Annotated in this window: 54 protein-coding genes and 1 tRNA gene (2 of these 55 running past the window's edge); 36 read left to right on the forward strand and 19 right to left on the reverse strand. The window is 66.3% G+C overall.

Annotation, left to right across the window (positions count from 1 at the left end; genetic code table 11):
• The 15 genes from ASG79_RS19745 to ASG79_RS19815 all read left to right on the forward strand — a co-directional run.
• Positions 1-925 carry the 3' portion of an adenosine deaminase gene (locus tag ASG79_RS19745; RefSeq protein WP_018770201.1) on the forward strand. It extends 212 nt beyond the left edge of the window, so the window shows 925 of its 1,137 coding nt (coding positions 213-1,137); its start codon lies beyond the left edge, outside the window; it ends in the stop codon at positions 923-925.
• 61 nt (positions 926-986) lie between these two features.
• Positions 987-1,559 (forward strand): MazG nucleotide pyrophosphohydrolase domain-containing protein, encoded by a 573-nt coding sequence (locus ASG79_RS19750; RefSeq protein ID WP_056393464.1) that lies wholly within the window; start codon positions 987-989, stop codon positions 1,557-1,559.
• Between the two features lie 118 nt (positions 1,560-1,677).
• Positions 1,678-2,958: a phosphopyruvate hydratase gene (gene eno / locus ASG79_RS19755; RefSeq protein ID WP_018770199.1), complete on the forward strand. Its 1,281-nt coding sequence runs from the start codon at positions 1,678-1,680 to the stop codon at positions 2,956-2,958.
• 137 nt (positions 2,959-3,095) lie between these two features.
• Positions 3,096-3,776 carry an FtsB family cell division protein gene (locus ASG79_RS19760; RefSeq protein WP_018770198.1) on the forward strand — a complete coding sequence of 227 codons (681 nt, stop codon included), beginning with the start codon at positions 3,096-3,098 and terminating at the stop codon, positions 3,774-3,776.
• 27 nt (positions 3,777-3,803) lie between these two features.
• The gene (locus tag ASG79_RS19765; RefSeq protein ID WP_018770197.1) at positions 3,804-4,475 is read left to right on the forward strand and encodes a DUF501 domain-containing protein; all 672 of its coding nucleotides are present in this window, start codon (positions 3,804-3,806) and stop codon (positions 4,473-4,475) included.
• Complete coding sequence (locus ASG79_RS19770; protein ID WP_018770196.1) at positions 4,472-5,419, forward strand: Ppx/GppA phosphatase family protein; 948 nt, start codon at positions 4,472-4,474, stop codon at positions 5,417-5,419. Before ASG79_RS19765 ends, ASG79_RS19770 begins: the two co-directional genes overlap by 4 nt.
• Positions 5,420-5,422: 3 nt before the next feature.
• Complete coding sequence (locus ASG79_RS19775; RefSeq protein ID WP_056393466.1) at positions 5,423-6,832, forward strand: S8 family serine peptidase; 1,410 nt, start codon at positions 5,423-5,425, stop codon at positions 6,830-6,832.
• Positions 6,833-6,866: 34 nt separating this feature from the next.
• Positions 6,867-8,333, forward strand: a complete 1,467-nt coding sequence (locus ASG79_RS19780) for an NAD(P)/FAD-dependent oxidoreductase (RefSeq protein ID WP_056393468.1) — start codon at positions 6,867-6,869, stop codon at positions 8,331-8,333.
• Between the two features lie 110 nt (positions 8,334-8,443).
• Positions 8,444-8,517, forward strand: a tRNA-Leu gene (locus ASG79_RS19785).
• A gap of 242 nt (positions 8,518-8,759) precedes the next feature.
• The gene (locus ASG79_RS19790) at positions 8,760-9,992 is read left to right on the forward strand and encodes a branched-chain amino acid ABC transporter substrate-binding protein (protein WP_056393470.1); all 1,233 of its coding nucleotides are present in this window, start codon (positions 8,760-8,762) and stop codon (positions 9,990-9,992) included.
• Positions 9,993-10,148: 156 nt separating this feature from the next.
• Positions 10,149-11,156 carry a branched-chain amino acid ABC transporter permease gene (locus ASG79_RS19795; protein WP_018770192.1) on the forward strand — a complete coding sequence of 336 codons (1,008 nt, stop codon included), beginning with the start codon at positions 10,149-10,151 and terminating at the stop codon, positions 11,154-11,156.
• On the forward strand, positions 11,153-12,400 hold the full coding sequence (locus ASG79_RS19800) for a branched-chain amino acid ABC transporter permease (RefSeq protein WP_018770191.1): 1,248 nt from the start codon (positions 11,153-11,155) through the stop codon (positions 12,398-12,400). The genes ASG79_RS19795 and ASG79_RS19800 overlap by 4 nt, the downstream gene beginning before the upstream one ends.
• Positions 12,397-13,344, forward strand: coding sequence for an ATP-binding cassette domain-containing protein (locus tag ASG79_RS19805; RefSeq protein WP_018770190.1), 948 nt, complete (start codon positions 12,397-12,399; stop codon positions 13,342-13,344). Before ASG79_RS19800 ends, ASG79_RS19805 begins: the two co-directional genes overlap by 4 nt.
• A complete protein-coding gene (locus ASG79_RS19810) occupies positions 13,337-14,044 on the forward strand; it encodes an ABC transporter ATP-binding protein (RefSeq protein ID WP_377204914.1) in 708 nt (235 codons plus the stop codon). Before ASG79_RS19805 ends, ASG79_RS19810 begins: the two co-directional genes overlap by 8 nt.
• Positions 14,045-14,195: 151 nt before the next feature.
• The gene (locus tag ASG79_RS19815) at positions 14,196-15,113 is read left to right on the forward strand and encodes a Bax inhibitor-1/YccA family protein (protein WP_056393472.1); all 918 of its coding nucleotides are present in this window, start codon (positions 14,196-14,198) and stop codon (positions 15,111-15,113) included.
• A 106-nt stretch (positions 15,114-15,219) separates the two neighbouring features.
• Here ASG79_RS19815 and galK read toward each other — a convergent pair whose 3' ends face one another.
• Positions 15,220-16,410 (reverse strand): galactokinase, encoded by a 1,191-nt coding sequence (gene galK, locus ASG79_RS19820; RefSeq protein ID WP_056393473.1) that lies wholly within the window; start codon positions 16,408-16,410, stop codon positions 15,220-15,222.
• Entirely contained in the window at positions 16,407-17,564 is a 1,158-nt protein-coding gene (gene galT / locus ASG79_RS19825) for a galactose-1-phosphate uridylyltransferase (RefSeq protein ID WP_056393475.1), read from the reverse strand. Before galT ends, galK begins: the two co-directional genes overlap by 4 nt.
• A gap of 99 nt (positions 17,565-17,663) precedes the next feature.
• Here galT and ASG79_RS19830 point away from each other — a divergent pair, with 99 nt between their 5' ends.
• The 4 genes from ASG79_RS19830 to ASG79_RS19845 are packed head-to-tail and all read left to right on the forward strand — an operon-like array spanning position 17,664 to position 21,863.
• Complete coding sequence (locus tag ASG79_RS19830) at positions 17,664-18,626, forward strand: aldose 1-epimerase family protein (protein WP_082581841.1); 963 nt, start codon at positions 17,664-17,666, stop codon at positions 18,624-18,626.
• A 36-nt stretch (positions 18,627-18,662) separates the two neighbouring features.
• Positions 18,663-19,994: an AI-2E family transporter gene (locus ASG79_RS19835; protein ID WP_200953198.1), complete on the forward strand. Its 1,332-nt coding sequence runs from the start codon at positions 18,663-18,665 to the stop codon at positions 19,992-19,994.
• 3 nt (positions 19,995-19,997) lie between these two features.
• Positions 19,998-21,236 carry a threonine ammonia-lyase gene (gene ilvA, locus ASG79_RS19840; protein WP_018770183.1) on the forward strand — a complete coding sequence of 413 codons (1,239 nt, stop codon included), beginning with the start codon at positions 19,998-20,000 and terminating at the stop codon, positions 21,234-21,236.
• A gap of 9 nt (positions 21,237-21,245) precedes the next feature.
• Entirely contained in the window at positions 21,246-21,863 is a 618-nt protein-coding gene (locus ASG79_RS19845) for a rhomboid family intramembrane serine protease (protein WP_018770182.1), read from the forward strand.
• 132 nt (positions 21,864-21,995) lie between these two features.
• Here ASG79_RS19845 and greA read toward each other — a convergent pair whose 3' ends face one another.
• Both greA and ASG79_RS19855 read right to left on the reverse strand, forming a co-directional pair.
• Positions 21,996-22,490, reverse strand: a complete 495-nt coding sequence (gene greA / locus ASG79_RS19850; RefSeq protein WP_018770181.1) for a transcription elongation factor GreA — start codon at positions 22,488-22,490, stop codon at positions 21,996-21,998.
• Positions 22,491-22,642: 152 nt separating this feature from the next.
• Positions 22,643-23,101 carry a DUF4307 domain-containing protein gene (locus ASG79_RS19855; protein WP_026265918.1) on the reverse strand — a complete coding sequence of 153 codons (459 nt, stop codon included), beginning with the start codon at positions 23,099-23,101 and terminating at the stop codon, positions 22,643-22,645.
• A gap of 128 nt (positions 23,102-23,229) precedes the next feature.
• Here ASG79_RS19855 and mca point away from each other — a divergent pair, with 128 nt between their 5' ends.
• Together mca and ASG79_RS19865 are read left to right on the forward strand one after the other, a co-directional pair.
• Positions 23,230-24,135, forward strand: a complete 906-nt coding sequence (mca, locus tag ASG79_RS19860) for a mycothiol conjugate amidase Mca (protein ID WP_018770179.1) — start codon at positions 23,230-23,232, stop codon at positions 24,133-24,135.
• A gap of 98 nt (positions 24,136-24,233) precedes the next feature.
• Entirely contained in the window at positions 24,234-24,575 is a 342-nt protein-coding gene (locus tag ASG79_RS19865; RefSeq protein ID WP_056393479.1) for a hypothetical protein, read from the forward strand.
• Positions 24,576-24,616: 41 nt separating this feature from the next.
• Here the strand turns inward: ASG79_RS19865 and trhA are convergent, their stop codons facing one another.
• The gene (gene trhA / locus ASG79_RS19870) at positions 24,617-25,360 is read right to left on the reverse strand and encodes a PAQR family membrane homeostasis protein TrhA (protein ID WP_377204895.1); all 744 of its coding nucleotides are present in this window, start codon (positions 25,358-25,360) and stop codon (positions 24,617-24,619) included.
• 148 nt (positions 25,361-25,508) lie between these two features.
• Here trhA and ASG79_RS19875 point away from each other — a divergent pair, with 148 nt between their 5' ends.
• Both ASG79_RS19875 and ASG79_RS19880 read left to right on the forward strand, forming a co-directional pair.
• Positions 25,509-26,270, forward strand: coding sequence for an isoprenyl transferase (locus tag ASG79_RS19875; protein ID WP_018770176.1), 762 nt, complete (start codon positions 25,509-25,511; stop codon positions 26,268-26,270).
• A 239-nt stretch (positions 26,271-26,509) separates the two neighbouring features.
• Complete coding sequence (locus tag ASG79_RS19880; protein ID WP_018770175.1) at positions 26,510-27,928, forward strand: PhoH family protein; 1,419 nt, start codon at positions 26,510-26,512, stop codon at positions 27,926-27,928.
• A gap of 384 nt (positions 27,929-28,312) precedes the next feature.
• Here the strand turns inward: ASG79_RS19880 and ASG79_RS19885 are convergent, their stop codons facing one another.
• Together ASG79_RS19885 and ASG79_RS19890 are read right to left on the reverse strand one after the other, a co-directional pair.
• Entirely contained in the window at positions 28,313-28,960 is a 648-nt protein-coding gene (locus ASG79_RS19885) for a GNAT family N-acetyltransferase (protein ID WP_056393480.1), read from the reverse strand.
• Positions 28,961-28,996: 36 nt separating this feature from the next.
• Positions 28,997-29,797: a hypothetical protein gene (locus ASG79_RS19890; RefSeq protein ID WP_056393483.1), complete on the reverse strand. Its 801-nt coding sequence runs from the start codon at positions 29,795-29,797 to the stop codon at positions 28,997-28,999.
• Between the two features lie 59 nt (positions 29,798-29,856).
• On the opposite strand from ASG79_RS19890, the gene ASG79_RS19895 reads away from it, so the two are divergent.
• Together ASG79_RS19895 and ASG79_RS19900 are read left to right on the forward strand one after the other, a co-directional pair.
• On the forward strand, positions 29,857-30,402 hold the full coding sequence (locus ASG79_RS19895; protein WP_018770171.1) for a prepilin peptidase: 546 nt from the start codon (positions 29,857-29,859) through the stop codon (positions 30,400-30,402).
• Positions 30,403-30,444: 42 nt separating this feature from the next.
• Positions 30,445-30,915, forward strand: a complete 471-nt coding sequence (locus ASG79_RS19900; RefSeq protein ID WP_056393485.1) for an NUDIX hydrolase — start codon at positions 30,445-30,447, stop codon at positions 30,913-30,915.
• A gap of 22 nt (positions 30,916-30,937) precedes the next feature.
• On the opposite strand, the gene ASG79_RS19905 is transcribed toward ASG79_RS19900, so the two are convergent.
• The 5 genes from ASG79_RS19905 to ASG79_RS19925 form a co-directional block, all read right to left on the reverse strand.
• Complete coding sequence (locus ASG79_RS19905; RefSeq protein ID WP_056393487.1) at positions 30,938-32,659, reverse strand: MDR family MFS transporter; 1,722 nt, start codon at positions 32,657-32,659, stop codon at positions 30,938-30,940.
• Positions 32,656-33,324 (reverse strand): TetR/AcrR family transcriptional regulator, encoded by a 669-nt coding sequence (locus ASG79_RS19910; RefSeq protein ID WP_056393489.1) that lies wholly within the window; start codon positions 33,322-33,324, stop codon positions 32,656-32,658. Before ASG79_RS19910 ends, ASG79_RS19905 begins: the two co-directional genes overlap by 4 nt.
• Before the next feature lie 129 nt (positions 33,325-33,453).
• Entirely contained in the window at positions 33,454-34,881 is a 1,428-nt protein-coding gene (locus tag ASG79_RS19915) for a class II fumarate hydratase (protein WP_018770167.1), read from the reverse strand.
• An 87-nt stretch (positions 34,882-34,968) separates the two neighbouring features.
• Positions 34,969-35,583: a carbonic anhydrase gene (locus ASG79_RS19920; RefSeq protein ID WP_018770166.1), complete on the reverse strand. Its 615-nt coding sequence runs from the start codon at positions 35,581-35,583 to the stop codon at positions 34,969-34,971.
• A 9-nt stretch (positions 35,584-35,592) separates the two neighbouring features.
• The gene (locus tag ASG79_RS19925; protein ID WP_377204896.1) at positions 35,593-36,273 is read right to left on the reverse strand and encodes a DUF4245 domain-containing protein; all 681 of its coding nucleotides are present in this window, start codon (positions 36,271-36,273) and stop codon (positions 35,593-35,595) included.
• A gap of 225 nt (positions 36,274-36,498) precedes the next feature.
• Here ASG79_RS19925 and glpX point away from each other — a divergent pair, with 225 nt between their 5' ends.
• Positions 36,499-37,521 (forward strand): class II fructose-bisphosphatase, encoded by a 1,023-nt coding sequence (gene glpX, locus ASG79_RS19930; protein WP_018770164.1) that lies wholly within the window; start codon positions 36,499-36,501, stop codon positions 37,519-37,521.
• An 88-nt stretch (positions 37,522-37,609) separates the two neighbouring features.
• Complete coding sequence (locus tag ASG79_RS19935) at positions 37,610-38,665, forward strand: lipid II:glycine glycyltransferase FemX (RefSeq protein ID WP_056393491.1); 1,056 nt, start codon at positions 37,610-37,612, stop codon at positions 38,663-38,665.
• Between the two features lie 78 nt (positions 38,666-38,743).
• Here ASG79_RS19935 and manA read toward each other — a convergent pair whose 3' ends face one another.
• From manA to ASG79_RS19955, 4 genes are all read right to left on the reverse strand, one after another.
• Positions 38,744-39,988, reverse strand: coding sequence for a mannose-6-phosphate isomerase, class I (gene manA / locus ASG79_RS19940; RefSeq protein WP_018770162.1), 1,245 nt, complete (start codon positions 39,986-39,988; stop codon positions 38,744-38,746).
• An 81-nt stretch (positions 39,989-40,069) separates the two neighbouring features.
• Entirely contained in the window at positions 40,070-41,719 is a 1,650-nt protein-coding gene (locus tag ASG79_RS19945; RefSeq protein ID WP_018770161.1) for an LCP family protein, read from the reverse strand.
• Between the two features lie 10 nt (positions 41,720-41,729).
• Entirely contained in the window at positions 41,730-42,314 is a 585-nt protein-coding gene (gene purE / locus ASG79_RS19950; protein WP_018770160.1) for a 5-(carboxyamino)imidazole ribonucleotide mutase, read from the reverse strand.
• Entirely contained in the window at positions 42,311-43,507 is a 1,197-nt protein-coding gene (locus ASG79_RS19955; protein WP_082581842.1) for a 5-(carboxyamino)imidazole ribonucleotide synthase, read from the reverse strand. Before ASG79_RS19955 ends, purE begins: the two co-directional genes overlap by 4 nt.
• Positions 43,508-43,681: 174 nt before the next feature.
• Here ASG79_RS19955 and ASG79_RS19960 point away from each other — a divergent pair, with 174 nt between their 5' ends.
• Entirely contained in the window at positions 43,682-44,242 is a 561-nt protein-coding gene (locus tag ASG79_RS19960) for a GtrA family protein (RefSeq protein WP_018770158.1), read from the forward strand.
• A 14-nt stretch (positions 44,243-44,256) separates the two neighbouring features.
• On the opposite strand, the gene ASG79_RS19965 is transcribed toward ASG79_RS19960, so the two are convergent.
• Complete coding sequence (locus ASG79_RS19965; RefSeq protein WP_018770157.1) at positions 44,257-44,958, reverse strand: TIGR03089 family protein; 702 nt, start codon at positions 44,956-44,958, stop codon at positions 44,257-44,259.
• A gap of 392 nt (positions 44,959-45,350) precedes the next feature.
• Here ASG79_RS19965 and ASG79_RS23220 point away from each other — a divergent pair, with 392 nt between their 5' ends.
• The 3 genes from ASG79_RS23220 to ASG79_RS19980 are packed head-to-tail and all read left to right on the forward strand — an operon-like array spanning position 45,351 to position 50,981.
• A complete protein-coding gene (locus tag ASG79_RS23220) occupies positions 45,351-45,884 on the forward strand; it encodes a WhiB family transcriptional regulator (RefSeq protein WP_018770156.1) in 534 nt (177 codons plus the stop codon).
• A gap of 29 nt (positions 45,885-45,913) precedes the next feature.
• The gene (locus ASG79_RS19975; protein ID WP_018770155.1) at positions 45,914-49,282 is read left to right on the forward strand and encodes a glycosyltransferase family 2 protein; all 3,369 of its coding nucleotides are present in this window, start codon (positions 45,914-45,916) and stop codon (positions 49,280-49,282) included.
• Positions 49,275-50,981 (forward strand): DUF5719 family protein, encoded by a 1,707-nt coding sequence (locus ASG79_RS19980; protein ID WP_056393495.1) that lies wholly within the window; start codon positions 49,275-49,277, stop codon positions 50,979-50,981. Before ASG79_RS19975 ends, ASG79_RS19980 begins: the two co-directional genes overlap by 8 nt.
• A 19-nt stretch (positions 50,982-51,000) precedes the next feature.
• Here the strand turns inward: ASG79_RS19980 and ASG79_RS19985 are convergent, their stop codons facing one another.
• Positions 51,001-51,513: a metallopeptidase family protein gene (locus ASG79_RS19985; RefSeq protein WP_018770153.1), complete on the reverse strand. Its 513-nt coding sequence runs from the start codon at positions 51,511-51,513 to the stop codon at positions 51,001-51,003.
• A gap of 117 nt (positions 51,514-51,630) precedes the next feature.
• Here ASG79_RS19985 and ASG79_RS19990 point away from each other — a divergent pair, with 117 nt between their 5' ends.
• From ASG79_RS19990 to ASG79_RS20005, 4 genes are all read left to right on the forward strand, one after another.
• On the forward strand, positions 51,631-52,017 hold the full coding sequence (locus ASG79_RS19990) for a DUF3499 domain-containing protein (protein WP_026265913.1): 387 nt from the start codon (positions 51,631-51,633) through the stop codon (positions 52,015-52,017).
• A 78-nt stretch (positions 52,018-52,095) separates the two neighbouring features.
• A complete protein-coding gene (locus ASG79_RS19995) occupies positions 52,096-52,323 on the forward strand; it encodes a Trm112 family protein (RefSeq protein ID WP_018770151.1) in 228 nt (75 codons plus the stop codon).
• Between the two features lie 75 nt (positions 52,324-52,398).
• Positions 52,399-53,865: an adenosylhomocysteinase gene (gene ahcY, locus ASG79_RS20000; RefSeq protein WP_056393496.1), complete on the forward strand. Its 1,467-nt coding sequence runs from the start codon at positions 52,399-52,401 to the stop codon at positions 53,863-53,865.
• A 63-nt stretch (positions 53,866-53,928) separates the two neighbouring features.
• Positions 53,929-55,167 (forward strand): L,D-transpeptidase, encoded by a 1,239-nt coding sequence (locus ASG79_RS20005; protein WP_056393498.1) that lies wholly within the window; start codon positions 53,929-53,931, stop codon positions 55,165-55,167.
• A 1-nt stretch (position 55,168) separates the two neighbouring features.
• Here ASG79_RS20005 and ASG79_RS20010 read toward each other — a convergent pair whose 3' ends face one another.
• Complete coding sequence (locus ASG79_RS20010; RefSeq protein ID WP_056393501.1) at positions 55,169-55,969, reverse strand: RDD family protein; 801 nt, start codon at positions 55,967-55,969, stop codon at positions 55,169-55,171.
• An 88-nt stretch (positions 55,970-56,057) separates the two neighbouring features.
• On the opposite strand from ASG79_RS20010, the gene ASG79_RS20015 reads away from it, so the two are divergent.
• Positions 56,058-57,018: the 5' portion of a stage II sporulation protein M gene (locus tag ASG79_RS20015; RefSeq protein ID WP_186447784.1), read on the forward strand. 32 nt of this gene lie beyond the right edge of the window; the window shows 961 of its 993 coding nt (coding positions 1-961); it begins with the start codon at positions 56,058-56,060; its stop codon lies off the right edge, out of view.

Consider the following 57,018-nt stretch of genomic DNA (forward strand, 5'->3'; position numbering starts at 1 on the left):
CTACCTGGAGACGTTCGACCACACCGTTGCCGTGATGCAGACCTACGACGGTCTGTTCCGCGTCGCGAAGGAGTTCGTTGAGGACCTCGCCGACGACGGCGTGGTGTACGGCGAAGTGCGTTGGGCCCCCGAGCAGCACCTCCAGAAGGGCCTGAGCCTTGATGAAGCCGTGGAAGCGGTTCAGGATGGCCTGGAGGCCGGCGTCGAAGCCGTGTCCGAAAGTGGCCGCGAAATCCAGGTGGGCCAGCTGATCACCGCCATGCGGCACGCCGACCGTGGCCAGGAGATCGCCGAACTGGCCGTCCGCCACCGCAACAAGGGCGCAGTGGGTTTTGACATCGCCGGGGCCGAGGACGGCTTCCTGCCCAGCCGCTTCAGGGACGCCTTCACCTACCTGGCCCAGCACAATTTCCCTGCCACGGTTCACGCCGGCGAGGCGGCCGGGCTGGAGAGCATCCAGTCCGCGCTGGTGGACGGCCGCGCCCTCCGCCTGGGCCACGGCGTCCGGATCGCCGAGGACATCATGGTGGAATTCGACGACGACGGGGAAGCCGGGGACACTGTTGGCCTGGTCACCCTCGGGGACCTCTCCAGCTGGATCCGCGACCGCGGCATCGCCCTGGAAATCTGCCCGTCCTCAAACCTCCAGACCGGCGCGATTGCAGAATTCGGTGAGGGCATCGAGAGCCACCCGCTGGACATGCTCTACCAGCTGGGCTTCAACGTCACCATCAACACGGACAACCGCCTGATGAGCGGCGTCACCCTGACCGACGAGTTCAACCTGCTGGTGGAAACCTTCGACTACGACCTCGACGACCTGCTGGAGCTGACCCTCAATGCCGCCGAAGCGTCCTTCCTGCCCCTGGAGGAAAAGGAAGCGCTGGTGGAATACATCAACGACGCCTACGCCAACCTTGGCTGACCAGGCGCCCGTCGGGAGGCTCGTCACTGTCATAGGGCAGCTGCGTGAGCACTGTCCCTGGATGGGCGCCCTGACACACGCCTCGCTGGTGGAGTACCTCCTGGAGGAGGCGTACGAGGTGGCCGAAACCATCGAGGAGGGCCACCCCGACGCCGAACTCCAGGGCGAGCTGGGCGACGTCCTGCTCCAGGTGGTGCTGCACGCCCGGCTGGCCGAGGAACGCGGTGCGTTCAAGTTCGACGACGTGGCGCGCGGCCTGGCTGCCAAAATGATCCGCCGGAACCCGCACGTGTTCCAACCTGACGGTTCCCTGCAGGAGAGCTTCCCGGCCACCGTTGAGGAGATCGAGCAGAAGTGGGACGAGGTCAAGCGGGCCGAACGCCCGGAGCGGCCCAGCGCCTTTGAGGGCATCCCGGAGGCCCTCCCGGCGCTGGCCAAGGCCCAAAAGTCGCTGGACCGTGCCGCCCGCGCGGGCCTCGGGCTTCCCGACGGCGCTGCCGTCCCTCAAAGCGAGGAGGAACTCGGAAACGTGCTGCTCGCCGTCGTGCGTTCCGCCCGTGACAACGGCATGGACGCTGAGCGTGCCCTCCGTGCCGCGGTCCGCCGTTACCAAGGCGGCCACGCGCCATCATGACGTCACGGCCCCGGCCGGTTTGAGTAACCCGGACCACTCTCGACTACGCTAGTCCCTGACGAGTACGTCGAGTTTTTTGCCTGATTCCCCCCGTTAATCGCCCATAAGGAGCAAATTCATGGCGCTTATCGATGCCATCCACGCCCGCGAGATCCTCGATTCCCGTGGCAACCCCACCGTAGAAGTTGAAGTCCTGCTTTCCGACGGCCAGATCGGCCGCGCGGCCGTTCCCTCCGGCGCTTCCACCGGCGAGCACGAGGCCGTCGAACTGCGCGACGGCGACAAGGGCCGCTACCTCGGCAAGGGCGTGCAGAAGGCCGTCGACGCCGTGATCGACCAGATTGCCCCCGCCCTGACCGGCTTCGACGCCACCGACCAGCGCAGCATCGACCAGGCCATGCTGGACCTGGACGGCACCCCCAACAAGGGCAAGCTGGGCGCCAACGCCATCCTGGGCGTCTCCCTGGCGGTCGCCAACGCAGCCGCGGCCTCTGCCGACCTGCCGCTCTACAAGTACCTGGGCGGCCCCAACGCGCATGTCCTGCCCGTGCCGCTGATGAACATCCTCAACGGTGGATCCCACGCCGATTCCGACGTCGACATCCAGGAATTCATGATCGCCCCGATCGGCGCCGAGACCTTCTCCGAGGGCCTGCGCTGGGGCGTCGAGGTGTACCACAACCTCAAGTCCGTGCTCAAGGAAAAGGGCCTGTCCACCGGCCTCGGCGACGAAGGCGGCTTCGCCCCGAACCTGCCGTCCAACCGTGCAGCACTGGACCTGATCCAGGAAGCCATCAAGAACGCCGGCTACACCCCGGGCAAGGACATCGCCCTGGCCCTGGACGTTGCCTCCTCTGAATTCTTCAAGGACGGCGCCTACCAGTTCGAAGGCAAAGCGCTCTCCGCCACCGAGATGAGCGCTTACTACGCCGAACTCGTGGCCGACTACCCGCTGGTCTCCATCGAAGACCCGCTGGACGAGAACGACTGGGAAGGCTGGAAGACCCTCACCGACACCATCGGCGACAAGGTCCAGCTGGTGGGCGACGACCTGTTCGTCACCAACCCCTCCATCCTGCAGCGCGGCATCGACACCAAGACCGCCAACTCCCTGCTGGTCAAGGTCAACCAGATCGGTTCCCTGACCGAGACCCTGGACGCCGTCAGCCTGGCCCAGCGCGCCGGCTACACCACCATCACCTCGCACCGCTCCGGCGAAACCGAGGACACCACCATCGCCGACATCTCGGTGGCCACCAACGCCGGCCAGATCAAGACCGGCGCCCCGGCCCGCTCCGAGCGCGTCGCCAAGTACAACCAGCTGCTGCGCATCGAAGAGGAACTCGACGACGCCGCACGCTACGCCGGACGCAGCGCGTTCCCGCGTTTCAAGGGCTAGTAACCGCCTAAACCCATCCGCGGTGGCTATGGTTGAAAGACCATAGCCACCGCTGTTGTTTCCAGCAGCATTTGTTTCAGCAGTGTTTGTCCAGCACAGATAGTGGCTGCCCAGGCAGGCTGCGTTTCAGGAGTGTCATGGCTACCCGCCGCCCCAAAGTTCCCAAGGTCGCCCCCGCCCGTCCAGCCAAGGAAACGGCCGACGACGGATCCGCCGGCGGTGCCGAGGTCATCCGGGCGGATTTCCGGCCGGGCAAGGGCGCCGCTACGACGGACAAAGCACCGGCGGGCGATAACCCGGGGCGTGGAACTGCGGGCAAGGCCGCGGCGAAGGCAGGGCAGGCAGCCAAGTCCGGGCCTTCCGCCGCACGCAAGGGCAGCAGTTCCGTTGACGGCAAGAGCGTCCGGGACGGCGATGAGGATCAGCACCCTGTCCCCGCCAAGGCGTTCTCCGGCCGCATGCTGGCGCTGGCCGTGGTGATGATTGCCATCACCATCATGCTGGCGCCCACGGTGAAGATCTTCTTCGACAAAAAGGCCGAAATCGACGCGCTGAACGCCGATATCGCCGCACGCCAGGCGGAAGGCGATGCCCTCCGGCAGCAGGTTTCGCGGTGGCAGGACCCCAACTACGTCAAACAGCAGGCCCGCGACCGCATTAACATGGTTATGCCGGGCGAAACCGGCTACTGGGTTTTTGGCAGCGATGAGCCGGCCGGAGAAAGCAGTAGCCCCGCCGGCGCAGCAGCACAAGACCCCGCCGATCTGCCGTGGGTGGATTCCCTGTGGGAGTCCATCAGGCGCGCGGCCACAGACTGAACCGCACAGGAAGGACGGCCCGCGAACATGGAACACAACACGGCAGCCGCCCGGGACGAATCCCGCCAACCGACAGCACACGACCTTGAAGTACTGAGCAGGCAGCTGGGACGCCCCGTCCGCGACGTCGTGGAGATTCCGGCGCGCTGCGTCTGTGGAAACCCCCTGGTGGCTGCCACCGCCCCGCGCCTCAGCAACGGCACCCCCTTTCCCACCACCTTCTACCTGACGCACCCGGTGATCACATCCGCGGTTTCCAGGCTTGAAGCGGCCGGCGTCATGAACAGCATGAATGAACAACTGGCAGGCGATGCCGGGCTCGCGGCTGCCTACCGCTCAGCACACGAGGAGTACCTCGCTGCCCGCGCGGCCATCGGGGAGCGTTCGGGCATCGGCGCTGTGCCTGAAATCGACGGCGTCTCCGCCGGCGGGATGCCCACGCGCGTCAAATGCCTGCACGTCCTGGTGGGCCACTCCCTGGCGGCAGGCAGCGGCGTCAATCCCTTAGGCGACCAGGCGCTTGACATGATCAGCGAATGGTGGACGGCGGACAGGTGTTACTGCGACGGTGCCTGGGACACCACAGGCGAGGCACCGTCCAGGGACCTCAGCCGCCACGGACCGCAGGGCCTGCCGGACATCGTGGGGCGCCCTGCCCCCGTGCGGAAGTCCGCCGGCGCCGCAGAGGCCGCCGAATGACCCGCGTGGCCGCCATAGACTGCGGCACCAACTCCATCCGGCTGCTGATTGCGGACATCGACCGCAGCAGCGGCGCCGCGAACCTCACCGACGTCGTCCGGGAGATGCGCGTGGTCCGGCTGGGCCAGGGCGTGGATGCTACCGGCGAACTGGCCCCGGAGGCGCTGGACCGGACCTTTGCCGCAGCGGCTGACTACGCCCGGCTGATCAAGGAGCGCGGCGCGGAGCGGATCCGCTTTGTGGCCACCTCCGCAAGCCGCGATGCGCGCAACCGGGACGTCTTCGTGGACGGCATCAGGGACCTGCTGGGAGTGGAACCTGAGGTGATCTCCGGGGACGAGGAAGCGGCACTGTCATTCGCCGGCGCCAGCAGCGTCCTGCCCATCCTCGACGGCCACCAGGTGCTGGTGGTGGACCTCGGCGGCGGAAGCACCGAATTCGTCCTCGGCACTGCAGCCGGGGTAACCGCGGCAAAGTCCGTGGACATCGGCTGTGTCCGGCTCACCGAACGGCACCTGCGCAACGATCCTCCCACCGCCGAACAGATCGCTGCCGCGGAAGCCGACGTGGACGCTGCCATGGCCCGCGCCGGGCGCGACGTACCGCTGGAACGCGCCACCGCCGTCGTCGGTGTTGCCGGGTCTGTCACTACCATCACCGCGCACGCGCTCCGCCTGCCCGGGTATTCCCCCGCCGCAATCCACGGCGCCGAACTCCCCATCGGGGAAGTCCGCGCCGCCGCCACCGACCTGCTGGGCATGACCCGGGCGCGCCGCGCGGCACTGCCGTACATGCACCCGGGACGCGTGGACGTCATCGGCGCCGGGGGACTGGTATGGCGCCGCATCCTGGAACGGATGGGGGAGTTGACCGGGGGGCGCATCACCGCGGCCACCGCAAGCGAGCACGACATCCTCGACGGCATCGCGCTGAGCATCGGGTAGGCCATGGACTCCACCCCAGCTTCCATCCCGTTCCTGCCCCGTGCGGCGGCCGCCGCCGTAGCCGTCCTCCTGGCAGCGTCCTGCCTGTGCGCCGGCCTCTTCACTGCACCCGCCGCAAACGCCGACGAATGGCGCGACAAGGAATACTGGCTGGCAGACTCCGGCATTACCAAGGCCTGGGAGGTGTCAAAAGGTGCCGGCGTCAAGGTGGCCGTCATTGACAGCGGCATCGACGCCCAGCACCCGGACCTCAAAGGCGCGGTCGTCGGCGGTTACGACGCCTCGGGCTCCGGCCAGCCCGACGGCCAGAAAAGCGTCGGCTCCAAACCCGAACACGGCACCTTGGTGGCCACCATGCTGGCCGGCCGCGGACACCAGCCGGCCAGTGCAAGCCCCAGCCCGGGTCCCGGGCAGCCCGGCACTCCGCCGGACGGGATCATGGGCGTGGCGCCGGAGGCACAGCTTCTGTCCGTTTCCACCTGGCTGGGCTCGGCCAACCCCTCGGGCAAAAGCGACCAGGACCAGATTCCCGAGGCCGTCCGCTGGGCCGTGGACAACGGCGCCAAGGTGATCAACATTTCGCTGGGCAGCACCACCCCGCAGTGGCCGCAAAGCTGGGACGCCGCGTTCCTGTACGCAGAACAAAAGGACGTGGTCATCGTTGCCGCCGCGGGCAACCGCGTGGGCGGCAACACCCAGGTGGGCGCCCCGGCCACCATCCCCGGCGTACTCACCGTGGCGGGCCTGGACCGGAAGAACGTGGCCAGCGTGGACGCCTCATCGCAGGGGATCAGCATTGGGGTGGCTGCCCCCGCAGAGAACCTCCTGGGCGGCCTCCCCGGCGGGAGCTACGCGGAGTGGGCCGGGACCTCCGGGTCCACGCCCATCGTTTCCGGCGTCGCCGCCCTGATCCGGTCCAAGTGGCCGGACATGAGCGCCGAACAGGTGATCAACAGGATCGTCTCCACGGCAAAGGATGCCGGCCCTCCGGGCAAGGACCCGCTGTACGGCTATGGCATCCTGAACGCCGAGGCCGCGCTCAAGGCCGACGTCCCCCAGGTGTCGGTGAACCCGTTGGGCACCGTAGCCGAATGGATCCGCGTGCACCGGCGCGGCAACGCCGCGCCTGCAACTCCCCAGCCCACCGCCACCTCAGCGCCCATCGCGGCACCCACGCTGCCGGACGCCACCGTCCCGGCCGCCAAGGCACCCTCTCAGCGCGACACTGCCATCGGCGCCGCCGTCGTGATCGGTTTTGCCGTCCTGTTCGTGGCGATCATCGCTGCTGCCGGCATCTCGCTCCGGAGGGCTGCCCGGAACCCGGCCCTTGCCCGGGAGGAGCCGGAGACAGGGGTAGTGGAACAGGTGCAATCGCGCAGTAATCCGCACGTTACGGACCGGGGGGCAAGTTAGTGAAGATTTTCACAAACTGCGCTATCCTTAAACTATGGCAACCACCCCACAGCTCCAGGACCGTCCCAGGGTACTCGTCGTCGGCGGCGGGTACGTCGGCCTGTACGTAGCACTGAAACTGCAGAAGAAGATCGCGAATGCCGGTGGCATCGTCACCGTCGTCGATCCGCTGCCCTACATGACCTACCAGCCGTTCCTCCCCGAGGTGGCCGGCGGCAACATCGAGGCCCGCCACGCGGTGGTGTCCCACCGCCAGCACCTCAAGCAGACGGAACTGATCCAGGGCCGCGTTACCTCGATCGACCACGAAAACCGCACAGCTGTGGTGGCTCCCGCCGACGGCGGCGAAAACTTTGAAATTCCGTACTTCGACGTCGTGCTCGCAGCCGGCGCCATCACCCGCACGTTCCCCATCAAGGGCCTGGCGGACAAGGGCATTGGCCTGAAGACCATCGAGGAAGCCGTTGCGCTGCGCAACAAGCTGCTGGAGCGCATCGAGGTTGCCTCCACCATGACGGACCCCGCCGCACGCGCCCGCGCCCTCACCTTCGTGGTGGTCGGCGGCGGCTTTGCCGGCATCGAGTGCATCACCGAGATGGAAGACCTCGCCCGCGCAGCCGTGCGCAACAACCCCCGCATCAAGCAGGAGGAAGTCCGCTTCGTCCTGGTCGAAGCCATGGGCCGCATCATGCCCGAGGTCACCGCCAAGCAGGCCGAGTGGGTTGTGGAACACCTGCGCAGCCGCGGCATCGAGGTCCTCCTGAACACCTCGCTGGACAGCGCCGAAGGCACCCTGAAGCTCATCAACCTTCCGGACAAAACCCCCGCCCAGGAATTCGAAGCCGACACCCTGGTGTGGACGGCCGGCGTGCAGGCCAACCCGATGGTCCGCTCCACCGACTTCCCGCTCGAGCCCCGCGGCCGCGTCCGCGTCCTGCCGGACCTGCGCATTGCCGGGGACGAAGGCATCGTGGAGAACGCGTGGGCCGCAGGCGACATCGCCGCCGTTCCGGACCTCACCGGCAAGGGCCTGCCTGACGGCACCTGCGTCCCCAACGCCCAGCACGCCCTGCGCCAGGCCAAGCGCCTTGCCAAGAACCTGTGGGCTTCGCGCTGGGACAAGCCGCTGGCTGACTACAAGCACAAGAACCTTGGTGCGGTGGCCGGCTTCGGCGAATGGAAGGGCGTTGCCAACATCAACCTCCTGGGCCGGATCGGCCTCAAGGGCCCGCTGGCGTGGCTGGCCCACCGCGGCTACCACGGCATGGCCATGCCCACGTTCGAGCGCAAGTTCCGCGTGATCTTCAACTGGATCATCGGCTTCTTCGCCGGCCGGGACACCACCCAGCTCATGGACCTGGACAACCCCCGCGGCGCCTTCGTCGCGGCAGCTACCCCCGCCCCGAAGCCGGCAGCCGCACCAGTGGCAGTTCCGGCCGGCGGCTCTGGTTCAACCGCCACCACCGCTGCCAAGGAAACGGTGGCGGCCAACGCCAAGTAGTGCGTCTGCTCCCGCTTTACAGCGTCCGACGGCGGCCGTCCCCTTTGCGGGGCCGGCCGCCGTCGGCGTTTCCAGCCAACGTGCCATTCACAGGTACCATTGACCCCGGCGCCCCAGTAGCCCAATTGGCAGAGGCAGCGGACTTAAAATCCGCGTGTTGTGGGTTCGAGTCCCACCTGGGGTACAGACTGTCCCGGCACGGCGCTGCCGTCCCGGCGTTCCGAAAGCCGCCTGCCCAGCAGGCGGCTTTCGGCGTTTAATGCCCCACAGGAAACTACTGTTATAAGGCTGTGACCTCAGTCACTTAGGTTCGCTGGCGTCTATGCACTAGCTTGAAGCTAAATCAGGAATACCTGGTCCCGCTCCGGGCGCCACAGCGCCCGTTCCGCACCCGCATCGCACGGTCCTGTTTCGGAAGGCAGATTAATGTACCGAAAGAAAGTCCTCACTTCGTTGGCAGCGGCAGCCACGTTCAGCATGCTGCTGTCGGCCTGCGCCAACCAAGCAGGCCCCAGCAACACCGAGAGCTCCGGCTCGTCCAACAAAGTGAACATCCCCGCCATTTCGAAAGTGGACGTTCCCTCCGGCGCGGTCAAGCCCGCCGGCGACGGCAAGGCGACCTGCCCGTCCACCACCACGCTGGCCTACGCCGGCGCCCAGACCGGCCCCAACGCGCAGCTCGGCGTCAACATTTTCAACGGCATCCAGCTGGCCATCGACCAGCACAACAAGGCCAACCCGGGCTGCCAGGTGCAGTTCAAGAAGTTCGATACCGAAGGCGACCCCAACAAGGCCACCGGCCCCGTCACCCAGCTGGTGAGCGAGCCGGACATCCTGGGTGTGGTCGGCCTCCCGTTCTCGGGTGAGTCCAAAGCCACGGGCAACATCTTCGAGCAGAAGGGCCTGGTGCACATCACGCCGTCGGCCACCAACCCGGGCCTGACCAACAACGGCTGGACCACCTTCTTCCGGGGCCTCGGCAATGACGCCGTCCAGGGTCCGGCGGCCGCCAAGTTCCTCACCGGGAAGCTTGGCGCCAAGAAGGTCTACCTGGTCCAGGATGATTCCGACTACGGCATCGGCCTGGGAACCTCCACCTCTGCCGGCCTGGGCAGCGCACTGGCCGGGACGGAAAAGGTGACCACCGGGCAGAAGGACTTCTCGGCAGTCATTTCCAAGATCATGAACGCCAAGGCGGACGCCGTCTTCTACGCCGGCTACTACGCAGAGGGCGCCCCGTTCGACCAGCAGCTGGTCGGCAAGGGGTTCACAGGGACGTTCGTGGCACCGGATGGCGTCAAGGATGACCAGTTCATCAAGCAGGCAGGCGATGCTTCCAACAACGCCTACTTCACCTGCCCCTGCATCCCCGGTGAGCTGATTCCTGATTTTGCATCCGCTTACAAGGACATCGCCAAGGGTGCAGAACCCGGTACGTACTCCATCGAGGGCTACGACGCCGCAACCGTGCTCCTCTCCGGGATCGACGCCGGCAAGCAGAACCGCGCCGACCTGCTTGCCTGGGTCAAGGCCTACGACAAGGACGGCCTGAGCAAGCACTACAAGTGGGATGCGAAGGGCGAGCTCCAGGCCCCGACCGTGTACGGCTACAAGGTGGAAAACGGGAAGATCGTTCCCATCGGCCCCATCGGGGAGTAGCAGCCCGGCGCAAGACAATGGCTGTGGGGGCCAGCATCAGCAGGCCCCCACAGCCTTTTCTTCGCTTGGCAGCAGCCCAGGACCAAACTACGTCAATAGACACAAGTCCCACGGCCGGGCCCACAAGGCCGCGTGCAACTGGATCAGGATGTTCCCATGCTTCCCTCTCTTGTCCCACTACTCCCGACTGAAAACGACTGGATCACCTTCGACATACCGTCCCTGGCCCAGAACTTCTGGAGTGCCACCTTTGACGGCCTCACATTCGGGGCCATCTACGCGCTCGTAGCGCTGGGCTACACCCTGGTCTACGGCGTGCTGAACCTGATCAACTTCGCCCACTCGGAAGTGTTCATCGTCGGCTGCTACGCAGTCTTCTTCACCCTCAGCAGCCTGGGCTTCGGCCCCTCGGTTCCCCGGCTCGACATCTGGGCGATCATCCTGAACCTGTTGCTGGCGCTGGTTTTGGCCATGGTTGCCTCGGCCGTCACAGCCTTCCTGCTGGAACGCATCGCATACAAACCCCTTCGGCGACGCAACGCCCCCCGCCTGGTCTTCCTGATCACGGCCATTGGTGCTTCCTTCACCATCCAGTACCTGATCTACCTGTGGCGTGGTCCCAGCCCCGAGCTTGCCCTGACCATGTTCCGGCCCACCCCCATCTTCGACGTCTTCGGCACCATCATCGATTCCCAGCAGCTGGTGATCATCATCGCCGCGGTGATCATGATGGTGGGCATCGACAGGTTCATCAGCAAGTCCCGCACCGGCCGCGGCATCCGGGCCGTTGCCCAGGATCCTGATACCGCAACATTGATGGGCGTCAACAAAGAGCGCATCATTATTACCACCTTCGTCATCGGAGGCCTGCTCGCAGGAGCCGCCGCCTTGTTCTATGTCATGAAAATCCCGTCCGGTGTCCAATACAGCGGCGGTTTCGTCCTGGGCATCAAGGCCTTCGCGGCCGCTGTGCTCGGCGGCATCGGCAACGTCCGCGGCGCCCTGCTGGGCGGCCTGCTGCTCGGCCTGATCGGCAACTACGGCCAGATCCTGCTGGGCAACTCGCAGTGGACCGACGTCGTGGCCTTCGTGGTGCTGGTGCTCGTGCTGCTGCTGCGGCCCGAAGGCATCCTGGGAACCTCCCTTGGAAGGAGCAAAGCATGAGCATGACGGACGGCCCCACACCGCTGCAGACAGCGGCGGCCCAACAGGCAGCAGAGGACCGCGAAGCTTCCTCGAAGGCCGCAGGAAAGAGCGACCTCCGCCAGCGGGGCAGACGCAAGTCCGGGTACTTCTCCGACCGGTGGCACGCACTGTCCCGGCAACAGCAGTGGGCGTTCCTGATTATCGTCGTCGTCCTGGCCTACCTGCTCCCGCTGATGAACCCGCCCATCATCACCACCGAGCCCGGCAACAACTTCGCCCTGGCCTGCTTCGACATGGCCCGGTTCGCACTGATCGCCGTCGGCCTCAACGTGGTGGTGGGATACGCCGGCCTCCTGGACCTGGGATACGTCGCCTTCTTTGCCGTGGGCTCCTACTGCGCAGCAATGCTGACCAGTCCGGACTCGCCCTTCCTGCATATCCCATACCTGTGGACCATTCCGATCGCCATGGCCGTCACCATGTTCTTCGGCGTAGTGCTGGGCGTGCCCACCCTGCGCCTTCGAGGCGACTACCTGGCCATCGTGACGCTCGGATTCGGCGAAATCGTCCGCATCCTGGCCACGATCATCCCGGCAATGAAGGGCCAGGTGGGCTTCCAGAACGTTGGCCACCCGCCGGGTACCGAGGCTGACGGAACGCCCATCTTCTCCAACTCGAACGGCGTGCCCTGGTACTGGCTGACTTTGACCATCATCATCATCGTCACCCTCCTGGTAGGCAACCTGGAACGCAGCCGGGTTGGCCGCGCCTGGATCGCCATCCGTGAAGACGAGGACGCCGCCGAAATCATGGGCGTTCCCACCTTCAAATACAAGGTGTGGGCCTTCGCCATCGGCGCAGCGATCGGCGGACTATCCGGCGCCCTCTTCGCCGGGCAGGTGGGGTTCGTCAACAATCAGAAATTCGACGTCACCACGTCCATCCTGTTCCTCGCCGCCGTCGTGCTTGGCGGAGCGGGCAACAAGGTTGGTGCCATCCTTGGCGGCGCCCTGGTCAGCTACATCCCGCTGAGGTTCACGGCCATTGCCGAATACAAGTACCTGATCTTCGGCATTGCCCTGGTGCTGATCATGATCTTCCGCTCCCAGGGACTGCTCCCGGCACGGCAGCGGTTGCTCGCCTACGGACGGACTGCTCTGAACAAGGTGGTCACCCGCGAGGTCACCCAGCCCAAGGACACGGACAATCCACCAGCCGGTCCCGACACCCGGGCGGCCGGACAGAGAGGAGCGGAGGCATGAGCTCCGAGGAAAGGCACGGCGGCTCCAGCAGCGTGGAGGAACAGCCGGCAAGTGATGGCTCCGCGGCTGTTGCGCCCGAGATCGACATCGAAGCCCTGGCAGAGGCCGGCGTGGACCCGGAACTTGCCGAGAAGGTGGCCCCGGACCGCGACATCGCGGTCAAGGTGGGCGACAACATCGTGGAAGTCCAGAACCTGACCATCAAGTTCGGCGGCCTCGTGGCGCTGGACAACATCAGCTTCAACATCAAGCGGGGCGAGATCCTGGGCCTCATCGGGCCCAACGGCGCCGGCAAGACCACCTGCTTCAACGCGATGACGGGCGTTTACAAGCCCACCAGCGGGAAGGTGGTGCTGGAAGGCCAGGTCCTGAACGGCATCAAGCAGCACAAGATCACCCGCCTGGGCCTGTCCCGCACCTTCCAGAACATCCGCCTGTTCGGTGAGATGACCGCCCTCGAAAACGTGGTGGTGGGCCTGGACGCCCGGCACCGGACCAGCGTCGGCGGGGCGCTGCTGCGCCTGCCCACCCACATCAGGGAGGAGAAGTCCGCCATCGAACGGGGCATGGCCCTGCTGGACTTCGTTGGCATCGGCAGCCACGCGCATGTCCTGTCCCGGCAACTGCCGTACGGCTACCAGCGCCGCTTGGAGATTGCCCGTGCCCTGGCAACCGATCCCAAGGTCCTGTGCCTCGACGAGCCTGCGGCCGGATTCAATCCTGCCGAAAAGGAAGAACTGATGGCGCTCATCCGCACCATCAGGGATGAGGGCTACACCGTGCTGCTGATCGAGCACGACATGAAGCTCGTGATGGGCGTCACGGACCGGATCGTCGTGCTCGAATTCGGGAAGAAGATTGCGGATGGACTGCCGCGCGAGATCCGCGAGGACCCGCGCGTTATTGCCGCCTACCTAGGAGAGCCCGAAGATGACGTTGCTTGAACTTAAGGACGTTTCCGTGCACTACGGCCGCATCCAGGCCCTGCGGAACATCTCCTTCACCGTGGATGAAGGTGAAGTCGTGGCGTTGATCGGCGCCAACGGTGCCGGCAAAACCACCACGATGCGGACAATCTCCGGGTTGCTGAACTGCTCGGAAGGCCGGATCATGTTCGCCGGCCAGGACATCACCAAGATGAAGGCCCATATCCGGGTGGTCCACGGAATCTCCCAGGCCCCCGAAGGCCGCGGTATCTTCCCGGGCATGACCGTCATGGAAAACCTCGATATGGGCACTTTCGGACGCAAGGACAGAAGCGGGGTGGGGAAGGACCTGGACCGCGTGTTCGACCTGTTTCCCCGCCTGAAGGAGCGGGAAAAGCAGTACGGGGGCACCATGTCCGGCGGCGAGCAGCAGATGCTGGCCATTGGGCGGGCCCTGATGTCCAACCCGAAGCTGCTGCTCCTGGACGAGCCCTCCATGGGCCTGGCACCACAGTTCATCCGCCAGATTTTCAAGATCATAAAGGAAATCAACAACCAGGGCACCACCGTCCTGATGGTGGAACAGAACGCCAACCAGGCCCTGGCCGGGGCACACCGCGCCTTCGTGCTGGAGACCGGGGAGATCACCCACAGCGGAACAGGAAAGCAGTTGCTGGACGACCCGTCCATCAAGGAGGCCTACCTGGGGGTGGGGTAGTTCGTCGCACGGGGCCCGGTGCCTGGAAAGGTGCAACGGTCACGGTTCGGTTGCAACCGGGCCCCAAGGGAACTTTCCCTGCTGCCTCCGCGTGGGAATTGGTAGCGTAACAAAAAGCTCATCACCCACATCCACATGGAGGAATCCCGCAATGGCACTTGGCGGCAACCCGATCTTCAACGGAAAGAATTTCCGTGGAGCCACCCAGGCACCGCCTGTCCCGCAGGCTCCCTACGGCGCTCCCTACGGCCAGCAGCCCTATGGCGGCCAGGCACCGTACGGCCGCCAGCCCTACGGCCAGCAGGGCTGGGGCACGCAACCCCAGAGCATGACCGACGAGCAGCTGCGGCAGATGTACAGCCAGCCCTCGGCCGGCCCCGCAGACACCGGCAGGATGACGTTCGACGACGTCATCATGAAGACCGCGGCCTGCCTCGGCGCCGTGCTGGTGGGCGCAGCCATCACCCTCACGGTGGGCCTGCCGCTGGCGTCAATGCTGATGATTGTCGGCGCCCTGGGCGGGTTCGTGCTGGCCCTGGTCAACACCTTCAAGAAGCAGCCTTCGCCGGCACTGATCCTTGCGTACGCGGCGCTGGAGGGCCTCTTCCTCGGCGGACTCACCAGGATCCTTGACACCCAATTCCCCGGTGTGGGGCTGCAGGCGGTCATCGGTACCCTGTCCGTATTCGCCGTGACCCTGGTGCTCTTCAAGAGCGGCAAGGTCCGGGCCACCCCCAAGGCCATGCGGTTCTTCATGATCGCCATCATCGGCTACGCCGTGTTTGCCCTGGTCAACATGGTGCTGATGTGGACCGGCGCCCTGCAGCAGCCCTTCGGCCTGCGCAGCGTCGAGATCTTCGGGATCCCGCTGGGCGTCTTCATCGGCCTGCTCGCCATCGGCCTCGCCGCCTTCTCGCTGATCATGGACTTCACCAGCATCGAGGAAGGGGTCCGCAGCGGAGCCCCGCAGCGCTTCTCCTGGACGGCTGCCTTCGGGCTGACCGTCACCCTCGTCTGGCTGTATGTGGAGATCATCCGCCTGCTGGCCATCCTGCGCGGCGACGACTAGGCACCCGGCCAGCTTCCGCCGTCGTAAACCAAAAACCGTGGGCTCCACCAGACTGGTGGGGCCCACGGCCGTTAAGGGCTGACGGCATCAGGCTGCCGCGGCGTCCCTAGGCAATGCGCAGGGCGCCGGCGGCAGGGGAAACGGTAAAGATGTCCGGCGCCTTGAAGCCGGCGTCGGCAAAAGCCTGGGTGACGGCGGCGCGCACCTTCTGCTCGGCGTCCACCGGGGTCAGCGCAATCGCAGCTCCGCCAAAGCCGCCCCCGGTCATGCGGGCACCAATGGCCCCATGGGCCCGCGAGGTGTCCACGGCCAAGTCCAATTCCGGGCAGGAAATTTCAAAATCATCGCGCATGGAGGCATGGCTGGCGTCCAGCAGGGGACCGATGGCGCTGGGACCGGGGCCGCCCAGAAGCTCCACGGCCTGGAGCACGCGGTCATTTTCGGTGACAACGTGCCGCACCCGGCGGAACGTCACCTCATCCAGCAGGCCGCTTGCCTCCTCAAGGTCAGCCACCTCGACGTCCCGCAGTGCCTTAACCCCCAGCACTTCCGCCCCAAGCTCGCAGGATTCCCGGCGTGACGCATAGCCCCCGTCGGCGTGGGAGTGCGACACCTTGGTGTCAATCACCAGGAGCACCAGGCCTGCGGGTTCGGTCTCGAAAGGAACCAGGCTTGCCTTCTGGTCCCGGCAGTCCAGGAAGACGGCGTGGCCCTTCGAGCCGCGAAGGGACGCTGACTGGTCCATGATCCCGGTGGGCGCACCCACGAAGTCGTTCTCCGCACGCTGGGTTGCCAGCACCATGTCCTGGGCCGACAGCCCGGCACCCGTGAGGTCGTTGAGCGCCGTGACGACTGCGCATTCGATGGCGTGTGACGACGACAGGCCGGCACCGAGCGGGACGTTCGAGTCCAGGAGCAGGTCCAGCCCGGGAACGGTGATGCCCCGCTCCCGGAGGGCCCACATGACGCCGAGGGGGTACTTGGTCCAGCCCTTCGCTGTTCCCGGCCGCAGGGTGCCGAGGGTGGTGGTGACCACGCCCTGGTCGCCGTACGTGGACAGGAGCCGCACGGTTGAATCCGGGCGGGCCGCGATGGCCACCCGGGCGGTGCGGTCGATGGCGAAGGGGAGGACGAAGCCCTCGTTGTAGTCGGTATGTTCACCGATGAGGTTAACCCGGCCCGGTGCCTGCCAGATGCCGTCGGGAGCGCCTCCGAACTCGAGTTCAAAGCGGGCGCCGAGACTTTGGGCGGCGGGTGCGGATGCGGGCGCGGCCTTGGCCGGATCCTGGGTGCTCACGCGGAAGCTCCTTCCGGGGTGGCCGCCCTGGCGGCGGCAGGCACGGACGACGGCGGGACCGCAACACGGCGCAGCCGTTCCGCCACAATTTCGGGGGTGGTGTCGTTGATGAAAGCGCCCATGGCCGCTTCGGAGCCGGCCAGGTACTTCAGCTTATCGGCCGCCCTGCGCGGGGAGGTGAGCTGAAGATGGAGGTAGCCCGCCGGCCGGAGGAAGTCATCCAGCGGCGCCTGGTGCCAGGCGGAGATGTAGGGAGTGGGCGTGGGGTACAGGGCATCCACCCGCTTGAGCAGGTCGAGGTAGACGTGTGCCAGCTCGTCCTTTTCCTCTCCGCCCAGTGCAGCCAGGTCCGGCACCCGGCGGTGGGGGACGAGGTGGATCTCCAGCGGCCAACGGGCCGCGAAGGGCACATAGGCGCTGAAATGCGTGCCTTCGAGGACCATTCTGCTGCCGTCTTCCCGTTCGGCCCGCAGCAGGGAACCGGTCAGGGTGTCCCTGCCGTCCTGCGCGTCGTAGTACTTCCGGGCGGCCGCCCCCAGGGTGCCGGCCCGCGGGGTGATGTAGGGGTAGGCGTAGATCTGCCCGTGTGGGTGATGCAGTGTCACGCCGATGTCCGCACCGCGGTTTTCGAACGGGAACACCTGCTTGACGCCGGCCATGGCGCTCAAGGCAGCGGTACGCTGCGCCCAGGCCTCGATCACCGTGCGGGACCGCTCCCCGCTGAGGCCGCTGAAGGACCCGGTGTGGTCGGGGGTGAACGACACTACTTCGCAGCGGCCGTACGCCGGGCCTTTCGTTCCCCATGCGGCGTTGTCAGGCACGGGCCCCAGGGCCGGTCCCAGCGAGGGGAACCGGTTTTCGAAGACCACAACGTCGTAATCCGGGGAAGGGATCTCGGAAGCGTTGGCGGGCGTGGTGGGGCAGATGGGGCACTGGTCTGCCGGCGGCAGGTGGGTGCGGGCCTGGCGGTGCGCGGCGACGGCCACCCATTCGTCCGTAAGGGCATCGAAGCGCACCTCGCCCGGCTCCCCGCGAGGGGGCAGGCCGCGGTGGTCGGTGGTGAGGTGCCCGGCGCGTGACGTGCTGGTGCTGTCATCGTCGAAGTAGATCAGCTCCCGCCCATCGGAGAGTCTGGTACTGGTAATCCCTGTCATACAAAAAGTCTTGCACAAACGATCAAGAATGAATAGTTAAGAACAAAAAGTAACAAGGGGGGGGTGGAAGGGCCATTCGTGCCATGTACGGTAATGCCCATGACAGCCTCTTCCGAACACGGAACCTCCACCCGCTCATCCGCCCTGTCCTGCGCCACCGGCCGGCAATACGAGCTTCGCCGGGGCGACGCCGTCGCCGTGGTCACGGAGCTCGCTGCCGGGCTCCGCTCCTTCAGCCGGGGCGGGGTCCTGCTGACCGAAACCTACGGCGATGACCAGATCGCCCCCGGTGGGGCAGGCATCACCCTGGCGCCCTGGGCCAACAGGGTGGAGGACGGGGTCTGGTTCCTCGACGGCCGGAAGCAGCAGCTGGACATCACCGAAGTGTCCCGCAACAACGCCAGCCATGGCCTGCTTCGGAATACCGGCTACGCGGCGGTTGCGGAGTCGCAGGACGCCGTGGCACTGGAGGCCACAGTGTTCCCGCAGCACGGCTATCCGTTCCTGGTGCGCCACAGGGTGGAGTACCGGCTTTCGGAAGACCTGGGGCTGCAGGTCAGGCAGACCCTCACGAACGACTCGGGGGCGGCCGCCCCATTCGTTCTGGGCGCCCACCCCTACCTGCGGCTTGGTGACACCCCGGTTGAGGAACTGCAGCTGACCGTTGCCGCCGGCACCCAACTGGTGACCGATGAGCGATTGATTCCCCGCAGTTCGGCCCCTGTAGCCGGGGATGTGGATTTTCGGTCCGGGCGGCACATCGCGGACCTGGCGGTGGACGTGGCCCTGACGGACCTCAGCTTCGAAGGGGGCAGGGCGCGGCACACCCTCGCGGCGTCCGACGGCGGGGAGGTGTCGCTGTGGCAGGACGAGGCCTGCCGCTACGTCCACATCTTCGTGAGCACGGTGTACCCGGGCCGTAGCCGTGCAGTGGCGGTGGAGCCGATGACGGGACCGGCCAACGCGTTCAACTCCGGCGACGGTCTCCGGTGGCTGGCTCCGGGGGAGTCCTTCAGCATGCAATGGGGCATCGACTACAAGCCCGGCGCGGCGGGGGAGTAGTTTCCCATCGGGCCGGAGCTGGGGAAGTATTGGCATATGACGCCTAACGAGGACGACGTTACCCTGGCCCGCCCGGTTTCAGCGCCGGCGCCCGCCTCCGCTGCGCCGCTGCGGGTCCTGACGGACCGTGAGCTGGACAAGGACATACCCTACGGCATCCGCATAGCGGCGTCCTGGTCGTGGCGGCTGGGCCTGATTCTCCTGATGGTGGGGACGCTGGTCTGGCTGCTCAGCCACATCACCCTCCTGATCATCCCGATTATGGTGGCCGCCCTCCTCGCCGGTCTCCTGAGCCCGGTCACGGTGTGGCTGAAGCGGCACGGGCTGCCTGCGGGGCTTGCCGTAGCCGTGACGGTCCTCGGGTTCATCGGTGTCATTGTCGGTGCCCTGGCCCTGGTGGGCAGGCAATTGGCGGTGGGATTCGGCGAGCTCTACTCCCAGGCCCTTGAAGGCGTCCGGCAGGTCCAGGACTGGCTCTCTGCCGGCCCCCTGCACCTCACGGCCGCCCAGATCGACCAGTACATCAGGGAAGCCACCGACGCGCTGCAGAACAACAGCAGCAGCATCCTCAGCGGCGCCCTGTCCTTCGGCAGCACCGCGGGGCACTTCGCTGCCGGCATGCTGCTGTCGCTGTTCATCCTGATCTTCTTCCTCCTGGAAGGTGACCGGATCTGGGCGTTCCTGGTTAAGATGCTTCCGCGCAAAGCCCGGGCCGCCACCTTCGGCGCCGGCCGCAGGGGCTGGGCGTCCATGGTCAGCTACGCGCGCATCCAGATGTTCGTCGCAGCAGTGGACGCGCTCGGCATTGGCGTGGGCGCCGCCATTATCGGAGTCCCGCTTGCGCTTCCACTGGGCGTGCTTGTCTTCCTCGGCTCCTTCATTCCGGTGGTGGGCGCCCTGTTGACCGGTATCGTGGCCATCCTGCTGGCGCTGGTGGCCAACGGCCCCATCAACGCCCTGATCATGCTGGCCATCGTCCTGCTGGTCCAGCAGCTTGAGGGCCACATCCTGCAGCCCCTGGTCATGGGCAAGGCAGTCTCGCTGCACCCGGTGGCTGTGATCCTCAGCGTTGCGGCCGGTTCCTACCTTGCCGGCATCCCCGGAGCGCTGTTCTCGGTACCCATCCTGGCCGTAGCAAATTCGGCTGTTCGCTACATCGCCGCAAGAACGTGGGAACATGAACAGGTGCCGGTAATTGCCGGGAAGCCCATCACGGCCGGAGCAGGCGGGGACAACACCATCAAGGACGTTGAACCGCCGTCTGTACCTGGCGCGGGGAAGGACACGGCGTCCGGCACTCCAGCCGAACACCGCGATGCCCGTGATTCCTCCCCGGAAGGCACCGGGGCAGAACCCAGAGGAGAGTAGTCCGTGAAGATCCTTGAAACCCTTCCCGTCACACTGGACGATGTCCTTGAGGCGCAGAAGCTGCTTGACGGGATTATCGCGCGCACTCCCGTGGAATCGTCGCGGGCGCTGGGGACCATGGTAGGCGGCGACGTCTATTTCAAATGCGAAAACCTGCAGCGCGCCGGCTCGTTCAAGGTCCGCGGGGCCTACGTCCGGATGGCGCGGCTCTCCCCGGACGAGAAAAAGCGGGGAGTGGTGGCAGCCTCCGCCGGCAACCACGCCCAGGGCGTTGCCGTCGCCGCCAAGAGCCTGGGCATCAAGGCCCGGATCTACATGCCGCTGGGCGTGGCACTGCCCAAGCTCGCCGCCACCCGCAGCCATGGCGCCGAAGTGGTCCTGCACGGGCACAACGTGGACGAGGCGCTCGCCGAAGCCCAGCGCTACAGCAACGAAACGGGCATGGTCTTCGTCCACCCGTTTGACAATGTGGACGTGGTGGCCGGCCAGGGCACCGTGGGCCTGGAAATCCTCGAGCAGGTCCCCAACGTTGACACAATCCTCATGGGTGTGGGCGGCGGTGGGCTCCTGGCAGGGGTCGCCGTCGCCATCAAGGCCCGCGCCAGGGAACTGGGCCGGGAGATCCGTATCATTGGCGTCCAGGCGGAAAACGCCGCCGCCTACCCGCCCTCGCTGGCCGCCGACGCGCTGGTGCCGCTGAAGAAGGTTTCCACCATGGCGGACGGCATCGCCGTGGGGCGTCCGGGGCAGCTGCCCTTCAGCATCATCCGCGAGCTGGTGGATGATGTGGTCACCGTCAGTGAAGACTCCCTGGCCCGCGCCCTGATCTTCCTGCTGGAACGGGCCAAGATGGTGGTTGAACCTGCAGGGGCGGTGGGCGTTGCAGCCCTCATGGACGGCAAGATCGAGAACCCGGGAACCACCGTGGCCGTGCTCTCCGGCGGAAACATCGACCCCATGCTGATGCTCAAGGTGATCCAGCGCGGCCTCTCCGCCGCAGGCCGCTACATGACGGTGCGGATGATGCTTGATGACCGCCCCGGCTCACTGGCAACCATTGCCCGCATCATTGCCGAAAACGATGCCAACGTCACCGGCCTGGACCACACGCGGGTGGGAGGCTCCATCAGCATGGGCGACGTCTCCATCACCGTGAACCTGGAAACCAAGGGCCACCAGCACGGTGAGCAGGTCCTCAGCGCACTCCGTGCCGAGGGTTTCCAGCCGATCGTCGTGCACTAGGAACGGGCCTTGGCAGGACTGACGGGCAACGGACGCCTCCCCGGGCGGCAGGCCATCGCGTCGCGCGCGAAGGGCGGGTTGGTGGTGCTGGGCGGCTTTGTGGCTGTGCTGTTCGCCATTGAAGTGGTCAACACACTGATGATGGGGGCCCTCACCCGGACCTTCGGCCTGCGGCCCAGGAGTGCCGACGGGCTGCTGGACATCTTCACCTTCCCGCTCCTGCATGCCAACCTGAACCATCTGCTTTCCAACAGCCTGCCCCTGGTCGTCTTCGGCTTCCTGGTGTTCCTCTCCGGTTTGCGCGTGTTCCTCACCGCCCTTGCCTTCAGCTGGCTCGGCAGCGGGCTGACGGTGTGGCTGATCGGGAACGGCATCACCGTGGGCGCTTCAGGCCTGGTGTTCGGGCTCTTTGCGTTCCTGCTGGTCAGGGGGTTCTTCAACCGCAGTTGGCGCCAGGTCCTGCTTGCAGTGGTCCTTTTCATGGGCTACGGCAGCATCCTCCTGGGCGCCCTGCCGTTCGTGTCCGGATACGTGAGCTGGCAGGCGCACCTTGGCGGGGCCGCCGGCGGCGTGGTGGCGGCGCTGCTGCTTCGTCCGCGCGCGCCTGGGATGCCGGCGAAGTCATAGCAGCCGGCCTGAAGTAGGCCCGCCATAAGGCCTTAACGGAAAGCGGTGGCCGTCCCCTGGGGGGACGGCCACCGCTTCCCGGTTTCGCACTGTCCTGTTACGGAGCACTGCGCGTACAAGCTATGCGCGGAGCTAGCCGGCGTAGGGCTTGGCGGAGAGGATCTCCACCTTGATGTCCTTGCCGTTGGGCGCCACGTAGCTGAGGGTCTCGCCCTCCTTGTGGCCCAGGATGGCAGCGCCAAGCGGCGACTTTTCACTGAAGACATCCAGGTCTGAGTCGCCCGCGATCTCACGTGAGCCCAGCAGGAAGGTCTCCTCGTCGCCCGCGATCCTGGCCACCACGATCATGCCGGGCTCCACGATGCCGTCATCGGCAGGCGATTCACCCACATGGGCATCCCGGAGCAGTGCCGTCAGCTGGCGGATGCGGGCCTCAATCTTGCCCTGCTCCTCCTTGGCCGCGTGGTAGCCCCCGTTTTCCTTGAGGTCCCCCTCTTGCCGCGCTGCTTCAATCTTCTGGACGATCTCCGCCCGGCCAGCGCCGGAAAGGTGGTCCAGCTCTGCCTTCAGGCGGTCAAAAGCTTCCTGGGTGAGCCAGGCTGCAGATGCGCTGTTGGTGGTAGACACGGACTTCTCCTCTAGTGGTCCTACAATGCAAAAGACCCCGCCACGGTGGCCACTTGTGGAACAGCAACCAGCTCAGCGGGGTAAAGGTATCTCCCCATTGTAGTCAATCCTCTGGAGATAACCCAACAGGGAAGCGTTCCACGTCACACTGCTCAGGACGCCCCGGCTGGAATCCAGCAGCTGTCCACCACGCCCGATACCGACTCCGACTCCGTGCGCAACGTGACGCGCTGGGCCACCGTCCTGCCGCCGTCGGCCGTTCTATCCGCCACCGAAGGCGGGATGTCCACCACTTTCCAGCCCACCACAGCGAACTTGGAATCCAGTGCCTTCACGGCACATTTCACGGGCTTGCCCGGTTCCCGCGTCACCTGGAAGTCCACCTCGGCGAGCGTGGCATCGGTGGTGCTGTAACCCACGTCCTTGAACGTCACGCCGGAGAGCGAATTCGATGTGGTCACCCACGCCAGGAACCCGATTCCCGCGGCAAGCGCCAGGCCGATCGCGGCCCGGGTGGCCTTAGGGGAGAGCCGGCGCTTTTTAGCACCATACCGATTGGCTAGGCTAGTGTCTGCGGGCGCGGGGCGGGCCGGCTGGTCCGGGGAAGTCACCAGACCAGTTTAGTTCCCTTTCCGCCGGCGCTTTGCGGTGGCTGCAGCTGCCGGCGAGGCAGCGCACCCGCGACACCATCCGAAAGCTGCCACGAGCCGCAAAAGAAGAATTAGGAGCCGTCCCCTCCATGACAGCGTCCAGCAACTCCCAGGTGCCGCTGCGGCTGCTCGCGGTCCACGCACACCCGGATGACGAATCAAGCAAGGGTGCTGCGACCATGGCCATGTATGCGGCTGCCGGTGTGGACGTGCTGGTGGCAACCTGCACCGACGGTTCCCGCGGCGACATCCAAAACCCTGCGGTGGAAGACGAACCCCACCCCAAGCGGGATATGGCCGGTGCCCGGAGGCTGGAGATGCAGCAGGCTGCCGCCATCCTCGGGATCCGCCAGCGGTGGCTTGGATTTGTGGACTCCGGCCTTCCCGAAGGCGACCCGCTGCCGCCGCTCCCCACCGGATCGTTCGCCACCCTGCCCCTGCACCAGGCCGCGGCGCCCCTGGTGCGGCTGGTGCGTTCCTTCAAGCCGCACGTCATCCTCAGCTATGACGAGAACGGCGGCTACCCGCACCCGGACCACATCATGGCGCACAGGGTGGCCGTGGAAGCCTTCGAGGCCGCAGGCGATCCCGAACGCTATCCGGAGGCGGGGGAGCCATGGGAGCCAGGCAAGCTCTATTACGACCGCGCCTTCAGCCCTGAGCGGTTCCGGGCGCTGCACTTTGCGCTGGAGGAGGCAGGGCTGCAGTCACCGTACGCCGAGCGCCTGGCCGCCTGGCTGGAGTCCGACGCCGAGGGGCACACCCCGCCGCCGGCCGCGCACCCCACCACCACCCAGATTGACTGCGGGGACTTTTTCGAAGTCCGCGACGATGCGCTGCGCGCGCACCGGACGCAGGTGGACCCGCTGGGGTTCTTCTTCGCCGTTTCGCCCGACATGCAGCGCCGGGTTTGGCCGTGGGAGGACTATTCGCTGATCCATTCCAGGGTGCCCTCCGAGCTCCCCGAGAAGGACCTGTTCGCCGGGCTAAGATAGACACGGCAGGCTATTTCTATCTTGCGTAGAAGACAGGCGCGGCGACGGCCGGTCCCGTCCGCTTCCTGCTGCATCCGCTCCACCAGAAGGTATTAACCGTGCAATCTCTGCTCCTCAGCCTCGCCACTACGCCGACCCCGCTGCCTACTCCGACACTGCGGGAGGGGATTTCCGAGGACCAGGTGACGCCGGGCCTGCTGGGGTTCATCATGACGGCGTTCTTCGTCGTGGCGACTGCCCTGCTCATTGTGGATATGGTGCGTCGGATCCGCAGGGTGCGCTACCGGGCCCAGGTGGAGGAAGAGCGCCTGGCCGCTGCAGCTGCCGCAGATGTTGACGCCGCGGACGTCCAGGACGGGCGCGACGGCGGGACGCCTCCGGAAGCTACCGATGCCAACGGAAACGGCAGTGCCGGGGGACATCCGCAGCCGCGCGAATAGGGCTGTCCCTTCGGCCGGGCCGGCTCCGGAGTGAAGGGGTTCTAGTCGAGGACTGCCATGGCGATCGCCGCGAAGTGTGCCGCAAAGGCGAGCACGGTGAACGCATGGAATAGTTCGTGGAAGCCGAAGTGGTGGTAGCTGAAATTTGGCTTCTTCAGCGCGTAGAAAATTGCGCCCGCAATGTAGAGGACGCCGCCCACGCAGATCAGCACGGCCGCCGGGGTGCTTGCCTGGAAGAACTGCGGCAGGTAGAACAGCGCGCCGCAGCCCAGTGCGATGTAGATGGGCACGTAGAGCCAGCGGGGGGCTTCAGTCCACAGCAACCGGAACAGCACGCCGAGGATGGCTCCGGACCAGATGACCCACAGGAGGATCACCGCCTGCTGGCGTTCCAGGAGAGTCCATGCCAGCGGCGTATAGGTGCCGGCGATCACCAGCATGATGTTGGTGTGGTCCAGCCGCTTCAAAACGAGCTTGACGCGCGGGGACCAGTTGCCGCGGTGGTAGACGGCGCTGACGCCGAAGAGCAAAACACCTGTGGCGGCGTAGATGGCGGACGTGATTCGGCGGTCCGTGGTGGGGGCAATGACAACCAGGATAATCCCGGCGGCAAGGGCGAGCGGGGCCGTGACCGTGTGGATCCACCCCCGCCACTTGGGCTTGATCATCAGTAGTTCCGCGAGGCGGACGGCGGCGTCATCCATGGCGCTGGGCCCTGGTTCCGCGGCGGTGTTCCGCTCCTCCGGCTGGGGGTCCCGGGAGGCGTGCGGAGAGTCGCTGTTCATGCCACCAGAATAACTTACGGGCCGGTAAGTTACCCGCGGGTAACATCCCTGCTTTGATGTTCCCGGGGTACTGGCCGTGCCAGCCGGCCACGGGCGGTAGCCTAGGATGTGGATGTACGTACGGCAGGAAAGTCAGGTGAGTGGACGCGTGGAGTTGCCCGGGTTCCTCTATGGCTATTACGAACGCCGGCTGCTTAGGGACCTTCCCCGCGACCGGATCCCCCGCCATATCGGCGTCATGGTGGACGGCAACCGCCGCTGGGCCAAGCAGTTCAACGCACCCACCAGCCAGGGCCACCAGGCCGGGGCGGACAAAATCCACGAATTCCTCGGCTGGTGCCAGGAACTCGGCGTAAAAGTGGTGACGCTCTACATGCTGTCCACGGACAACATGAACCGCTCCAGCGAGGAACTGGACCTCCTGATGGGCATTATCGCCAACACCCTGGACCGGCTGGACGAGGACGCCAACATCTCGGTACACGCCATGGGCGCACCTGAACTGCTCCCGGACTACCTGGCCGAGCGCCTTAACAAGCTCACCGCCAGGACACCCGTCCGGGAAAAAATCCATGTCAACGTGGCGGTGGGCTACGGGGGCCGGCGTGAAATCGTCGACGCCGTCAGGGAACTCCTGCACGACGCCGTCGCCAAGGGCATGGACATCTCCAAGCTTGCCGATGACCTGTGCGTTGATGACATCTCACGCTTCCTGTACACGCGCGGACAGCCGGATCCGGACCTGGTGATCAGGACGTCGGGGGAGCAGCGGCTATCCGGCTTCCTCATGTGGCAGAGCGCCTACAGCGAGTTCTACTTTTGCGAGGCCCTCTGGCCTGCTTTCCGCAAGGTGGATTTCCTGCGCGCCCTGCGCGACTACGCCGGCCGCCAGCGGCGCTTTGGCACCTGAAACCCCCGGTTCATAACAAGTTCACACACCTGCAAGAGAAATCGCCGCGTAATGGTTGCGGAAATTACCCCGGGTGGATTTACGTTATATCCATCAGCAGGCAAAACCGCCGGCTGATCGGGGAGGCCAGTACATGGAGCGAAACATCGCACCGGTTGTATGGGAGGCCGGACCCGGCCTCTTGGCCGAGCCGCCTCACCAATAACAATTCCGGGCTGGCGCCCGGGGCTGGAGTCGATGTGGCTACTTCTGAACAACTGCCCGAGGTCCTGTTTGGACTGGGTGGAAAAGCTACCTCTCGCGCCGAGCGAGCTACCTCTGAAACCGGCGCAGCAACTGATGCTGCGGCCGGTTTTGCTGTCTCCGGAAGGGAAGCCGACATCCACACCTTCGTCATCGACACCTCCGTCCTCCTCTCGGATCCGCGCGCACTCCTGCGGTTTGCCGAGCATGAGGTAGTGGTTCCCGTCGTGGTCATCACCGAACTCGAGGCCAAACGGCATGACCCCGAACTCGGCTACTTCGCACGGAAAGCCCTGCGGCTCCTGGACGACCTCCGGGTCAAGCACGGCGGCCTGAACCAGCCCCTTCCCATCGGCGACGAGGGCGGGACCCTGATGGTGGAACTCAACCACATCTCGTCCGAGGTGCTGCCGTTGGGCTTCCGCAGCGGGGACAACGACAGCCGCATCCTCGCCGTCGCCAAAAACCTTGCCAACGAAGGACGCAACGTTACCGTCGTGTCCAAAGACCTGCCCATGCGGGTCAAGGCGTCCGCCATGGGACTCACCGCCGACGAGTACCGCAACGAACTGGTCAAGGACTCCGGTTGGACGGGTGTTGCCGAAATCGAAGCGGACGAACAGGAGATTTCCACCCTGTACGGCCACGAGCCCGTCTTCATCCCCGCGGCCGCCGAGCTGCCCGTCAACACCGGGCTGGTCCTGCTGTCCAACCGCGGCTCCGCGCTCGGCCGGGTGGGCGCCGACAAGCAGGTGCGCCTGGTCAAGGGCGACCGCGACGTGTTCGGCCTCCACGGCCGGTCCGCCGAGCAGAGGCTGGCCATCGACATGCTGATGGATCCCGCCGTCGGCATCGTTTCCATTGGTGGCCGCGCCGGCACCGGCAAGTCTGCCCTTGCCCTATGCGCCGGCCTCGAGGCGGTGCTGGAACGCCGCGAACACCGCAAAGTGATCGTCTTCCGGCCCCTTTACGCGGTTGGCGGACAGGAACTGGGCTACCTGCCAGGTTCGGAGTCCGAGAAAATGAACCCCTGGGCGCAGGCCGTGTTCGACACCCTCGGGGCCTTGGTCAGCCAGGAAGTAGTGGAGGAGGTCATGGACCGCGGCATGCTCGAGGTCATGCCCCTCACCCACATCCGCGGACGTTCCCTGCATGACGCCTTCGTGATCGTCGACGAAGCACAGTCCCTCGAAAAGAACGTGCTCCTGACGGTCATGAGCCGCATCGGCCAGAACTCCAAGATCGTCCTCACCCACGACGTCGCCCAGCGGGACAACCTGCGGGTCGGCCGCCACGACGGAATCGCCGCCGTCGTCGAAACCCTGAAAGGACACCCCCTCTTCGGCCACGTCACCCTGACCCGCTCCGAACGCTCGCCCATCGCCGCCCTGGTCACCGAACTTCTGGAAGGTTAGCGACACCTCGCTGAGGGCCGTGGCCGGGTTCGTCCCGCCACGGCCCTTTTCGTGCGTGGCCGTGGCCGGTTCGCCGGGCCACGGCCCTTCTCCGTCGCTTAGACACAACGCATAGGGCCGTCTCCGGTCGCTGGGCGACCTCCGGCGGCCGATGCGTCGCGATGCGCTCCTACGAGAAGGACCGCAGCCCCGCTCGAGCGGGATCCCTACCGGAAGTGTTCAGAAGGCGCGCCCTGGCACACGTCCGGTTCGAGTCCTTCGTGGAGGAGCGCATCGCCGACCAAAGCGTTGCGCAGGTCGCTCAGCGACCGGAGCAATGCGTCGGGAGGTGTCTAAGCGACGGCGAAGGACTCGGGGCGGACGAATCCTGCCACGGTAAGGCAATCAGGTGACCTTGAGGAACTTGGCCACAGCCTCGTGGCCTTCTACTTTCAGCTCCCAGTCGGGGCGCTTGAAGGTCTCCGGGGTGACGCGGACGTGCTGGAGTGTTTCGATTTTGGGGCCCCAGGCTTTGCGGGTGGTGCCGTTGAGTTCGTAGCCGAGGGAGCGGGACACGCCAAGGGAGGCGCTGTTCCAGATGGCTGCCTCGGATTCGGCGACTTCTGCCCCCAGCCAGTCAAAGGCCCAAAGGACGACGGCGGCACGCATCTCCTTGCCCAGGCCGCGGCCTTGAACGGACTGCTTGAGCCAGGATCCGGTGGTGACTGTCCTGAGGGCCGCGAAGTCCTTGGCTCCAACGTCCTGGCAGCCGGCGAACTGGCCTTCGTGCCAGATGCCGAGGAGCAGCGTCCAGCTTTCGGGCGTGCATTCGGCCCGGCAGCGCCAGTACCAGCGGGCCATGTTGGGGCCCAGCTCCTCGTCGGGCAGCTCGGTCCAGGGAGTGCTGAAGGGGTTCCTGCCGGCGTCATGGATTCCGCCCCGGGCCGCCGCCACGGCCGCGGGGATGTCCTGGTCGGTGATGGGGCGCAGCTCCAGCCGCGGCGTGGACAGCGTGAGGTCGAACAGCGGCCAGATGGAGCCCAGGGTAGTCATCCGCGAAGCCTAGCCGATCGGTGGCATGCGGGGTTGTCATGCCTTGGCGGCGATGTCCCAGCTGATGTGCCGGCGGACGTCGGTGAGATTCATGGACTGTGCCAGGAAGAGGTCATCGAGCATGTACTCATCCACGGCGAGGATCCGGATCCAGTGGCCATACTCCCCGGTTTCCTGCTCCAGTGACTGGCTGGATACGCAGACGCCGGTACCCATGTCCACCCGCAGGAGTGAACTTCCGGGAAGGCAGAGGGGGGCGGCAGGATCGCCCGGGCGGTAGGCGGCGCTGGGGGCCACCACCGCCTCCAAAACCGGCCGGCCTTCGTGCTCGGCGAAGCGGGTGTCCCGGATGTCCAGGGCGTTGCTGCCCGGGAACTCGATGGGCACGGGGGCGTTCCCGGCCAATTCCACGGGGTCCAGGGCGGCTGAAAAGCGTCCATTTCCGAACCCGGGCTCGCCGTAGGCGGCTTCCGGCCGGCGGCGGACCAGTCCGGCGTCGTCGTACACGGGTGTGACCAGGTGCGGAGGGAGCAGCCAGGACTTACGGGTGGCGCTGACGTAGATGCCGTCGCGGGAGTCATTGATGCCTGTGGTGCTGTGAAGGACCAGGCCCTCAGGGCTTTCAAGGCGGAGCGCCCCCGGCCGGCGGAGCCACGCACGGACGAAGGGTGCACCGGGCGTGGGAGCTGACGCAAAGGCCTGGTCCCAGTACTCAAAACGCAGCGCCTGCCACTTCCAGGGGGAAGACCGGCAAAGGTTCCGGAACATCGCGGCCAGATCCGCGGGGATGGAAGGAGGGCCCGGAACCGCCCGGCGCCGGGAGTCCCAGGTCGACATATCCACATTTTACGCGGGGGTGCTACGGGCGGAATGGTGGATCCAGTAGCATCCGAGGGGTGATCGGACGACTCGGCGAACTCTGGCAGCACACCCCGCTGGCCTTCTGGCTGGTACTGGCGGCCTGCCTTTACTTCGCGGTGATGGCGGTCCGGCTCACCATTATCGACGTCCGGCACCACCTCCTGCCCAACAGGATCGTCTTCCCGTCCTATGCGGTGGCCGGTGCGCTCCTCCTGGCGGCGGCCGCGGTTGCCTGGGCCGGTCCCATGCCGACTGCAGGGAACACCGGCGGGATCCTGGCCATCCCTGCCCTCCGCGTTGTGGCCGGCGCCGCGATCCTGTGGCTGTTCTATTTTGTCCTCCGGTTCATCTATCCGCCGGGGATGGGGTTTGGCGACGTCAAGCTGGCGGGAGTGCTGGGAATGTACCTTGGCTACCTCAGCTGGGGCCATCTGTTCGCGGGCACGTTCCTGGCGTTCCTGCTGGGCGGGTTGTGGTCACTGGCCCTGCTGGCGGCCCGGCGGGGCACCCTGAAGTCCGCCATCCCGTTCGGCCCGTTCATGCTCGCCGGCGCCGCCGCCGCGATGCTGCTGCCCGCGTGAGCTGCCTGCGATGTTGCCCGGGCTGTTCGATAGGCTGGCGGTATGCCTGCACCTGAATACGTCCTGAAGCTGCGCGAGAAGATCGGCAACGATCCCATCTGGGTCCCCGGGGTGCGGGGTGTCGTGGTGGATGATGCGGGCCGTATCCTGCTGGCCCAGCGGGCAGACAACGGGCAGTGGGCGCTGGTGAGCGGCATGCTGGACCCGGGGGAGCAGCCTGCACGGGGGCTCATCCGGGAGATCTTCGAGGAAACAGCTGTGGTGGCCGAAGCGGAACGTGTGGTGTCCGTGGGCGCGGTGGGGCCGGTTACCTATCCCAACGGTGACATCTGCGAGTTCCTGGACGTGGTGTTCCTGTGCCGTTACGTCTCCGGCGAAGCCAGGGTCAATGACGACGAATCCCTGGCTGTTGGCTGGTTCAGCATGGACGACCTTCCCGAACTCATGCCCGGCCACCTCACCAGCATCCGCCAGGCACTGGCGCCCTCCGGAGCCGTCCACTTCGAGCCCTGAAAAACCGGGTATCCGACGGCGGTCAGCGGCCCGGCGAAACCAGCTCGCCGTCGTCGTCCTTCACGTGGTCCCCGCGCCCACCTGCGTCATAATCAGTGTCCCGTCCAGTGTCCGCCTTAGTGCCGGCGGCGCCTGCGGGAGCTCCGGCGAGGCCGGCGGCGAGCCGCTCGGCTTCTTCGCCGCCCACTGCCTCGCCGCGGGCCACCATCCCGGCCGTGTCCGAGAGCGGAATTTGCTTCAGCGTGAGGGCCAGGAGCAGTGCCGCGGCGATGAAGGGGAGCAGGTACCAGAACACCGGTGCCAGCGAGTCGGCGTAGGCATTTACGATAGCGTCACGCAGTTGCTCCGGGAGCTGGTTCAGTGCCTGCGGGTCCAGGGTCCGGGTGGACTGCCCGGCCTGCTCAGCGGTAGCACCTGCCCCCGTGAAAGCGTTGGTCAAGGCCTCCGAAAGGCGGGTGGTGAAGATCGAGCCGAACACCGCCACGCCCATGGCTGCGCCCACCTCGCGGAAGTAGTTGTTGGTGCTGGTGGCGGTGCCGATCTGGTCGGCCGGAACGGAGTTCTGGACCACCAGGACCACCACCTGCATGATCAGGCCGAGGCCGGCCCCGAACAGGAACAGCTGGACGCAGATCACCCAGATGGGGGTGCTGGCGGCAAGCGTGGTCATCCACAGCATGGCGGCCATGGTGAGCACGGCACCGAGGATGGGGAACATCCTGTACCTTCCGGTCCTGGAGATCCGGATACCGGAGTAGATGGACGTGCCCATCAAGCCTGCCATCATCGGCAGCATCAGCAAACCGGATTCGGCTGCCGACGTGCCGGACGACATCTGCAGGAAGGTGGGGACGAACGCGATGGCGGAGAACATGCCCAGGCCAAGGGTGAAGCCAATGGCCGTGGCATTGATGAAGATCCGGTTCCGGAACAGGCTCAGCGGAATGATGGGGTCCTCAGCCCGCCGCTCCACCATCACGAAAGCGGCGGCGGAAACCAGCAGTCCGGCACCAAAGGCCCAGGTGAGGGGTGAATCCCAGCCCTCGTCCTTCTTGCCGCCAAAGTCGGTGAAGAAGATCAGGCAGGTGGTGGCCGCGGACAGCAGCACAACGCCCAGCACGTCAATCCGCTTTTCTGCCTTCTTGTTGGGAAGGGTCAGGGCGAACCAGGCAATGGCGAAGGCCGCAACGCCCACCGGGATGTTGATATAGAAGGCCCATTCCCAGGTGAGGTGGTCCACGAAGAAGCCGCCCAGCAGCGGTCCGGCTACGGCGGAGAGCCCGAAGATGGCGCCGAGCGGGCCCATGTATTTGCCGCGCTCCTTGGCGGGAACGATGTCGGCGATGATCGCCTGGGACAGGATCATGAGGCCGCCGCCGCCCAGGCCCTGGATGGCGCGGAAGATGACGAAGCCCCAGAAGTCGGTGGCCAGTGCGCATCCAACAGATGCCAGGGTGAAGAGCGCGATGGCCACCAGGAAGAGGTTGCGCCGGCCCAGGATGTCGCCGAACTTGCCGTAGATGGGCATCACGATGGTGGTGGCCAGCAGGTAGGCGGTGGTGATCCACGCCTGGTGCTCCACCCCGCCCAGCTTGCCCACGATGGTGGGCATGGCGGTGGAAACGATGGTCTGGTCCAGGCTGGAGAGGAGCATGCCCGCGATCAGTGCGGAGAAGATAATCCAGATGCGTTTTTGCGTCAGCAGCAGGGGTCCTGCCGGTGCCTTGGTGGTGGCGGTGCTCATGGTTGTCCTTTTGCGGCAGTGTCCGGGATATCGAAGGGTTGGGAAAACAGGACGCTGGCTGCGGAGATGTTCTCCAGCAGCAGGTCCGGGTAACTGCGGGTGTTGCCGTCGGAGAAGTAGGCCATGCTGCTCTTGCGGGCGATGGTACTGAGCAGCACTACGGCCATCTGCACCACGGGGTGGTCGGGGGCCACTCCTTCGCGGCGGGCCACGTCCCTGGCGAACTGGGCTTCGCGCTGCTCCGTGACGCCAATGATGCGGAGGATGAGCTGGGGCTCCTTGTGGACGACGCCAATCAGCTGCCGGGTTTCCTCTTCGGAGGCTGACATGCCCTCGGCCAGGCGGAGCGAGAGCCGGATGAGGTCGCGAAAGAGTGTGGGGGAGATTTCGCCGGCGGGAGAGTCTGCTCCGCCGGCAACGAACTCGTCGATTGCTTCGGCCGGGATGTCGTCTTCGGCGTGCCCGATGATGGCGTCTTCCTTTGTGGGGAAGTAGTTGAAGAAGGTGCGGCGCGATATTCCGGCGGCGTCGCATACTTCCTCCACGGTGTAGCCGTTGAGGCCCCGCTCGGCGGTCATGGCGCGGGCGGTTGACGTGATGGCGCTGCGGGTGGCTGCGCGCTTCCGCTCCCTGAGGCCCGTCTCCGAACTTGCACTCAAACTCATGGAGTAAAGTTTTGCACTATTCAGTTATTCGTGCAACTTATGAAAGAGGCCTTAAAAGCAGTACGACGACGGCCGGCACCTTTCGCAGGAAAGGTACCGGCCGTCGTCGTACTTTTGGGCGGTGGTTCGTCAGGCCTTGTGGGCGGGGGACGTCATGGTGGTGACGTCCAGTGCCTTCTCGAGGTCGGCCTCGGAAACCTTGCCGTCGCCGTCGCCGACGAAGCCGAGCTTCTCGGTGGCCTGGCGGATGGTCAGGCCCTCCTTGACGGCGGTCTTGGCGATCTTGGCGGCGTTCTCGTACCCGATGTACTTGTTCAGCGGGGTGACGATGGACGGGGAGGCCTCGGCCAGGAAGCGGGCGCGCTCCACATTGGCCGTGATGCCGTCGATCATCTTGTCGGCCATGACCCGGCTGGTGTTGGCCAGCAGGCGGATGGACTCCAGCAGGTTCGCGGCCATGACCGGGATGCCCACGTTGAGCTCGAAGGCGCCGTTGGTGCCGGACCAGGCGATGGCGGTGTCGTTGCCGATGACCTGGGCAGCGACCATGATGGACGCTTCGCAGATGACCGGGTTGACCTTGCCGGGCATGATGGACGAGCCCGGCTGGAGGTCGGGGATGGCAATTTCGCCAAGGCCGGTGTTGGGGCCGGAACCCATCCAGCGGAGATCGTTGTTGATCTTCATGAACGAGATGGCGATGTTGCGCAGCTGGCTGGACGCCTCGATCAGGCCGTCGCGGTTGGCCTGCGCCTCAAAGTGGTCGCGGGCTTCGGTCAGCGGCAGGCCGGTGTCCGTTGCCAGCAGCTCGATGACGCGCTCAGGGAAACCGGCAGGGGTGTTGATGCCGGTGCCCACGGCGGTCCCGCCCAGCGGAACCTCGGCAACACGGGGGAGCGAAGCGTTGATGCGCTCGATGCCGTAGCGGACCTGCGCGGCGTAGCCGCCGAACTCCTGGCCCAGGGTCACCGGGGTGGCGTCCATGAGGTGGGTGCGGCCGGACTTGACGACGTCCTTGAACTCAACAGCCTTGCGCTCCAGCGACTCGGCAAGGTAGCCCAGGGCGGGAATGAGGTCGTTGATCAGGGCCGAGGTGGCAGCTACGTGGACCGAGGTGGGGAACACGTCGTTTGAGGACTGCGAGGCGTTGACGTGGTCGTTCGGGTGGACCACCTTGTCGCTGCCGGCGGCCTTCAGGGCGCGGGTAGCCAGTTCGGCCAGTACCTCGTTGGTGTTCATGTTCGAGGAGGTGCCGGAGCCGGTCTGGAAAACGTCGATGGGGAAGTCGCCGTCGTACTTGCCGGCGGCCACCTCATCGGCAGCGTCTGCAATCGCCTTGGCCAGCTCGCCGTCGAGCACGCCCAGTTCTGCGTTGGCCTGGGCGGCAGCCTTCTTGACCCGCGCCAGCGCCTCGATGTGGGTACGCTCAAGGGTCTTGCCGGAAATGGGGAAGTTCTCCACTGCCCGCTGCGTCTGCGCGCGGTACAGTGCGTTCACGGGGACGCGGACTTCGCCCATCGTGTCATGTTCAATGCGGAACTCTTCAGTGGAAGTCATGGGGCTAGCTTATGGCGATCCGGCGCCCCATCGAAAACCGTTAAGGGAGCTTTGCCGGCGGTCCAGTGGACCGCCGGCACGTGGGTCCTAGAGCTCGCCGATTCCGGAAACAAGGTCGGCGCGGCCCTCTGCCAACCGGTAGGAGAGCCCGATGACCGCGGTGCGGCCGCCCTCGATTGCGTCGGAAATCACACGCGAGCTGTCCGCCAGCCGCTGCGATGTCTGCTTGACGTGCTCCACCACCATGTCGTTGACCTCAGGCTGGTCATTCCGCAGGGACGTCAGGACCGAGGGTGTGATGCGCTCCACGAGGTCGCGGATGAACCCCGCAGGCATGTCGCCGGTCTCAACGGCATCCTTGGTGGCCGTCACGGCACCGCAGCTGTCGTGCCCAAGCACCACGATCAGCGGTACACCCAGCACGCCGACGCTGTACTCCAGGGAGCCCAGGACGGCGTCGTCGATCACTTGGCCGGCGGTGCGGACCACGAAAACGTCGCCGAGGCCGACGTCGAAAATGATCTCTGCGGCGAGCCGTGAATCGGAGCAGCCGAAGATCACCGCGAAGGGGTTTTGTGTCTCCACCAACGATGAGCGGTGGGAGGCATTCTGGTTCGGATGGGAGGACTGGCCTTGTACGAAACGTTCGTTGCCTTCGCGCAGGCGGCGCCAGGCCAGTGCAGGAGTCAGGTTAGTCGTCACGGCCCCACCTTACGGCGTAGGCGCACCCGACGGTGAAACTGTGACGGCGGGGCTGCCTTCAAGGGAGTTGACGACGGCGGCGGCGAGCGTTGCGAATTCGTCCAGTTGCGCGGCGCCGGAGAGGACGATGGTACTGCCCCTGTAGTTGAGCACCATCGACTTTTCACCCTTGCCGGTGTCGCGCAGTTCCCACTCCTTGCCGCCGGCGTTCCGCGAGCCGGTGACGGGGGCGTTTTTGGTCTGCTGGAGGAGCCAGGTGGGGTTGGCGCTCCTGGTCTGCACCAAACTGATGAAGGACGTCTTGGGGGTCACATAGCCAACCTCCCAGGTGGGCACGCCGCTGCCCGTGCCGGCTTCCCACCGGGCGTAGTTGGGGCGGAAGGCATTGCCGGTATCAGGGGCAATGGGTGTGAATCCCGCCACATCCGCCGCGTTGCGTGCCACCGAGGCAACATCGATGTCCGGCCGGTAGCCATCGCCCTTGGGCTGGGGATTCATGAGGACAACGGGCAGGAACGCCGCGATGCTGAGCACCAGGGCAATGATCATGCCGATCACGGAGGCGTTGGCGCGCTTGGCGGCCGCCGCCGGAATGACGGGCTTAACCGGGGTGTCCGCACTGCTGCCGGCGGGGCCGGAACGGCCCTCGGGCTGTGCCTGGCCGGAGCTGGGACTGGTGGCTTCCTGCATGTCATTCACCCCTCTATAGTCGCCCATCCCGGAGCCGGACTTCCATTCGGCCATGTCCCGGGGCGCGAGGGGGGCTGCGGTGCACATTGCGCGGTTGCGTCATGGGCCGCCCTCGGCGCGGTGCCGCGACTATGATCGATAGCAGAGGAATCACCGTCCTGCTGCACCGGCGGGCGGGTTCAATGATCGCCACTCGAAGAAGAGGTTCACGTGTCACCAGCGTCCATGACCCAGAAGTACTCCACGATTTCATCGTCCCTTGCGGTGGGCCACGACGAGCCGGACCGCAACCTCGCCCTTGAGCTTGTCCGCGTCACCGAGGCCGCGGCCATTGCCGGCGGCCACTGGGTGGGTTTCGGCGATAAGAACACCGCCGACGGCGCAGCCGTCGACGCCATGCGTTCCTTCCTGCAGACCGTCCACTTCAACGGTGTTGTGGTGATCGGCGAGGGCGAAAAAGACGAAGCCCCCATGCTGTTCAACGGTGAACGCGTCGGCGACGGCACCGGCCCCGAATGCGACGTGGCCGTTGATCCCATCGACGGAACGCGGCTGACTGCACTGGGCATCAACAACGCCCTGGCCGTCCTGGCCGTAGCCGAGCGTGGCTCCATGTTCGATCCCTCTGCCGTGTTCTACATGGAAAAGCTCGTCACCGGTCCCGAGGCCGCGGACATGGTGGACCTGCGCCTGCCGGTCAAGCAGAACCTGCACCTGATCGCCAAGGCCAAGGGCGTGAAGGTTAACCAGCTCAACGTGATGATCCTTGACCGCGACCGCCACAAGCCGCTGGTGGAGGAAATCCGCGAGGCCGGTGCACGCACCAAGTTCATCATGGACGGCGACGTCGCCGGCGCCATTGCCGCGGCCCGCTCCGGCACCGGCGTGGATGCGCTGATGGGCATCGGCGGCACCCCGGAAGGCATCGTGGCTGCCTGCGCCATCAAGTCCCTGGGCGGCGTCATCCAGGGCCGGCTGTGGCCCACCAGCGACGAGGAAAAGCAGAAGGCAATCGACGCCGGCCACGACCTCGACCGCGTGCTTTCCACCAACGACCTGGTCTCCAGCGACAACTGCTACTTCGCCGCCACCGGCATTACCGACGGTGACCTTCTGAAGGGCGTCCGCTACTCCAAGGACAAGGTCCTCACCCAGTCCATCGTCATGCGTTCCAAGTCCGGCACCATCCGTTTCGTCGATGGCGAGCACCGCGCCGACAAGTGGGAAGGCTACGCCCGCAAGAGCTGATCCGCAGCCACTGCAGGATGTCAGGGCCCCGGGGCGCCGCGTGCGCACCGGGGCTTTGCCGTTAATGCCTTGGTATAGGGTTTAAGCCATGATTCCTGCTGTTGTGCCCTGTACTGACCGCGCCCTTTGGGACGAATACGTCGACCGGTTCCAGGGGCATCCGCAACAGCTGTGGGGCTGGGGCGAGACCAAGGCAACGCACGGCTGGTCCGTGGACAGGGTCCTGGTCAAGGCCGGCGAGGAAATCATTGGCTGCGCCCAGTTGCTGGTCCGCAGGCTTCCCGTCCCCTTCCGGGCGCTGGTCTACATTCCGCGCGGCCCCATGTGCTCCGTGGAGAACGCCCAGGTGGTCCTGAACCGGCTGGCCGAGCACGCTGCCCTCCGCCACCGCGGCGTGGCCCTCAGCATCGAACCCGACTGGGACCGCGACTCAGGTTTTGCCGGCGCCGTCGCGGCCGCCGGCTTCCGCGAGTCCGCCAACACCGTGCTCATCCCGCGCACGCTCATCCTGGACCTCACCCGTTCCGACGACGAACTGATGGCGGAGATGTCCAAGTCCACACGTGCGAACATCCGCAAGGCCATGCGAAGCGACGTGGAATTCCGCAAGGTCAAGAACGACTCCGAGCTGGAACAGGTGCTGGCCATTTACCACGACACTGCGGCACGGGCGGGCTTCGGGATCCACGAAGACCAGTACTACCGCGACATCTTCCGCAACCTCGGCGACGCCTCACCGATCATCGCCGCGTTCGCCGGCGAGCAGATGCTTGCCTTCACGTGGTTGTCCCGCAGCGGTGCCACCGCGTTCGAGCTCTACGGCGGGGTCTCTGCCGAGGGGCAGAAGCAGCGCGTGAACTACGGCGTGAAGTGGGCGGCCCTGCAGTCCATGCGCGAGGACGGCTGCAGCCGGTACGACTTCAACGGCCTGCTCAACGACGGCATTTCCGACTTCAAGAAGCAGTTCGCCAAACACGAAAACATGCTGCTGGGCACCTGGGACAGGCCGCTGTCGCCGTTCTACCCCGCATACGCCACAGCCATGCCGCTGGCCCGCAAGGGCCTCCAGCAGGGGCGCCGGCTGGTGAAGACCGCAGCTGGCCGTGTCGTGCCCCTGGTCCGGAAGCTGCGGCCGGCTAGCTGACCGCACTATGACAGGAGGGCGACGGCGGCACCCGGGTGGGTGCCGCCGTCGCCCTTTGTTGTTGCCGGCGCGGCCCTGCTAAAGACCGGTGGTCACCGCGAATGCCAGCGCCGTGCCGTCGCTGCCTGCCGCCCGGTGGACGTTGACCGGAGCTTCCGCAGCGGCGATGAATGCGCTGCCGCCGCGCGACAGCTGCAGGTCCCCCTTGGGGGAGTCGAGGTACACGTCACCTGCCACCACGATGATCACGGCCGGTCCGGCCTGGGCCAGTGGAACGGGACCGGCGTCAGGGCCCAGTTCGATGCGCTGCAGCTGGAATTCCCGGAACGGCGGGCGGAAGATGTCCTGGTCCAGCACCGTCTTTTCGGCGTCCAGCATCGGCACGGCCACGGGATGGAAGTCGATGGTGCGCAGGAGTTCGGGCACATCCACGTGCTTGGGCGTCAGGCCGCCGCGCAGGACGTTGTCCGAGGAAGCCATGACCTCCACGCCCAGCCCGTGCAGGTACGCGTGCACGTTCCCGGCAGGAAGGTAGACCGCCTGGCCCGGCTTCAGTGAGATCCTGTTCAGCAGCAGCGAAATCAGGACGCCGGGATCGCCGGGGTACTTTTCGTTGAGGCTGATGGCGGTACCCAGCTCTGCCTGGTATGGCTCAAGCGGAGCCCCGGACACCAGGGCTGCCACCACCAGGGCCGTTTCCTCTGCCACGTCCGTGCCGCCCGTGATCAGCCGTTCGAAGGCTCGGCGGAGCGCCGCACCCTCATCCGGACCGTCGAGGTCGCCAAGAAGGGCCCGGAGCAGCTCCGGCGCCTGTCCGCCGCCATGGAAGGCAGCCGCAACGTGCTGCAAAATCTTCCGGGTCTCCGCAGCCGGCCGGAACCCGCACAGCGCCTCGAAAGGTGTGAGTGCCAGGATCATCTCCGGCTTGTGGTTGTCATCCTTGTAGTTCCGGTGGGCGGCATGGGGATCGATCCCGGCCTCATTTTCGCGCGCAAACCCCTCCCGCGCCTGTTCCAGGCTCGGGTGGACCTGGAGCGAGAGGGGCTGGGCTGCCGCGAGGATCTTGGCCAGGAACGGCAGCCGGGGGCCGAACGCGGAGACGGATTCAGCGCCCAGGAAATGCTCAGGGTCAGAGGAGATGAGGGCATCGAGCGGGCTCCGGGACCCGTCCTCGGGCAGGTGGGCCACCGAGGGAGAGTCAGGGTGTGCCCCGATCCACAGCTCGGCCTCCGGGCGCCCTGACTCGGGACGGCCCAGCAGCGAGGCGATGGCCGTCGTCGAACCCCAGGCGTAGTCCCGGAGGACGTTCTCAATCTCGTACAAAACCGTTCCGTTCCTTATGGGTGGGCAGATGTGTGGCCCTGATGGCTGGGCACTGGGTGTTTGGCCCGATGGGGCTGAAGGTTACAGCGGGGCGCACTGTCCGTTGGTCGCCACGAGTTGGCGGATGGCCTCTTCGTCGCCCGCGAGCTTGAGCTGGGTCAGCATCTCCTCGGTGATCGGCTCCCCGTCGGGCGTCGTGGTCACGGGGGTGAAGTCCGACGGCGAGGGCTGCTGGGCGGCATTGCCCGCGGCGGGCAGACTGGCGGGGACGGCCCCGCCAGCCTGGACGTGGCCGGCGCCGGCCTGGGGAACCGTGATCCCGTCGTCGGGAATTCCGGCCGACTGGGCACCCTTGGCGGATGCTGATGCCAGCAGCTGGTCCACGCGCTCATGGATCTGGTCGAAGTCAGGGTTGGTGGAGAACGAGGGGTCGAAGTCGGGCGGTCCGATGGTGAGCCGCTTGACGTCCTTGCCCTTCGCCTTGATGGCGAGGTCCAGGAAACTGCCCAGCTGGGCGGAGGAGATGTTGGACTCCACCACCTTTGTTCCGGCCCGGGCGATGTCCTCGAACTTGGACAGCAGGGTGGCCGGATCCAGCTGCTTCAACATGGCCTGCTGTACGCACTGCTGGCGCTGGATGCGGGAATAGTCGTCCACGTACTCGCGGGAGCGCCCGTACCAGAGTGCCTGGGCGCCGTTGAGCGTCTGGTCTCCGGCGGGGATCCATCCCAGCGGCATGCCGTGGGTCTTGGTGGCCTCGTCGAAATAGCCGCTCATGGGAACCCAGCCCCCGGCTTTGATCCGGATACCCCCCATGGCGTCGATGAGCGTCGAGAAGCCCTCCATGTCAACCAGGACGTAGGCCTGGATCTGCATGCCCAGGGTGCCGGAAACGGCCTCCATGGTCGCCTGGGCGCCGGGGTCTGCCACGCCGGGGTAGAGGTCGGCGTGTTCGTTGGTGACCTCGGTATTGATGGCGTTGATCAGGCATTCGTCACCGCAGTTGTACCCGTCAGGGTAGAGGGCGCGCATGGGGGAGCCGGCGCTGAACTGTGCATTCTGGAAATTCCGGGGGACCGAAATGATGGCGGTCTGCCCCGTCTGGGCGTCCACGCTCAGGATGGAGAGGCTGTCCGGCCGGCGTCCGGTGCGGTCGTCGCCGGCGTCGCCGCCCATCATGAGGAAGTTGTAGCGTCCGTCCACGGGCTCCATGGCCGGGCCGGAGGAAAAGATGTTGCCGATCGCGTTGCGGCCCACGTTCAGCAGGTAGGCGGCGTAGCCCAGGGAGCCGCTTCCCACCACCAGCGCGAGCACCAGGGCGATGCCGACGGCGGGACGCGCCCGCGGAGCCAGCAGGACAGGCCGGATGAGCCGGAGGGTGTTCAGGAAGAGGAAAGCCCAGCCGAGCGCCAGCGCCGCCAGCAGGACCACCAGCACCATCGACGTGATCGGGTTGGTGAGGATATTGATGACCAGGCTCCGGTTGAGCAGCAGCATGGCCACTGTCAGTACCAGGAGCGCCCACACGCAGAGCGTTACGCGCAGGGCAGTCCGCCCCAGCTTCCGGTCCCCGGCGACGAGTTGCGCGCTGCCCGGTACCAGGAGCGTCAACAGGACCAGCACGAACGCACGCTTGGTACGGACCGCGGGGGAAGCACTGACCGGATAGCGTACCGGGTCCGTCATGGAGGCGCCGGAGCCGGTGTTGAGCACGCTGCTGCTGCTGGCCATGCCCGCCGCCCTAACGGCTGCCCCGGAGAGCGCTTGAGCCGCCGGGGAAGACTTCGCTGACTTTTTGCCGCAGGCTGGCCCCCTTGCGGGAGGCGACGGCGTTGAGGTCGGCGGCAAAATCCAGGAGGTCCGCCCGCAATGAAGAGGCAAGCTCATCTGTGCCGGAGGCCAGCATCCGTACGGCCAGGAGCCCGGCGTTCCGCGCCCCTGCGATGGATACCGTGGCAACCGGCACGCCGGCCGGCATCTGGACGATGGACAGCAGGGAGTCCATTCCGTCAAGGGTCTTCAGGGGAACGGGAACGCCGATCACGGGCAGCGGCGTGACGCTGGCGAGCATGCCCGGCAGGTGGGCGGCGCCGCCTGCGCCGGCAATGATGACCCGCAGGCCGCGTTCGTGGGCGGTCTGGCCGTACCGGATCATCTCGGTGGGCATCCGGTGGGCCGATACGACGTCCGCTTCAAAGGGGATGCCGAACTCGGCCAGGGCGTCGGCCGCAGCCTCCATGACGGGCCAGTCCGAGTCGGAGCCCATGACCAGCCCCACCAGGGGACCGGCGCCGGAACCGGCGGCTGTGGTTGCTTCGGCGCTCATGCATTCTCCTCGAATATTGCGGAAGGTTCTTCGGTGCCAACCCGTCCATCACGGATGATGCCTGCCACGGCCGTGGCCCGCCGGCGCACCGCGTCGACTTCCGCGGTTGACGATCCCAGCAGGTTGACGTGGCCGATCTTACGTCCGGGCCGCACTGATTTGCCGTAGCAGTGGATTTTGGCGGCCGGCTCGGCGGCGAGAGCCATGGGGTAGGCGGAGTACAGGTCCTGGTTGTCCCCGCCCAGGAAGTTCTTCATGACCGCGACGGGCGCCAGCGCATCGGTGGCGCCCAGGGGCAGGTTCAGGACGGCGCGAAGATGTTGTTCGAACTGGCTGGTAATTGAACCGTCCTGGGTCCAGTGGCCGGTGTTGTGCGGACGCATTGCCAGTTCGTTGATAAGGAATCCGGCACCGCTGCCCGGTGTTTCGAAGAGTTCCACGGCAAGGACGCCGGTCACATCCAACTCGGCGGCGATGCGCAGGGCGGCGTCCTCCGCGGCGGCAGCAACCTCCAGCGGAATGTCCAGCGCGGGAGCAATCACCTCGTCGCAGACACCGTCCACCTGGATGGTGTGGACCACCGGCCAGGCCCGTGCCTCGCCGTCGGGCGTGCGTGCCACGAGGGCGGAGAGCTCGCGGGTGAACTCGACTTTCGCCTCTGCCAGCAGGGGACTCATGGCGGCAAACCAGTCCCCGGCTTCAGCGGCCTCGTCTGCTGAGCCCACGATCCGGACCCCCTTGCCGTCGTAGCCGCCCCGTGGGGTCTTCAACACGACAGGCCAACCGGTTTCGTCGCCGAAGCGGACCAGCGCGTCCACGTCCGCGACCGACGCCCAGGCCGGGTTGGGCAGTTCCAGCCGGTCGATGGCGGCACGCATGACCAGTTTGTCCTGGGCATGGACCAGGGCGTCCGGTCCGGGCTGGACGTTGACTCCGGCCTCCAGGAGGGCTCGAAGGTGGTCCGTCGGCACGTGCTCGTGGTCGAACGTCATCACGTCCAGGCCCTTGGAAAATTCCAGGAGCGTCTGCAGGTCCTTGTAATCGCCCACCGGCGTGGCCGGTACGGCCGACACTGCGGAAACGTCGTCGCCCTCGGCCAGGACGCGGAGTTCAAAGCCGAGTGCGGTAGCGGCAGGGGCCATCATTCGCGCGAGCTGGCCGCCGCCAACCACGCCTATCACTGGGAAAGTCACATCTGCCAGCCTACCGAAGAGGGGCCCGATCCCGCTTTTCCCGCCCGGCGGGGGACGCAGATTTTACGCCGCTGGGCTACCCGGTCTGCTGGCCGGCAACACATGCTCAAAGCTTTGGGGGCTAAAATGGGCATTTGGCCGTGTGGCCCACAGTTCGGACGGCCATGGAGGGTCATGTTTAGCGCACTTTCAGATCGTATCCGGGGACTCGCCTCACTCTTCTGGCGCGAGGTGGCCAAATTTGGTGCGGTGGGCGGTGTGGCGTTCGTCATCGACAACGGGCTGACGTATTACCTGATGCACGGTCCCATGTCGGACAGCGAGGCGAAGGCCCGCTTTGTGGGTGCCACTGTCGCTACCGTCTTCTCATGGGTGGCGAACCGTTTCTGGACGTTCCGTCACCGCCGCCAGGCCAACATCCTCCGCGAATTTGTCATGTTCGCCATCATCAATGGCATTGGCATCGGTATCTCCACCGGATTCACGGCACTGGCCAAATACTGGATGGGCATCGACGACAAGAACCTGCTGTTCCTGGCGGGTGTGGCCGGCATCCTGGTCGCCACGGTGGTCCGCTTCTTCGCGTACCGCTTCCTGGTGTTCAACGAGGAACTGGACCAGGAGCCGGAGTTCTCCCATGACCACGAGATCATCGAAGCCCACCGGCACAGGGAGCACGCACATGCCGCTGAACGCCCGGCTCCCACCCCGGCCGACGGCGGTCCGCAGGCCTAGGCTGTGCAACCTGATTAACTGCCGTGGATCCGTTCGTCTGCGAGCAGTTTGTCGGTAAGCGCCACGTCAGGATGGGTCAGCACCACGGAGCCGCCCTGCCGCCAGGCCCCCAGCGCGTTGGCCAACGCGGATTCCAGTCCCTGGTCTGCAGCAACATGCACCCTGGCTCCTTCCGAGTGCGGCAGGGCGAAACTGCTGGTCAGTTCGCTGTGCAGGATGGTTCGCCCATCGTGAGTCCGGAGCGCGCAGGCTGAAGGATCCGGGTCGGCGTGCGGCATGAACACATCCCCGTGGGACCGCACCTCCGCGGCGTAGTCAAGGCAGCCGGCGGGAAGCTCCCCGGTCCAGCGCATGGCCAGGGCGGGCAGCGCAACTGCAATAACGGCGTCGTCCTGTTCCCCGGCGCCGGCGGGATCGTCCGTGGCCAGGAAATCTGCCGGGCCGCCGTCGAGCACGGTTTCCAGTCCAAGCTGCCACCCGGCCAGGGCCCAGACCAAAGCCTTCCAATGGGCCGGCAGCGCGAGCCGCAGGCGCATGCCCGGCTCCGCATCCAGCTCGTCCTGCAACAGGTTGCTGGTCTTGGCCACCCAGTTGTCCAGGACCCGTCCCGACAGTTCCACCCGTTCCGAGTCGGGCCCGTACCAGGTCAGGCGGGGTGCCGTGGAATTTCCGGAGCGAAGGGTGCCCATCAGGTCTATGGCGGGGATTGTCGTCATGGCTTCATCCTGCCACCTTCCCGGGTCTCCCGGCGGTGCCCATTTCCTGGCGGCAGTTTCCTGCCGGCTCCCAGGGTGATAATAATCACACACACTGCTAAGCGTGCTTGCTATTTCGGCGGGGACCGGGTATTTTCCCCGCGGATCCGGAGAATTTGCGGTCTGTTTGGCCCTTGTCGGCACCCCGCGGCATCCGCCACGCCCGGGTGAATGGAAATCCCGGGCGTGGCGTGCGCAAACTTCCCAGGTTGGACTGTCTATTATCCCGGCAACGGCTTGACTCGCCCTAGTTACACACGTGTAATTAGGTAACTAAAGCAATTGCGTAAATACCGGCACACAACCGAGTGTCCACGTATCCAGGCAGTGGCTGAAACATCAGGAGGGTCGCCGTGGGGCAAGCAGAGCGTATCCAGGAAGATGCCGTCGTGGCCGGTCAGGCAACGGCAAAATACCGTGCGCGGGGGGTGCCGAGTGATTGGTATGTTGACCCCGCCGATCCTGATGCCGCAGAGCGGTACAACAGGAATTCCGGCAGCATCCTCGAGGACCAGGCCACCGCGTTCCTTGCGGCACACGAGGCCCTCCTTGACGGCGGCGCCGAGCCGGAAGACGACCTGGATCCGCCCATGGAGCTGGCAGCGCCCGGTACCGCCCAGCCGGTATGGATTGGACTTCCGCTCCAGCAGGACTTCGACGACGAGGGCGAACTTGGCTGGCAGACGGACGCATTGTGCGCCCAGACGGATCCGGAAGCATTCTTCCCGGAAAAGGGCGGCTCCACCCGCGATGCCAAGAAGGTCTGTGGTGCCTGCAACGTCAGGTCCCAGTGCCTGGAGTATGCGCTGGCCAATGACGAACGGTTCGGCATCTGGGGAGGCCTTTCCGAGCGTGAGCGCCGGCGGCTAAGGAAGCGAGCAATCTAATTCTTCAGGATGTCCATGTCACTGCCGTTGTGGTCGCCCACAACGGCAGTGCCTATCTGCCCAGAACCCTTTCGGCCCTGGCGGCCCAAACCAGGCCCGTGGACCGCGCCATTGGCGTGGACACCGGATCCCGCGACGACTCGCACAGCCTCCTTCAGGAAGCCTTGGGGGAGGCCGCCACTGTCAGCCACCCCCGGGGCAAGGGCGGTATGGGCGCCGCCGTCTCCGCCGCGCTTGGCGCGCTGGCGCCCTTCGAGGCAACTGTCGACGGTCCGGGTACGGAGTGGGTCTGGCTGTTGCACGACGACGCCGCGCCCGCCCCTGAGGCCTTGGCTGAACTCCTGGGCGCCGTGGAGCGTGCGCCTTCAGTGACTGTTGCCGGCTGCAAACAGCTGGACTGGCATTCGCCGCGGAAGTTGATGGATGTGGGTTTGTCCACCAGCCGGTGGGCGGAGCGGCTTACCCTGATCGACGCTGACGAAATGGACCAGGGCCAGTACGACGGCCGCACTGATACCTTCGCCGTCAACTCCGCAGGCATGCTTGTCCGGCGGGACATCTGGGAACACCTGGGCGGTTTCGACCCCGCCCTGCCCGGCAGCGGCGATGACGTCGACTTCTGCTGGCGTAACCGGCTGGCAGGCCACCGCGTCGTGGTGGTCCCCGCAGCCCGTATGTTCCATGTGGCGCACCGCCCGCACGCCCTTGGAAACCCGTCCGCAGCCCGGAAGGCGCAGGTCCACCTGCGCCTGAAGCACAGCCCGCTCTGGATGGTGCCCCTCCACGGCATCGGTGCACTGCTGGGCAGCCTCTTCAAACTTGTCCTGAGCGTTGTGGTCAAGGATCCCGGCCACGGCATTTCCCAACTCCTTGCCACTTGCGCTGCCCTTGGCCGGCCCGGGGCCGTGGCGAGGGCCCGGCGGACAGCCAAACGCACCCGGCGCATCCGCCGGTCCGTGATCCGCAAGCTCCAAACGCCCCGACGCGAGGTCTGGAGCCACCGCAGGTCGTTGATGGAGGCCCTGGGATCCGACGGGTCTGGCGCAGACCACCTCGTGCAGGACCCGCTCGCGCACCAGCCCACCGGCGATGCCGCGGACGATTTCGCCGCCCTGGCCACCAGCAAACGCGGATGGGTGGGTAACGGCGCCCTGGCTGCCGTCATTATTGCGGCGGTCGCCTCGCTCCTGGCCCTGGCGGGGCTGTTCCGCGCGGGGGCCGTAACCGGGGGCGCCCTGATTCCTGTCTCCGCCCAATTGGGCGATATCTGGCACCATGCCTCGAGCTGGTGGATCAGCCTGGGGGCGGGACTCCCGGGGCACGGCGATCCCTTTGACTACGTGCTCTGGATCATCGGCGTCCTCGGCGGAGGTGACGCCAACCCCGCCATGGCGTGGCTGCTCCTGCTCGGGGCCCCGCTGTCCGGACTCACCGCGTGGTTCGCCGCGGGCGGGGTCACAGTGCGCCGCCGGCTCAGGTTCGTGGCGGCGATTTTTTGGGCTGCTGCTCCAGCACTCCAGGTGGCACTGAACCAGGGTCGCGCCGGTGCGTTGATCGCGCACATCATGCTGCCGCTGGTGGTCCTGGGCCTGCTGCGCGCTACGGGCTCGGCGGTAGGCCACGGCCGTTTCAACCCCGCGTCAGCCCTTGACGACCGGCCGGCCGAACTGCCGCCGGCCAAGGCGGGCATCAACGGGGTGCCATCATGGACGGCCGCCGCAGCTGCCGGCCTTGCGCTGGCGGTCACAACGGCGTCGGCGCCCTCTTTGCTTGTCCCTGCGGCCGCGGTCATCGTGCTCTGCGGGGTCCTGCTGGGACGGCGCGGGCGGACAGTGTGGTGGGCGCTGTTGCCCAGTGCAGCCTTGTTTGTCCCCTTCGCGTTGTCGACGCTTGACCGGCCGAGGGCACTCCTGGCCGACCCCGGACTCCCGCTGGGATTCGACGCCGCCCCACTCTGGCAGCAGATCCTGGGCCAGCCCCTGTCATTCGACCCTGCTGGCGGCATACAGGGGCTGGCGGCCTTCGCGGGCGGACCGATGCCGTGGGCCCTGCTGCTGGCACTGCTGGTCGCCGTGCCCGTGCTGGTCCTTGCCGTGGTGGGTCTCCTGGGCCCCGGGCGGCGTGCCGGGACTGCCAGATGGTTCTGGGTTGCCGCGGTGATCTTCCTTGCCGGTGGATGGCTGGCCAGCCACGTTGCCACGGGCCTGAACGAGGACGTCCTAGTAACGCCCTTCACCGGACCGGCAGTGTCTGCCGCGTCCTTTGCCCTCCTCGCGGCAGCCCTCCTCGGAGCCGAGAAGTTGCTGTCCGCTGCGGCACGGGCTTCCGGTACCGGGGCCAAGACCCGGACTGCGGCACGCGCCGGCCTGGCACTGGGCCTGGTGGTACTGCTGGCAGGACCGTTGGCCGGAATGGCCGCCTGGTCCGCGCAAAACCTGCTGCGCCCGGCCGGAGCAACGGCCGCGCCTTCAGTGGCCACGCTGGGAGATGCCACCAGCCCAGCCCCTTCCGGGGCCGGGGGAGCCCTGGGCGCGCCGCGGCTGGTGGAAGCCACTGCCGGACGGTCCCTTCCCGCCACCGCCATTGACAGGGGGATCGGACCCGAGCAGACACGAACCCTCCTGCTCCGTACCGGCGACGACGGTACCTTCAACGCATCCCTCATGCGAGGGAGCGGCACCACCCTGGACAGCTTGTCTGCCATCGCCTCCGCACGGAACATCATTGGCGCTCCCGGCGCGGAAGAGGTACGTGGCGACGACGACGTCACCGCTGCGCTTCGACGCGTTGCAGCCACCCTGGTTGCCGGGCAGGGCGTGGACCCGCGGACGGACCTGGAACAACTCGGTGTCGGATTCGTGGTGCTCCGCTCCGCGGACACCGCAGCCCAGCTGACCGCCAGCCGGATGGATGCAGTTCCCGGCCTGGTGGCCGTGGGACAGACCGACGTTGGCTGGCTGTGGCGCATCAGCCCGCTGAACCAGCCGGTCATCCAGGCCGCCGATGTTGCCCACCGTGTCCGCATTGTCGATCCCCGCGGCGCGGTCACGGCGCTGGTGGCATCCGGAACTGATGAGGTCGACGCCGCAGTCCCGCCAGGTGCCGAAGGCCGTTTGGTGGTGCTTGCCGAACGCGCTGATCCCGGGTGGACTGCCTGGCTCGATGGGCGGAAGCTGACCTCCACCACCTCAGGCTGGTCCCAGGCGTTTACCCTTCCGGCATCGGGAGGCCGGCTTACCGTCCGGTACGAAAACCCGTGGTCCTTCTGGACTGCCGCCGCCCAGATCACGGTGATCGGACTGACAGTCATCCTTGCCATCCCCATGCCGGCCCGACGGCCGCGGACCGGCCTCTCCCGTGACGAGGGCTCCTTGCGTAAGGAACACCAACATGCATGACCACACCCCACCGGCCACGGCGCAGTCCGATGCCGGAACGCAGCCCGCAACCAAGCAGCCGGCCCCGGAGCGGACCGGGACCGGGACAGACAGGAAGGCATCCGGCCGCGGCGCTACCCGGCTGCCCGGCGCCAAGGGCCGCGCAGCATCCGCGGCCGGAGTGGCGGCAGGCGTCCTCATCCTTGCCGGCACCGGTGCCGTGGTGGCCGCGGGGTCATTGACGCCGCATCCGGAAACCAGCCGGACTGTGCCGGCCGCGGAAGCCGCTGTTCCCGCAGGAGCCAGCGTCGGAGTCTGCCCCGGGCCTGCGCGGCTGCTGGAAGGCACCGACGCGGGCACTGACGCCCAGTTCCGGCCCGAGTCAGCCACGGCCGCAACCAGGGTCAGCGCCGCTGTGCTTGGCGCGGGCGGCGTGCTGCCGGGGAGCCGGCTGTCAGGACTGGACGGAACGGCCGCCGTCGAAATCGCCAAGGACCCCGGCGCGGCGCCCACTGCCGGCACCCCCCAGGAGCTCCTTGCCGGAGTAGTTGCCGACCGCGCGGTGGACCAGGTCAATGTCCTCAGTGCCAACGCCCTGGCAAACCAGAACGCATCGGCTGCGGGTGCCATGAAGTACACCGCCAGCGACGGCGACCTCCAGGGCAGTGCCGCGGCGACGTGCGCGCAACCCTCCAACGACCAGTGGCTTGCAGGTGCCGCCACCACGCTTGGCCGCACCTCCGTGCTGGCGCTGACCAATGCCTCCAGCACTCCTGCCACCGTGAGCCTGGAGCTGTTCGGGGCGGGCGGTCAGATCCAGGCTCCGGGCAGCCGCGGACTGCTGGTTGCCCCCGGCACCACGCGCAGCGTAGTCCTCGCAGGGCTGGCGCCCAACGAGTCCCAGCTCAGCGTGCATGTCCGCAGCGCCGGTGGCCCGGTTGCCGCGTCAATCCAGCAAAGTGTCCTGCGCGGCCTTACCCCGGGCGGCGTGGATTTCATTAGCCCGGGGGCTGCGCCCGCAGTCCGCCAGGTAATGACGGGGGTGGACATCCAGGATCCGGCCGGTGTCGCTGCACTGACCGGGCAGCCGGGGTACCGGGACGCGGGCCCCGCCCTGGAGCTGACCGTTCCCGGCGCCTCCGACGCCGTGGTGGAGATCAAGCTGTACGGTCGGGACGGCCAGCATGCGCTTCCCTCCGGCGGTGTTATCACCGCGAAAGCCGGGTCAACCACGGAAGTATCCCTGGCCGGGGTTCCTGCCGGCCAGTACACCGTCGCGGCCTCATCCGACGTGTCCTTCGTTGCGGCAGCACGCATGGGCCGCGGCCTCCAGGCGGGTCAGCCCCTGGACGTGGCATGGGCGGCGTCCGCCGTGCGGCTCGGCAGCCAGCACGTGGTTCCCGTTCCCAAGGGAGGACTTCGCCAGCTGGTTTTCGGCGCCCTGGACGCCCGGGCCACCATCACTTACGCACCCATCACGGCTGATGGAAAGGTGCGGCCGGCGGCCACCGCGGACATCGCCGGGGGGACAACCGCCTCCATCAGCATTCCGGCACAGGCCGACGGGGCCGACGTCGTGGGCTATGTCGTGTCCGCGTCAGGCGGCGCAGCCTATGGAGCGGTGCTCGTGGGACAGGACGGCCGGAACGATGTTTCCTCCCTGGCTTTCCTGGCTGCTGCGGCCGGGCGGGAAACAGTCCCGGTCACGCTGGGCTACTAAAGGTTCCCGGCTGCCGTTATCAATAGCGGCGGCGGTACACGGGATCCAAGGTTTCCGGAGCCACGCCGAGCATCTCGGCCGTGTGTTCCACCACCACATCGTGGACCAGGTCCTGGAGCTCTTCCACGCTGGAGCAGGCCTGCTCCACAACCCGCCGGTACACCGTAATCATGGGCCCGTCATCACCGGAAGCGGGTGTGTAGGAACCCATCGGCGGCGTGGTGGCATGGGCGGCCAGCTGCTCAAGGTCCGGCGGGATCTCGTCCACACCAAAGCGCACGCCGTCCAGTGTTTTGCCCCAAATATCGTGCAGCCGCTGGGCTGAATCCAGCACCATGTCGTCAAAGCGGTCGGCACGCGTCCGGTATCCGGGGTGCGTGGGCAGCATCACCTCACCGCGAAGGCCACGCCCGTGGCGGTTCCGGCGCCGCCTGAAGAAGCTCCTGCCGGCAGTCTCCACGCCCGTTGCCGTGCTGGCATCCGGGTCAGCCAACCGGACCGAAAAGCCTGATTCATGGTTCGATGACTGCATACATCGACTCTAAACCCGGGGGAGGATTTACGCGATACATCCCTGTGGCTGCGGAGACGCGTCGGCCCGTGCGCCAATGCGCGGTTTTTGCGCAGCCAAGGGGTAGTCTGTGATGTCGTGGGAGCTATCCGTCAGTGTTCAAGGTCAGCCTGCCGCCAGTCGGCGGTAGCCACCCTGACGTACGTGTATGCAGACTCCACCGCAGTCCTGGGTCCGCTGGCCACGTATGCGGAGCCGCACTGCTACGACCTCTGCGAGCAACACGCTGACTCGTTGACCGTTCCCCGCGGCTGGGAAGTGCTGCGCCTGGCCATGCCGTCGACCCCCCAGCAGCCAGGGCCGGATGACCTTTTGGCGCTCGCCAACGCCGTACGGGACGCCGCTGCCCTCCCCCCGGAAGCCCAGCCAAGCGCCCAGCGCGGCCACCATTCCGCCCTTGAAGCTCCTGCGGGCGCCGAAGGGGTACGCCGGGGGCACCTGCGGGTCCTCCGGGAACCTTCCTGACCTCCATCTGGCGGTACGCTGGAAGCTGCACATCTTTCCGCTACCGGCGCGAGCGCGCCCGCCAGGGAGCATGAACAAATGCCTAAGATCAGTCCCGAGCTGTTGTCCGTCCTGCGTTGCCCCGTGACCGGCTCGCCGCTGGTCCAGGAGGGCGAAGAACTGGTGGCCACTGCCGCCGGGGATACGGGGATCAGGAACCGGTACGCCATCGAAGACGGGATCCCGCTGCTGCTGCCTCCGGAACTGCTGGCTGCAGCAGCATCGGCAGGTTCGGACCAGCACGATCACGCCGCGGCAGGGCTCTAGTTCACCTGTATCCGCCCGCACAGAAACAGCAGAACGGGGACTGGACCAGGACCCGGACCAAGCAAAGGACCACCCATGACTTTTGACTACAAAGTTGCCGACATCTCCCTGGCGGAAGCCGGCCGCCACCAGATCCGCCTGGCGGAGCACGAAATGCCCGGCCTGATGTCCCTCCGCGAGGAGTTCGGCCCCACCCAGCCGCTCAAGGGTGCCCGGATCGCCGGTTCCCTGCACATGACGGTGCAGACCGCGGTGCTGATCGAGACCCTTACCGCGCTGGGCGCCGAGGTCCGCTGGGCCTCCTGCAACATCTTCTCCACCCAGGACGAGGCCGCCGCGGCCGTGGTGGTGGGCAAGGGTACCGTTGAGGACCCCAAGGGAGTACCCGTGTTCGCCTGGAAGGGCGAGACCCTTGAGGAATACTGGTGGACCGCCGAGCAGATCCTCACCTGGCCCGGCGCCGACTCCAACCCCGAGCTGGGTCCGAACATGATCCTGGACGACGGCGGCGACGCCACCATGCTGGTCCACAAGGGTGTCGAGTTCGAGGCCATCGGCAACGTGCCGTCCGCCGATGCCGAGGATTCCGAGGAATACGGCATCTTCCTGGACGTGCTGCGCCGCTCGCTTGCCGCGGACCCGCAGAAGTGGACCCGGACGGCAGCCACGATCAGGGGCGTCAGCGAGGAGACCACTACCGGTGTCCACCGCCTCTACCAACTGGCTGACCAGGGCAAGCTGCTCTTCCCGGCCATCAACGTCAACGACTCCGTCACCAAGAGCAAGTTCGACAACAAGTACGGCATCCGCCATTCGCTGCCCGACGGCATCAACCGGGCCACGGATGTGCTCATGGGCGGAAAGGTCGCTGTCGTCTGCGGTTACGGCGACGTGGGCAAGGGCGCGGCCGAGGCGCTGCGCGGCCAGGGTTCACGCGTCATTGTCACCGAGATCGACCCCATCTGCGCGCTGCAGGCGGCCATGGACGGCTACCAGGTGGCCAAGCTGGAATCCGTCCTGGCCCAGGGCGACATCTTCATCACCACCACGGGCAACAAAGACGTCATCATGGCCGAGCACATGACCGGCATGAAGAACAAGGCCATTGTGGGCAACATCGGCCACTTCGACAACGAAATCGACATCGCTGGCCTGGCCCGCATCCCCGGCGTCAAAAAGGTCGAAATCAAGCCCCAGGTCCACGAATGGGTCTTTGAGGAAGGCACGGCGGCGGAGCGCTCCATTATCGTCCTGTCCGAGGGCCGCCTGCTCAACCTTGGCAACGCAACCGGCCATCCGTCTTTCGTGATGAGCAACTCGTTCGCAAACCAAACCATTGCGCAGATCGAGCTGTGGACCAAGCGGGACCAGCACGAGTATGAGAACAAGGTCTACGTGCTGCCCAAGGTCCTGGACGAAAAGGTGGCCCGGCTGCACCTGGACGCCCTGGGCGTTGAACTTACGGAACTGACTAAGGACCAGGCGGAATACCTGGACATCGACGTCGCCGGTCCGTACAAGCCCGAGCACTATCGTTACTGAGACGTAAGGGCCCGGGCGCCATCGAGCGCCCGGGCCGTTATTTTCTGCACCTAGGATCGAAACATGGAGCCTGATGTAAAGCCCCGCCGGCGGGGGACTGCCAAGAAAATCCTTGCCGTGGCAGCCGTGTGTGTCCTGGCTGCCCTGGGCGGGGTTTTCGCCGCCGTCGCCCCGGGCCTTGCCGGCGGCCCGCTTGAATCCGAAGCAGGCTCCGCACTGCGGACATCGCCGGGCATCGCTTCCCCCGTTGTTCCGCCCGTGACTTTCGACGCGGCGCCGGCCAACGGTGCAAAGCAGGTGAACCCTGCGGCCCCGGTGTCCCTGAAAGTGGGCAACGGGACCATCCAGCGCGTCACGCTCGCCAGTACGGCGGGGAAGACCATTGATGGCAGCATCGATGCCAGTGGGACGGCGTGGTCCGCCACCGGGCCCCTGGAATTCAACACCGAGTACAGCTACACCTACGTGGTCAAGGACGCCGCCGGACGCGAGACCAGCACCACGCAGTCCTTCAACACGGTGACAAGCTCCCACGAGGCCGACGCCGCCGTCTACCCGCTGAACGGGATGAAGGTGGGCGTGGGGCAGCCCCTGCAGATCATCTTCAGCGAACCCGTGACCAACCGCGCCGCCGTGGAAAAGGCCATCAAGATCACCACGACGGCGGGACAGGCCGGAGCATTCCATTGGTACAGCGACACCATGGTCCGGTACCGCGCGGAGAACTTCTGGGCAGCGAACTCCACCGTCACCATGGACATGCAGCTCTTCGGGGTTGACCTGGGCAACGGCCAAATCGCGAACTTCAACAAAAAGGTGAATGTCTCGATCGGAGACAAGAAGGTGGCCGTCGCCGATGCCACCGCGCATACCTTCACGCTCAGCGTCAACGACCAGCCCGTCAAGACCCTGCCCGTCAGCATGGGGGATAAGCGCTTCCCCTCGGCAAAGGGATACGCAGTGCTTATGGAGAAGAACCGCTTTGACCACTTCAGGGCGGCAAGCATCGGGCTGAAGCCCGACGATCCTGCCTACTACGGTGAGGCCGACGTCGAATACACCATCCGTCTCACCCTGAGCGGCGCCTACATCCACCAGGCCCTTGAATCGGCCTTTCCATACATCGGGAACGCCAACGTGTCCCATGGGTGCATCGGCTTCCTGCCCGACGGGGCGGCGTGGGTGTTCGACAACATGGGAACCGGCGACGTGGTCCAGATCATCAACACCGAGGGTGACTACGCGGCAAATACCGACGGGTTCGGCGACTGGAATATCCCGTGGAGCGAATACGACAACTAGGTCAGGTGGAGAACGGCAGACGCTGCAGCCGTTCCCCGATCTCCGTGTTCCGCCGGTGTGACAGCGACAGCCTGGTGAACTCCCTCTGCCGCCGTTCAGCCACGACGGCGGCCAGATAGTCATCGGCGCCCGTGCCCGGAGGCGGGGGCGGAGCGACGTGTGCGGACAGTTCAGCGGCGATGGCCTGCGCCATGCCCGCCCGGGACAGCGGTGCCATCCGGCCTGCCTGGCGGATGAACTGGGCGGCCCTGCGGGCTGTGGCATCCGGAATACGGCCAATATCCGCCGCTGCAGCCCACGACTGCAGATGGGGTGGAACAAAGACCCGGAGGGCCTGGTCCGCAGGTACCCGGCTGCGGACAGCATAGGTGCCTGCGAGCAGGTCGCCGAGCCGCCTGGACTTGTCGTTGAAGAGCGCCACGGCGAGGGCAAGGCCGCCGAACGTCAGATAGATCTCAAGGAACCCGGTCAGGCCGCGGATCACCGCATGCCGGAACCGGATGGCGCCGCCGTCCTCACGGACCACCCGCAGGCCCGTGGCCAGCTTACCCAGCGATCGGCCCCGGCTCAGGGTCTCGACGGCCACGGGCACCACCACCAGGCAGAACACGACGGCGGCCAGGCCCAGGGCCCGCGCGGCTGCCCCGTCGAGGTCCGCGCCTGCGGCCGACAGGCCAATCATGACCAGCACCAGCAGGACTACGTGGACGATTGCGTCGATAAACAGGCCCAGGGCCCGGGCGGCGAAGCTCGCCGGCCGGAGCTCCAGCACCACTGCCTCGCCGGTGATTATCGGGCTCACACTGCATCCCTGCCCTTCGCATCTGGTGGTTCGAACGATCACATGGTGCAGACGGTCAAATTCTAATGCCGGGCGCTAGGCTGTAGCCGTGGACATGGATGCCTTCGCCGCCGTCAATGCGGACAAGTGGGCGCGCCTGCGTAAGCTTGCCGGCAAGGGCAGGCTCACCGGAGCCGAAGCCGACGAATTGCTGGCGCTGTACCAGTCCACGTCCGGCCACCTGTCGCTGGTCCGTTCCATGGCGCCGGAAAGCGGACTCTCCGCGTCCCTCTCGGCCACGCTGGCCCAGGCACGGACCCGCTTCACCGGCGCCCGCTCGAATGCCTTGGCTGACCTTGCACGGTTCTTCGTCGTGGCCCTGCCGGCGGCCCTGTACCGGCTGACCTGGCTGACCCTGGCCTGCGGCACCGCTTTCGTGCTCATCGCTGCCGCGTACGCCATCTGGATCGGGACGTCCCCCGAAGCCCTCCGGGCCGTGGCCTCGGAAGCCGCTGCCGCCCAGTACGTGAACGAGGACTTCGTCAATTACTACTCGGAGAACCCGGCAGCGTCCTTTGCCGGTGCCGTCTGGACCAACAATGCCTGGATCAGCGCACAGGCCGTGGCCCTGGGGATCACCGGTGTGTGGGTGCCAATGATCCTGTTCAGCAATGCCCAGGGAGTGGGCATTGCAGCGGGCATCTTCGCGTCTGCCGGCAAGTCCGACGTCTTCTTCAGTTACATCCTGCCGCACGGGCTCATGGAGCTCACCGCCGTCTTTGTTGCCTCCGCAGCGGGCCTTCGGGTCTTCTGGGCAACGGTCGCACCCGGACCACGGACCAGGGGCCGCGCCGTCGCGGAAGAGGGCAGGTCACTGATTACGGTGGCTCTGGGGCTCGTGGTGGTGCTGTTCGTCTCAGGCCTGGTGGAAGGGTTCGTCACCCCCAGCCCGCTGCCGGCCTGGGCCAGGATCGGAATCGGGGCGGCGGTTCTCAGCGCGTATTGGATCTACGTCCTGGTGTGGGGCAGGCGCGCCTGCCTTGCAGGGGAGCGCGGCGACCTCCGCCGCG

This window comes from Arthrobacter sp. Soil761, assembly GCF_001428325.1.
Lineage (GTDB): Bacteria > Actinomycetota > Actinomycetes > Actinomycetales > Micrococcaceae > Arthrobacter.

Coding starts and splice junctions, on each gene's coding strand:
- trhA (WP_377204895.1), bottom strand. CDS start 25,360: ATGAACAGCGACTCTCCGCACGCCTCCCGGGACCCCCAGCCGGAGGAG.
- ASG79_RS19830 (WP_082581841.1), top strand. CDS start 17,664: ATGACAGCCTCTTCCGAACACGGAACCTCCACCCGCTCATCCGCCCTG.
- ASG79_RS19995 (WP_018770151.1), top strand. CDS start 52,096: ATGCCTAAGATCAGTCCCGAGCTGTTGTCCGTCCTGCGTTGCCCCGTG.
- ASG79_RS19800 (WP_018770191.1), top strand. CDS start 11,153: ATGAGCATGACGGACGGCCCCACACCGCTGCAGACAGCGGCGGCCCAA.
- ASG79_RS19885 (WP_056393480.1), bottom strand. CDS start 28,960: ATGACTACCCTGGGCTCCATCTGGCCGCTGTTCGACCTCACGCTGTCC.
- ASG79_RS19795 (WP_018770192.1), top strand. CDS start 10,149: ATGCTTCCCTCTCTTGTCCCACTACTCCCGACTGAAAACGACTGGATC.
- ASG79_RS19815 (WP_056393472.1), top strand. CDS start 14,196: ATGGCACTTGGCGGCAACCCGATCTTCAACGGAAAGAATTTCCGTGGA.
- ASG79_RS19905 (WP_056393487.1), bottom strand. CDS start 32,659: ATGAGCACCGCCACCACCAAGGCACCGGCAGGACCCCTGCTGCTGACG.
- galT (WP_056393475.1), bottom strand. CDS start 17,564: ATGACAGGGATTACCAGTACCAGACTCTCCGATGGGCGGGAGCTGATC.
- ASG79_RS19760 (WP_018770198.1), top strand. CDS start 3,096: ATGGCTACCCGCCGCCCCAAAGTTCCCAAGGTCGCCCCCGCCCGTCCA.
- ASG79_RS19925 (WP_377204896.1), bottom strand. CDS start 36,273: ATGCAGGAAGCCACCAGTCCCAGCTCCGGCCAGGCACAGCCCGAGGGC.
- ASG79_RS19765 (WP_018770197.1), top strand. CDS start 3,804: ATGGAACACAACACGGCAGCCGCCCGGGACGAATCCCGCCAACCGACA.
- mca (WP_018770179.1), top strand. CDS start 23,230: ATGACAGCGTCCAGCAACTCCCAGGTGCCGCTGCGGCTGCTCGCGGTC.
- ASG79_RS19770 (WP_018770196.1), top strand. CDS start 4,472: ATGACCCGCGTGGCCGCCATAGACTGCGGCACCAACTCCATCCGGCTG.
- ASG79_RS19935 (WP_056393491.1), top strand. CDS start 37,610: ATGATTCCTGCTGTTGTGCCCTGTACTGACCGCGCCCTTTGGGACGAA.
- ASG79_RS19780 (WP_056393468.1), top strand. CDS start 6,867: ATGGCAACCACCCCACAGCTCCAGGACCGTCCCAGGGTACTCGTCGTC.
- eno (WP_018770199.1), top strand. CDS start 1,678: ATGGCGCTTATCGATGCCATCCACGCCCGCGAGATCCTCGATTCCCGT.
- ahcY (WP_056393496.1), top strand. CDS start 52,399: ATGACTTTTGACTACAAAGTTGCCGACATCTCCCTGGCGGAAGCCGGC.
- ASG79_RS19835 (WP_200953198.1), top strand. CDS start 18,663: ATGACGCCTAACGAGGACGACGTTACCCTGGCCCGCCCGGTTTCAGCG.
- purE (WP_018770160.1), bottom strand. CDS start 42,314: ATGAGCGCCGAAGCAACCACAGCCGCCGGTTCCGGCGCCGGTCCCCTG.
- ASG79_RS19985 (WP_018770153.1), bottom strand. CDS start 51,513: ATGCAGTCATCGAACCATGAATCAGGCTTTTCGGTCCGGTTGGCTGAC.
- ASG79_RS19960 (WP_018770158.1), top strand. CDS start 43,682: ATGTTTAGCGCACTTTCAGATCGTATCCGGGGACTCGCCTCACTCTTC.
- ASG79_RS19910 (WP_056393489.1), bottom strand. CDS start 33,324: ATGAGTTTGAGTGCAAGTTCGGAGACGGGCCTCAGGGAGCGGAAGCGC.
- ASG79_RS19790 (WP_056393470.1), top strand. CDS start 8,760: ATGTACCGAAAGAAAGTCCTCACTTCGTTGGCAGCGGCAGCCACGTTC.
- ASG79_RS20005 (WP_056393498.1), top strand. CDS start 53,929: ATGGAGCCTGATGTAAAGCCCCGCCGGCGGGGGACTGCCAAGAAAATC.
- ASG79_RS19900 (WP_056393485.1), top strand. CDS start 30,445: ATGCCTGCACCTGAATACGTCCTGAAGCTGCGCGAGAAGATCGGCAAC.
- ASG79_RS19890 (WP_056393483.1), bottom strand. CDS start 29,797: ATGTCGACCTGGGACTCCCGGCGCCGGGCGGTTCCGGGCCCTCCTTCC.
- ASG79_RS19805 (WP_018770190.1), top strand. CDS start 12,397: ATGAGCTCCGAGGAAAGGCACGGCGGCTCCAGCAGCGTGGAGGAACAG.
- ASG79_RS19775 (WP_056393466.1), top strand. CDS start 5,423: ATGGACTCCACCCCAGCTTCCATCCCGTTCCTGCCCCGTGCGGCGGCC.
- ASG79_RS19750 (WP_056393464.1), top strand. CDS start 987: ATGGGCGCCCTGACACACGCCTCGCTGGTGGAGTACCTCCTGGAGGAG.
- ASG79_RS19980 (WP_056393495.1), top strand. CDS start 49,275: ATGCATGACCACACCCCACCGGCCACGGCGCAGTCCGATGCCGGAACG.
- glpX (WP_018770164.1), top strand. CDS start 36,499: ATGACCCAGAAGTACTCCACGATTTCATCGTCCCTTGCGGTGGGCCAC.
- ASG79_RS19965 (WP_018770157.1), bottom strand. CDS start 44,958: ATGACGACAATCCCCGCCATAGACCTGATGGGCACCCTTCGCTCCGGA.
- ASG79_RS19945 (WP_018770161.1), bottom strand. CDS start 41,719: ATGGCCAGCAGCAGCAGCGTGCTCAACACCGGCTCCGGCGCCTCCATG.
- ASG79_RS19915 (WP_018770167.1), bottom strand. CDS start 34,881: ATGACTTCCACTGAAGAGTTCCGCATTGAACATGACACGATGGGCGAA.